The following is a 56,299-nucleotide window of genomic DNA, read 5'->3' as shown; positions in this document are numbered from 1 at the left end:
TGTCGGCGAAGCGTACCACGTCCATGGTCAGTTTGTAAACTACACCGTCCACAAGCCGGTCGGCGTGGCGGGGCTCATCACGCCGTGGAATACGCCGTTTATGCTCGAGACATGGAAAGTCGCTCCAGCGCTGGCGACTGGCAACACGGTCGTCTTGAAGCCGGCCGAATGGTCGCCATTGACGGCGAATCAACTAGCAGAAATCATCGATGAAGCCGGGCTGCCGCGCGGGGTGTTCAACGTCGTGCACGGGTTTGGCGAAACGGCGGGCGCCGCGTTGGTCGCCCATCCGGACGTGCGCCTCATCTCGTTTACCGGCGAGACGACGACCGGCATGGACATCATCCGCAACAGCGCCGCGACGTTGAAAAAAACATCGATGGAGCTTGGCGGCAAGTCGCCGCTCATCGTGTTCGCCGATGCGGATCTCGAACGGGCGCTTGATGCGGCCGTTTGGGGTGTATTTTCGCTCAATGGCGAGCGGTGCACGGCCAACTCGCGGCTTTTGCTCGAGCAGTCGATTTACGACGAATTTGTCGCCCGGCTGAAAGAGCGTGTCGACCGCATCGTCATCGGCGACCCGATGAACCCAGCGACCGAACTGGGGCCGCTGATTCACCGCGATCATTGGGAGCGGGTGAACCGCTATATAGACATCGCCAAGCAAGAAGGGGCGGACGTCTATGCCCCCAGTGTTCCGAACGGGTTGGAAAACGGCAATTTTGTGCCGCCGACGCTGCTGCTGAACTGCCATAACGGCATGAAGGTGGCGCAGGAAGAGATTTTCGGACCGGTGATGGCGGTCATGTCCTTTGCGGATGAAGAAGAGGCGATCCGGCTGGCGAACGATGTGAAATACGGATTGGCGGCATACGTCTGGACGAACGATCTAAAGCGCGGCCACCGCGTCGCCCAAGCGATCGAAAGCGGGATGGCATGGGTCAACTCGCCGAACGTCCGCGATTTGCGCATCCCGTTTGGCGGGACGAAATACAGCGGCATTGGCCGCGAAGGCGGGCATTACAGCTTTGATTTCTATACGGAAGTGCAGGTCGTCCACGTCGCGGTCGGCGACCCGCCGATCCCCGCGTTCGGCAAGGGGGAGAAACGGACCGCCTTGTCTGCCGAACAGGCATGACGACTAGTCAACCTATATGATCTAGTCTATGATAGACGTATGGGAACGAAGGCGAAAAACAAAACACAGTTGGCGTATGAGTATATGTTGTCCCGCATTGAAAGCGGTGTCTATGGTCCGGGATACCGCATCGTCATCGACCAAATCGCCCGCGAGCTCGGGTTAAGCAGCATTCCGGTGCGCGAGGCGATCCGCCAGCTCGAGGCGGAAGGGCTTGTCGAGTTCAAGCCGTATGCCGGTGCTGTGGTCAGCACCATTAACGAAAACGAATATGTGGAGACGTTGTCCGTGCTGGCGGTCTTGGAAGGCTATGCGACCGCGCTTGGCTCCGCCAATTTGACGAAGGAGGCGATCAACGAGCTTGAGCGGTTGAACGAACGGATGGAGCGGGCGCTTGAAGAGCTGGAGCTGGAACGGTTCAGCGAACTGAACTACGAATTTCATTCTTTGATTTACGCCCATTGCGGCAACGCCTACCTTGAAGAGCAAATCAAGCAAATTTGGCAGAGGATGAAACGCATCCGCTTGTACGGATTCACATTTGTTCCGCAGCGGGCGAAAGCATCGATCGAAGAGCATCGAGAGATCATCCGCCTGCTACGGGAACAGGCGCCGGCGCATGACATCGAACAATACGTCCGCCAGCATAAACTAAACACCGCCGAGGCGTTCAAGCGGCGGCGCTGACCACGATTCTGACCTAATGGATGGTTTTCGGCAGGCGCTCGATACAAGGTGATGCTGTTCTCCGATAGGGAGGTAAAGAAGGTGTCCCCATTCTTTTGGGGCACCTTCCAGAAGGGTTTTGAAAGCGTTATCAATAAGAAAGGGGGAAATCAACATGAAAAGGAGAATGTCTCTTTTCATGACAGCCTTGTTGTTCCTGTTCCTTGTCGCTTGCGGGAAGACAACGACATCTGAAAATGGAGGGGACGAAATCAAAATCGGCGCCATTTTCTCGGCCTCAGGTGGAGCGGCGCCGCTCGGCAAGCCGGAGATGGAGACGGTCAAAATGCTTGTTAAGCAATGGAACGAGCAAGGCGGCATCAATGGAAAGAAAATCAAGCTGATCGCCTATGATGACAAATCCGACCAAAACGAGGCCGTATTATCCGCGAAAAAACTCATCGAGCAAGACAACGTGACAGCCATCATCGGCGGCACGACCAGCGGAAACTCCTTAGCCATGATCCCACAAATCGAAAAGGCAGGCATTCCGTACATTTCCCTCGCCGCAAGCAAACAAATCGTCAATCCAAGCGATGGATCCTCGCGCCATTGGACATTTAAAACAGCCCAAGGAGACGATATTGTCATTAACAAGCTGCTTGGCTTTTTGAAAGAAAAGGGATGGACGAGTGTTGCTTGGCTAAATGTTGCCAATGCTTATGGAACAAGTGGCCATAGCGAGTTTATACACTATGCCCCGGAATACGGAGTCAAAGCCGTGATTGAAGAGGAATTTGAGGCAACGGTCGATGATGCGAAAGCAATGTTGACAAGAGTAAAAAAAGCAAATCCACAGGCGATCATCGTCTGGGGGACAGCGCAAGAATCAGCAATCGTGACGAAAAATATTCGCGAGTTGGGCATCGACGTACCGATTATTGAAAGCCACGGTGTTGGCACAAAAAGCTTTATCGATTTGGCAGGAGAAGCGGCCAATGGCGTCATTCTTCCTGCAGGGCGCATTTTAGTGGCTGATCAGCTCCCAGATAGTGACCCGCAAAAAAAGATACTATTAACATACAAAGAACAGTTTGAGAAAACGTACAACTACGAACCGACGACGTTTGGCGGGCACGCTTGGGATGCGTTCCATCTATTGATGAATGCCATTAAAGAAGGGGGGACTGACAAAGAAAAAATACGGGCGGTGCTGGAAAAGACAACGGATTTTGTTGGTATCTCAGGCGTGTTCCATATGTCCAAAGATAACCATACCGGTCTGGATGCCAATAGTTTGGTGATGGTGCAAATTCAAGACGGAAAATTTGTACTTGCCGAGAACTAGGAAAGGGAATTAGACTGCTAATTCCCTTTTGCTTCATCTAGCCAATGGGGGAGGACAAGGTTGATGGAGGCTTGGAGCCAGTTGATGCAGTTACTGTTTTCCGGACTGACGCTTGGGAGCATTTATGCATTAGTGGCACTCGGGTTTGTTATTACGTACAGTGTGACAGGTATTTTGAACTTGGCCCAAGGTGATTTCGCGATGCTAGGGGCGCTTGTTTGTATTGCATTGGTCAAGAGCGGCGTGCCTTTCGTTCTCGCTATCGGGCTGAGCATGCTCGCTGTGATGATCATCGGGGGGCTGTTTGAACGGCTGGCGATTCAGCCGGCACGCCATTCATCTGTCGCAGTGCTCATTATTATTACGATCGGCGCATCGTTCGTCTTTCGCGGGATTGCTTTGCTTGTGTGGGGGACGGATCCGTATGCCTTGCGTCCGTTTGCCCGGTGGGAATCACTTTCGATGTTTGGAGCGGTGATCCAATGGCAAAGTATTTGGGCGATCCTCATTTCGATTACTAGTTTCATTGGGTTGAACTTGTTTTTTCAACGGACGTATTTTGGCAAAGCAGTGATGGCTTGCGTCATCAATCCGTTTGCCGCCCGTTTGATGGGCATTGATATTCGCAAAATGTCGATTGGAGCTGTCGCGGTTAGTGCCGGTCTTGGTGCATTGGCAGGAATTGTAATCGCTCCGATCTCCGGCGCCTCGTATGATATGGGGATCATGATCGGATTAAAAGCGTTTATTGCGGCAGTTGTCGGCGGATTGACGAATGCTCCGGCCGCGATCGCGGGCGCGTTTCTTATTGGTTTGCTCGAATCGTTTGCCGAAGGATATTTGTCTTCTGGATACAAAGACGCGATCAGCTTTGGGTTGCTATTGCTTGTGCTCTTCTTTATGCCGAATGGATTGTTTGCGAAAATGACAGGGAAACGGGTATAAGGAGGGATGGCGCGGTGGAGCGGGATGAACGGATCAAAGGTGGGCGAAGGCGGCTAGCGCTATTCGTTTTGTTGGCCGCTTGGCTTGGTCTCCCTTTCCTTGTTTACGGAAATAATTACCTGTTGAGCATGTTGATTATCATTGGTCTTTATACCCTAGTCAGTACAGGGATGACGCTACTGATGGGGTACGCTGGACAAATTTCGCTCGGGCAGGCCGCTTTTTATGGCATTGGAGCCTATTCGTCCGCTTATTTGACTGCCTATGTAGGATGGTCGCCTTGGCTGGCGATGGCAGTTGGTGCGCTATTGGCCGCCTTGGTGGCATTTGTTGTTGGCATCCCGGTATTTCGACTGCGTGAACATTATTTAGCTTTGGCGACGCTAGGATTTGGCGTTATTATGTTTACGCTGTTTAAGGAGTGGAAAGCAATCACCGGAGGGTTAAACGGCTTTTTTGGTATTCCACCGATCAGCGCACTGGGACTTTCCTTACAGACGGATATTCAGTTTTATTACCTTGTTTGGCTGTTTGTATTTATCGGTTTATGGTTTGCCCACAATATCGTCCGCTCCCGGGTCGGACGGGCGCTGCGAGCCATTCACGAAAGCGAAGTGGCGGCCAGCTCTCTTGGGGTAAACATCACCAAATACAAGTTACAAATCTTTATGATTAGCGCTATTTACGCTTCGGTTGCCGGAAGCTTGTATGCGCATTATGTTACGTTCATCAACCCAGACTTATTTAGCATTGTTCCCTCTATTTATTTTCTGATTATGGTTGTCATCGGTGGAACGGCTGGGGTATGGGGGGGACTTGTTGGTGCCGCTGTTTATGTTTGCTTAGGTGAATGGCTAAAAGCGGTTGTGCCGTTATTGCTGCCGGATGCCGGCGGAGAGTTTGAAATTGTCTTTTTTGGTTTACTGCTAATTCTCATGCTTATTTACATGCCTAATGGATTGACAGGCGCCATGCAAAAGGGAATGAGACGGTTTTCGGCAATAGCCGGAAGTCGGAAAGGAAAAACAGCAACGACCGACCGTCATGAGGCGCGTTCGATAGGAGGTGGGCATGGATGAACGCGATGTTGTTGGAAGTCGAGCAATTGTCTAAGTCGTTTGGTGGGGTTCAGGCGGTGCAGCGTGTGTCATTTGGGGTGAAAAAAGGGGAGATCGTCGCTGTGATCGGGCCAAATGGAGCGGGAAAAACAACATTGTTCAATGTCATTAGCGGTATTGTGCCACCGACAGATGGTTTCGTCCGTTTTCGCGGGATGACAGTCAATGGAAAACGGCCTGATGAGCTGGCGATGCTTGGGATGACAAGAACATTTCAAAACTTGCAGCTGTTTGCAGACATGACCGTATTGGAAAACGTGATGGTCGGTTTCCATCCACGCTTGAAAAGCGGGATCATAAGCGCTGGTTTTCGCCTGCCCTATATGGTCAAAGAGGAGAAACGGGCACGGGAAGAGGCATTCGTCTGCCTCGAACAAGTCGGTTTGGCTGATTTGGCGATGGAGCAGGCGGGAACGCTTCCGTATGGGATACAGAGGCTCGTGGAAATTGCCAGGGCCGCTGTCTCCCGCCCTTCGCTCATTTTGCTTGATGAACCGATGGCCGGGCTCAATCCGCAAGAATCAAAACAGCTCGTTGATGTATGGTTGGCGATGAGAGAACGAGGGATGACCTTTTTGTTCGTGGAACATGATATGGAAACCGTTATGTCGGTTGCCGACCGAATTGTCGTCCTCGATTACGGTCAAAAAATTGCTGAAGGAACGCCGGAAGAGATTATCCGGCATCCCGATGTCATTAAGGCATATTTAGGCGAACAGGAGGAGCGCCATGTTGACGATTCGCAATGTTCATGTTCACCATGACCATTTGCATGTGTTAAAAGAGATTGATCTGCAAGTGAGAGAAGGAGAAATCGTCGCGGTCATCGGTGCCAACGGAGCAGGCAAAAGCACACTTCTTGGTACGATTGCGGGTCTTTATGTCCCGTCAAAAGGTGAAATTCTCTTTGAAGGTGAGCCTCTCCCGTACGGAAAAGTAGAACGTATCGTCGAAAAAGGTGTTTGCCTTGTTCCGGAGAGGAGGCAAATTTTTGATGGTTTATCGGTCAAGGATAATTTGCTCCTTGGGGCATACCGCCGCTACCGTCATGATAGGCGCGAAGTGAAGTATGATTATGAGCAAGTGCTTGAGTTGTTTCCAAAGTTGAAAACGATGCTTGACCGCCCAGGAGGATTGTTAAGCGGTGGTGAGCAGCAAATGCTGGCAATTGCTCGGGGGTTAATGGCAAAGCCAAAACTGTTGATGCTTGATGAGCCATCGTTGGGGTTGGCACCACTCATCGTCAAAGAAGTGATGGAGCAACTGAAACAGTTGCGCGATCAGCTTCATACCGCTATTGTACTCGTTGAACAAAATGTACGCGCTGCGCTGCAAACGGCAGATCAAGCGTATGTGTTGGATCGCGGTCGGATCGTAGTGCGCGGGAAAGCAACCGATCTACTTGCTGATGAGCGGGTGGCTGAAGCGTATCTTGGAGTGGCAAGCCGCTAATCATAGTTGTTATATCATCGCTGTTTCCTTCTTGATTACCTGCACAATTGTTATATTTTTCTAATATAGCATTGAAAAATGGGGCAGTCACTACCGTTGGTCTTTAACGCTTTCGAAGAAAATAAACTAGTTGCACAAACACAATCGATGAAAAAGGAAGGGATGGGAGAACGCATGGATGATCGCACATTTCGCAACGCGATGGGGAAATTCGCAACCGGCGTGACGATCGTGACGACCGCGTTTCAAGGGGAAGTAAAAGGGATGACGGCGAACGCGTTTATGTCCGTTTCGCTTGATCCGAAGCTTGTCGTTGTCTCGATTGGTCATAAAGCACGGATGCATGACATCGTTAAGCAAACTGGGAAGTTTGCCGTCAACATGTTGACGCGCGCTCAGGAGGATTTGTCGCGGTTGTTTGCTGGCCAGCTGAAGGAAGAACGGGATGTGGCGTTTGAATGGGTCGATGGCCACCCGATTTTGCCGGATGCGATGGCGAATATTTTATGCAACGTGCATAGCTCGTACGTCGCCGGCGACCATACGCTCTATTTTGGCGAAGTGACCGATATTTTGATGAAAGACGAACCAAGTGACCCACTTTTATTTTTTGAAGGAAAGTATAGGAGTATTGCTCATGCGTGATGAGACAGTCGTGATGGCCGGCGGACAGCCGGCCAAGTATCTACTGTAGGTCAATCGGAAACACAGAACTAAGGAAATGATATGACGGTTGTGAAAATATGTTTGGTGCAATATAATCATAAAGGGAAACTGAAAATAGCAAAGGAGATGATGACGATGAAGAAGCGAAAGTGGGTTACGCGCGCTATGGCTGTTCTTTCTCTGTCGCTGTTGCTTGGCGCTTGTGGAAACGGTAACGGCAATGGAGGGACAGAGCAAGAAGGAGCCAATGGGAAGCAAGGCGGCGACGTGAAATTCCTCAGCATTGCCACCGGCGGGACGGGCGGAACGTATTATCCGCTTGGTGGGGCGTTTGCCGATATTATTAAAGATGAAACGGGTATCGACGCTAATGCCATCACTTCGGGGGCATCGGCGGAAAACATGGCGATTTTGGATGCGGGCGATGCGGAAATTGCGTTTGCTCAAACTGACATCGCGACATATGCCACAGAAGGAAAGTTAATGTTTAAAGAGAAAATTGAAAGCGTGAAAGGGATTGCGACCCTTTACCCGGAAACGATTCAAATTGTCACAACGAAAAAATCGGGCATTCAGTCCGTTGAGGATTTAAAAGGAAAAGTCGTTTCTGTCGGGGAAGCGGGCTCGGGAACGCGAGCAAATGCGGAACAAATTTTGGAAGTTCACGGCATGACGTTTGATGATATTAAAGCGCGCAATTTGTCGTTTGATGATTCCGTCTCCGGCATCCAAGATGGCACGATTGATGCTGCTTTTATTACAGCAGGAACGCCGACGGGAGCAGTGGAAGGTTTGTCAGCGACGGAAGACGTTGTGATTGTGCCGATCGCTGAAGACAAAATCAATGCGCTCATTGAGAAATACCCGTACTATGCGAAAGACGAAGTGCCTCAAGGGACGTATAAGCTAGCGGAAGCGGTTCCGACGGTCGCCGTGCGCGCGATGCTTGTCGCTCGGGCGGATCTGCCGGAAGACACGGTCTACAACGTTACGAAAGCGATTTTTGAAAACTTGGATAAGGTTAAACATGCCAAAGCCCAGCAAATCAAGCTGGAACATGCGCTCGATGGCATGTCGATCGAGCTTCACCCAGGAGCGAAGAAATACTTTGATGAAAAAGGGGTTAAAGCGGAATAACGGTGTGGCAGGAAGGACTGGCCGGGGTCATGGCGCCAGCCCTTCCTTATTTCCGCGGCCGCGAAGGAGGGCGGCTGATGCGAAAATGGGTCATAGCGGTCAGTGTACTTCTGGCGGCGGCTGCTGTCTTCTTTCTTCCTTTCCGTCAGGTGGTCGCGTTTGAAAAGGACGGTCGGGTCGCTGCGTATATCCCGATTTCTCAGGGGGATACGTTCGCGATTCGCTATACGCATTCGATCCATCGTTCAGATGTCGAGGAAACGTATAAGGTGTTGGCTGACGGGACGATTGAACAAATCGCTCTCACTTATGAGGATACGGCGGTCGGGATGCCGGCGAATGCGGCGTCAGGGGAAACATTTACGTTTCGGAATGGAAAATACTATATTACCGGCATGGAGCGCAAATTTCCATCCATTTGGTTGAGCATTGGACGAGTGGTCGCTAATCATCGCGTCATTTATGAAGGGAAGACGGTGACATTAAACACAGTCATCCCTCCCGGCTCCATTGTCCGCATCAAGGTGACACAACTATCATTAGTTCAATGCTGGAAGGGAGTGAACTTGTTTGACTGAGAAGTTTGAACAGCTATCCGCTGAGGAGCAGCAACAATTGCTAGAAAAATACGATCCGGAAGCAGCGACGCGCAAATTGAAAGGGCCGCTTGGCTGGATTGCCTTTTTCGGGCTGCTTTCCTTTTCACTTTTTCAGTTATACGCTTCGATTTTTCAAACGCTTCCAAAACAAATTTTATTGTCGATCCATTTAGGGTTTGCCTTGTCGCTTATCTTTTTATTGTTTCCGGCGCGGAAAAAGCATCTTCACCGTTCCAACGTCGGGATTGTGAATATCATTTTGTCGTTATTGTCGATCGGGGTGGGCGCATATTTGCCGCTGATGCTCGATGATATCGTCCAACGCATCGGCATTATGACGCCGCTTGATTTTACGGTCGGTTTGGTCGCCGTGCTGCTTGTGCTTGAGGCGACGAGACGGGCGGTCGGGCTGCCGATTACGATCATCGCCTCGCTATTTTTGCTGTATGCGTATTTCGGGCCGTATATGCCGGGATTTTTGGCCCATCGGGGCGTTGATTTGGAAGGGCTCGTCAAAACGATGTTTTTTACGACGGAAGGCATTTTCGGTACGCCGCTGTACGTATCGGCGACATACATTTTCGTCTTCTTGTTGTTTGGCGCATTTTTAGTGAAAACGGATGTCGGCGAGTATTTTAATGACTTGGCGCTCGTTGTCGCCGGGAAGCGAATCGGCGGTCCGGCGAAGGTGGCCGTGTTCTCCAGCGCGCTCCAAGGAACGATCAGCGGCAGCTCAGTGGCGAACGTCGTCACTTCTGGCGCGTTTACGATTCCGATGATGAAACGGCTCGGATATGGAAAAGAGTTTGCCGGCGCTGTGGAGGCGACATCGTCCACCGGCGGCCAGCTCATGCCTCCGGTCATGGGAGCGGCAGCGTTTTTGATGGTCGAGTTTATCGGCGGCATTTCGTATTGGGAGATCGCCAAAGCAGCAGCGATCCCAGCGATTCTATATTTTGCCGGCATTTGGATGATGACGCACTTTGAAGCGAAGCGAATCGGGCTGCGCGGGTTGACAGAGGAAGAAATGCCGAACCGGAAAGAAGTGCTCGGAAAAATCTACTTGCTCATTCCGATCCTTATCGTTATTTTGCTGCTGATGAGCGGAATGAGCGTGATGCGGGCCGCGCTTTGGTCGATCGTTGCGATCATTGCGGTCAGCGCGTTGAAAAAGGAAACGCGGTTAGGATGGCGTGACATTATCGACGCTTTAGTTGACGGAGCAAGAAGCGCGCTGTCTGTGGCGGCGGCGACAGCGGCCGCCGGGATTATCGTCGGGGTCGTGACGAAAACCGGCCTTGGCTTAAAAATGGCAAACGGGCTAGTGGACTTATCGAACGGGATTTTGATTTTAACGCTCTTTTTCACGATGTTGACATCGCTCATTCTCGGTATGGGGTCACCGACGACCGCGAACTATGTCATTACGTCAACGATCGCTGCACCGGCGATCATCGCTTCCGGTGTGCCGGAACTGGCGGCTCATTTGTTCGTCTTTTACTTTGGCATTATTGCCGACATTACGCCGCCGGTGGCGCTTGCGGCGTTTGCGGCCGCCGGCATTTCCGGAGGGAAGCCGCTGCGGACCGGGGTGATTGCGTCGAAGCTGGCGATTTCCGCGTTTATCATCCCGTACATGTTTGTCTTTTCACCGGCGCTGTTAATGATTGATACGACGCTTCCATATTTGATATGGGTCGTCTTTTCCGCGTTTATCGGCATGTTGGCCATTAGTGCGGGGATGATCGGCTTTTGGTACCGGAAGCTCAACATTGTTGAACGCATCATTGCGGTTGCGACAGGGTTGCTGCTGATTTATCCGGAAACAATCAGCGATATCGTCGGATTGGTCTTATTTGCTGCCATGTTTGCCATTCAATATGCAGCCGGAAGACGGGAACGGACGCAGAAAACAGCGTCATAAAAGTCCGGTTTGAACAAACCGAAAGGCAGGCGCTCATCTAGACGAGGCCTGCCTTTTGCTTGCGGTTGCGACGGGGCGGTGACATCATCTAGATGGCTGGTGAAAAACGATTGTTTCTCTTGAGCAAAGGGGGAACGTTTGAAAGGCGATCCTGATGCGACAGGGCTTTTCTATTTGAGAAACGGGCTTGATAAACGGCTTGTCCCTTAAATCACCAGCCCCTTAGGTGATCAAAAGGAACCGGTCGGCTTTGAGCAAGGACATCTCCGACGCGGCAATGGCTGATGGCGCGTCGTCGTTGTTTCCTTGTTTTGTTTTTGCTATGATGGGAATAGATTTGGTTGGCTTTCACTATAGAAAACCGGGCAGCCTGCCTGAAACAGGCGCCTAAGCGGCTGAGAACTGCCCGCCTAGTGGGCCGGTGATTGAAAAAGGCAAATGTAAAACGTATTTCTTTCATTGAGAACGTCTGTTTTCCGTGAAAATGCCGAACTGACGCGGATTTTCATCCCTGGGTGGAGGACAAAATGTTGCTCATGGAACTTTCCGTGAAAATTCGCCACCCTAATCCGTCATTTTCATGCCAGGGTGGGGAGCAACGCTTGCTCATGAATGTTTTTTGAGCGATAAAAAATCATTGCTGGAAGGACATCGCAGTTTTTCACCGGCCTTCTGGGGGCAGCAAACAACAGCTAGATGATGAAAAGGGAAGGATGGGAGAACGCATGGATGATCGCACATTTCGCAACGCGATGGGGAAATTCGCAACTGGCGTGACGGTCGTGACGACCGCGTTTCAAGGGGAAGTAAAAGGGATGACGGCGAACGCGTTTATGTCCGTTTCGCTTGATCCGAAGCTTGTCGTTGTCTCGATTGGTCATAAAGCACGGATGCATGACATCGTCAAGCAAACTGGGAAGTTTGCCGTCAACATGTTGACGCGCGCTCAGGAGGATTTGTCGCGGCTGTTTGCTGGCCAGCTGAAGGAAGAACGGGATGTGGCGTTTGAATGGGTCGATGGTCACCCGGTTTTGCCGGATGCGATGGCGAATATTTTATGCAACGTGCACAGCTCGTACGTCGCCGGCGACCATACGCTCTATTTTGGCGAAGTGACCGATATTTTGATGAAAGACGAACCGGGTGACCCGCTCTTATTTTTCGAGGGGAAATACCGAAGCATTGGTCAATAAGGATGGAGAAGGCATACGGCAGCCCGCCGAGACATCGGTCGTTCGGTTCACATGAAAGCAAAGGGTGTCCCAAAAACAACGGGACACCCTTTTTCATCGCTGTCTATATGGACAGAACGCTCCCATAAGTCCATATTTTTCTTCTCTTAAGGAAAGGCGGCCTTTTCGGCTGACCCTTTGTCATTTTTTCAACACATCGTGGTCGACGTACCGTTCGCCGTTCAGTTCGCTAATGACGTTAATGGCGACTTTCGCTCCATCGCCGGCAGTGATGATCGTATGAACGCTGACGCCTGCCACGGTGCCGGCCGCCCAAATGCCGTCAATGTTCGTTTTGCCGTTGGCGTCGACTTCAATCACCGTTTTGATGCGCGGCTCCGTGCCTGGTTTTGTGCGCAATCCGATTTTTTCTGCGAGGTCGGTGGCAACGCCGGTAGCGAAAATGACGTGTTTCGCCTCATACGAACCGTTGTCGGTGTCAAGTCGGAATCCGCCGTCCGTTTTTTGAATGTCCGTCACTTGTGCGGTCACCAGTTCAGCCCCAAACTTGGCTGCTTGTTTTTTGCCTGTTTCGATTAAATCCGGACCGCTGATTTCCGGGACGCCGTAATGATTTTCCACCCAAGCGCGTTTGGTCATGCTTTTGTCGTTGTCCAATACGACTGTTTTTTTCCCTGCCTTGGCGGCGAAAATCGCAGCGCTCGCCCCTGCCGGCCCAGCGCCGATAATGGCAATGTCGTACATCATGACAGCCTCCCTTTGTTTGAATATTGGCACTATGAATAGTGTAGCATAGGTGGAAACAACGTCCAAACGATTTGTTTTATAAAATGATATTTATTATCAAATTATATTTACTTTAAATAAAGGTGCGTGTATAATGGAAAGCAGAGGGGATCACAAAGGAGAGACGAACCAATGAGCAAGACCATTATTTGTGAACAATGCCAACATCCGGTACGGCGCCTGAAACATTCATTACTTTGCCGATGTGGAATGAAATTGGTCGTTCAAAAATAAGATGGTGAACAAACATACAGTTAGGTTCAAGTGGGAAACCGGCGAATGGCGCCGGTTTTTTTCTGTCCTTATTTTTGTCGGCGGCGAATATATAGAAATAAAACCGCATTTTTGATGAGGGTTGGTGCCGCTGATGCACGACAAACGAGATTTAGGGGCCCGATTGGCCGCTTTTTACCGCGAGATGGCGGAATGGGTCGGGCAAAAACGGAAACATTTTCCGCTTCCATTTCATGAAGAGAGCCGGGATCAGTTACTCGCTTATTTATATATGAAAGAGCATATGCCTCCTGATTTAATGGAAGCGCTGGAAGAAGAGGGATTGCTGCTTGGCGAGCAAGAGCCTCATCTCCTCGCGACAGTGGAACAGTTTTTGACTTATTTGCGCACGCCGTTTGATCGTGGGGAGGAGATCCGAGCGGTGACAAGAAACGAAGCGAAACGGCTGCTTGACGAACGAACGGAAGCGATGTTTGGCCCATCTGGTCGTTCCCAGCGGACGCGCATCATGGTGACGATGGACGAAGCGTGGGCCGATGAGCCGGACATCATAGAGCGGCTTCTTTTGTACGGCATGGACATTGCCCGCATTAATTGCGCCTACGGTTCACCGGAAACGTGGGAGACGCTGGCGGCTGTCATCCGCCGGGCGGAAGAGCGGTTGCAACAACAGCTGTTAGGGAAGCGATGCCGCATCTATATGGATTTGCCGGGACCGAAAATTCGGGTCGACCGGCTTGCCGTTCATACAGAGCCGGTGAAGCTGACCGTGCCGAAAAATGAATATGGGGAACCGATTCAACCGTTGACCGGGATCATTTCTCTCGGCTCTGGATCTTCGCAACTGCCTTCTCCGCTTCCTCATGATGTTTCGTTCATACTGCAGTTGACGGCCGAGGAGGAGGCGGTCGCGGAGCAAGGAGACGACCTGTTTTTTGCCGATGTGCGCGGGAGAAAACGAAAATTGAAGGTGATCGAACAAATGGGGCCGTCTTGCTTTAAAGTTCTCCTGTCACGGACGGCCTATGTGCAAAAAGGAATGAAATTGTGGCGTGGGTCGGTGCTGTTTACCCTTTCTTCCGCCTTGTTTATCCCGATGAAAGCGTTTGTCCAAACCGGGACACCGCTCTATATTTATTTCGATGACGCCCAGTTTGTAGCTGCAAAGGACGAACGCGGCGTAAAAATGACGACTACATTGGCGAAGGCTTGGCGCAACGTACGGGCGGGGGATCGGCTGTATTTGAACGATGGCCAAATTTTGGCCAGGATCGTTAAAGTGCATGAACGGTGCGTGGAGGCGAAAGTCATCGCTGATGGAGGAAAGCGGAAAACGATCAAGCAAGGGACGGGCATCCATCTTCCCGATTCGTTCATCCATTTGACCGTTCCGCCGCTCACCGACCGTGATCTCGAAGTGATTCCGTTCATCGCGGAGCATGCGGATATGGTCGGATTGTCGTTTGTCCATACGCCGTATGACTTGCGAAAGCTTTATCGTTTGCTTTCAGAGCAAGGGGCTTGTTCCCTTTCGGTGGTTGCGAAAATCGAAACGAGGGAGGCGCTCCACAACTTAGCCCGCATTGTGCTTGAGGGGTTAAAGTTCCCGACGTTCGCGGTGATGATTGCTCGCGGCGATTTAGCACTTGAAGTCGGATTTGAACATATGGCTGCCGCCCAGCGCGAGATTTTAATGCTATGCCGGGCGGCCCACATCCCCGTCATTTGGGCGACACAAGTGCTGGAACAAATGGCGAAAAAAGGGGTTCCGTCGCGCCCGGAACTTTCGGATGTGTTTCTCGGCAAGCAGGCGCAATGCATCATGCTAAACAAAGGAGCGCATATCGCTGAGGCGGTCCGCTTGTTGGCGTTTTTGCTTGCAAGCGAAGACAGCCACGTTGGGCAGTGGACGGATCGGCTCTCGTCTTTGGAGTAAGCCGCCTCCGGTGTTCGAACGGCCTAGGAGGCTGGTGATTTCGTGTAAAATGCTACTGATCCCACCTATTTCTTAATTAGAGAAACCTTGCCAAATCAGCTTTCTTTTCTGAATGAAAATGCCGCCGATTGGTGTGTGACAGCGGTTTTTCACCGGTCTTCTAGAAGGCTGGTGAAAAACCGCTGATTCCCTTCAACAATGGGGGAACGCATGAAAATCGGGACCAATGCAACAAGGTTTTTCTAGTTAAGAAATGGGATGGCAAAGCCGTATCCACAAGTAAATCACCAGTCTCCTAGAAGGATGCTGAAAAACCGTTGTTTGCCTTGATCGATGATGGAGCGCGTGAACATAGAAGCTGATGCAACTAGTTTTTCTATTTGAGAAACGATTCTGAGAAGCGGTTGCGTGAGTCAATCACCGGCTCCCTAGAAGGTTGGTGAAAAACTGCTGTTTGCTTTGATCGGCGATGGAATATGTGAACATAGGAGGCTGATGTAACAGTTTTTTCAACTTGGGAAGCGGTTCCGAGAAGCGGTTGCGCGAGTCAATCACCAGCCTGCTAGGCATGGGTGTGAAACGGTATCCGTTGGGGGTGATGGCACGACTTGGAAATGGTAGCTTCGCGAGATTTGCCGTTGATCGGCGGGGAGGGAAGTTCCCTGCTTTTTTTGCGCCTTATATGTAAACCTAATTATAAATATGGTTTACAAAATAGAAGCCGTTTCGATAAAATAGAAGCAATAATGGGAGAGGAGGGGAAAGATGCACATTCGTTCCTGGATTTGGGCGGCGCTGTTTGCGGCGTTGACGGCCGTGGGCGGAATGATCAAAATTCCGGTGCCGTATGTGCCGTTTACGTTGCAAATCGCTGCGGTGTACTTGGCCGCGTGCTTGCTTGGGCCGAAAATCGGTGCGCTCAGCCAGCTGTTGTACGTGTTGGTCGGATTGGCGGGGGCGCCGGTGTTTGCTGAAGGGGGAGGGCTCGGTTACATCTGGAAGCCCACTTTCGGCTATTTGCTTGGATTTATCGCTGGGGCGTACACAAGCGGATGGCTGATCGAACGTTTTCGTTGGACGAAAGGGGGGCAATTGTTTGCCGCCAATCTTGCTGCCTTGGTCGTCGTGTATTTATGCGGGTGCCTTTGGTTGTACGGCGCGATGAAATGGATCGTGGAAAAACCGTTGACCATCGGGCAGACGATTTGGTTTGGCGTGTTGCTTCCGATTCCTGGGGATCTCATTCTTTGTGCGGCCTGTTCGCTTGTCGCTGCGCGTGTTTGGCCTCGCGTTCGGCCGGTTATGACAACAGAGCGGTTAGGGGGATGATCGACGATGGGAACGGCGTTGTTCATAACGGGAACAGGGACTGAAATCGGCAAGTCGGTCGTGACATCATTGATCGCGTTGGCGTTAGAGCGTCTTGGTTGTTCAACTTGCGTGTTCAAGCCGGTCCAAACCGGGATGGCTGACGATGGAATTTCGTTTGCCGAGCAGCATTGGTATCAACAAGTGGTTCAGTTTTCGCATTTTGAAGGAATGTACCGCATGGAGCCGGCGATGTCCCCGCATTTGGCAGCGGCGCTGACCGGCACTTCTATCGAGCCTGAGCGGATAGCTGAACGGTTGGCAGCGCTGCGGCAACGCTATGATGTCGTGCTTGTTGAAGGAGCGGGGGGACTGGCCGTTCCGTGGTGCGAGCGCGGCGGACGATGGTACATGACGAGCGATTTTGTTCGCGACTATGAGCTGCCGGCGATTCTCGTGTCGCTCTCAAGTCTCGGTGCGATTCACCACGCGGTGACGACGGCGGCGTATGCGGACGTACAAAACATTCGTTTGCTCGGTCTTGTGTTCAATCAGTTTCAGGAGCGAGAGATCATCCATCAAAACAATGTCGAAACGATCGCCGCTTTGCTGCGGCTGCCGGTGCTGGCGATGGTGCCGCGCCTGCCGACGGTATCTAGATCAGAGCTGGAATCTTTAGCGGTCCAATGGATCGAACAAGGAAAGGCGAAACAACTGCTGGAGGTGCTGGGCGTTGGTGTATAGTTATGCGCAATTGGAACAATGGGACAAACAGTATGTTTGGCACCCGTTCACGCAAATGAAGCAGTACGTCAACGAGCGGCCGCTCATCATTGAGCGTGGAAAAGGCAGCTATTTATATGATGTGAACGGTCGCCGCTATCTGGACGGGTATGCATCGCTTTGGGTCAATGTCCACGGCCATAACGATCCGGAGCTGAATGCGGCGCTTTATGAGCAATTGGAGAAGATCGCCCATTCGACATTGCTTGGTTCGGCGAATGTGCCGTCGATTTTGTTGGCCAAACGGCTGCTTGAATATTGGCCGCACATGTCAAAAGTGTTTTATTCCGATACCGGGGCGGCCGCGGTGGAAATTGCCCTCAAAATCGCTTATCAATATTGGAAAAACCTCGATCCGGTTCGGTATGCAACGAAAAACAAGTTTGTCTCATTGAAAGAAGCGTACCATGGCGATACGGTCGGAGCGGTGAGTGTTGGCGGCATGGAGACGTTCCACCGCATTTTCGCACCGCTCCTGTTTGAGCGAATCGAAGTGCCGGCGCCGTATGTGTATCGCATGGAGGAGTACGGAAGGGAACAGGACGTTGTCCGCCATTGTTTGAATGAGTTGGAACGCGTGCTCGCCAGCCAGCACGAACACATTGCCGCCGTTATTGTCGAACCGCTCGTTCAAGGGGCGGCGGGAATCATTGTTCATCCGCGCGGGTTTTTGAAAGGAGTGGAGGCGCTTTGCCGCCAATACGGGACGCTCCTTATTTGCGACGAGGTCGCCGTTGGTTTTGGCCGCACCGGAACGATGTTCGCTTGCGAACAAGAAGAGGTCGCTCCCGATCTTGTCTGTCTCGGCAAAGGGATTACCGGGGGGTATTTGCCGCTCGCGGCAACGCTCGTCACTGAAGAGGTGTATGCGGCGTTTCTCGGCGATGCGGAGGAAGACAAAACGTTTTACCACGGCCATACATACACCGGAAATCAACTGAGTTGTTCCGTGGCGCTAAAAAATATCGAGCTCATTGAAGCGCGCGGCTTGCTTGACGATGTGCAGCGAAAAGCGCGCCGCCTAGCTGGTTGGCTTGAGCGGTTGTACGACATCCCGATCGTTGGCGATATCCGGCAAAAAGGGTTGATGTGCGGTATTGAAATCGTGAAAAACCGACGAACGAAAGAAGTGTTTCCGCGCGCCGCCATGTTGGAACATCGGATCATCCTTGAGGCGCGCCGAAGAGGGCTTGTCATTCGCCCGCTCGGCCCGGTGTTGACATTCATTCCGGTTCTGGCGATGAGCGAAGCGGAAATGGAGGAGGCGGTGCGCATTTTGTACGATTCGATCGTCTGTTTGTACGAGCAAGCGCGGGCGGAGCTTGGCTGAGCGGGCGTCGGGTGGGATCCGGACGGCCTGGCATGGCACCGCTAGGCTGAACGACTTTTCCCTTCGCTGACTCATTTCGCTTATTTGGTTTCCCTCCGTTTGCGCTCGTTTTCCAATGCATGAGGATGTCCGAAAAAGGCTAGGACATCCCTTTCGGTTGCTATATATACGTGCTGACTGCTTCGGCCGCACGATATGTGGTGCCTATCTCAAAGGCGGACAACCTTTTGGGGCAGCCCGATGGAAGGGGGCATGACGCTTCCTAGCACTGTTTCGCCAACCGCCCCGGCAGTGTCGCTCCTGCGTTTCCTCTGTTCACTCAGCGAACGGGGGAAACGGCGGTTTTTCACCTGCCCCCTAGCAGGTTGGTGAAAACCTCTGTTTGCCTTGATCGGCGATGGAACACGTGAACATAGAGGCTGATGCAACAAGGTTTTTCGAATGGAGAAATGACATTGTAAAGCCATAAACAAGATGAAATCGCCTGCCCCCTAGGTACTAGCCTAGGCAGCGGGCGTTTTTCCTGCATACAGTGGGACTAAAGCGAGCGAAGGGAGGAAGGCGAATGAGTCATTTTCAAGTGGCCGATGAGCGCATTTGGCGTCCGTGGTGGTTTTGGCGGCCGTACGGGTTCCCGTTTTTTGGCGCTCCATTTTTCGGCGGGTTTTTAGGGGGCCTGCTCGGCAGCGCGTTGTTCCCGCCGTTTTTCTATCCGTATTGGTATGGCCCGATTTGGTGGTAAGAAAATGAAAAGGGGTGGGCGGACGGCCCACCCGCTTTTTTGTTTGGCACATATGAATAAAGTAAAGCCTTCCATTCCGTAATGAAAGGAGAGGAACACGATGCCGTTTCCAGGCTTGCTGTTTGGCGCCCCGTTTGTCGGCGGATTTTTGGGCGGTCTGCTCGGCGGCGCCTTGGCTCCGCGCCCGTTTTACCCGTACCCGCCTTATCCTCCGTATCCCGGCTGGTGGTATTAAGCAAACGATGCCAGAGGGGGTGTCCCAAAACGATCGGGACACCCTCTCTCATCGTCAGATAAGTAGCCGCTTCTCTGTCACGCTTTGTGTCTTTCTTGAGGGGGAGATCGCCGTTGGCGCCCCTGGTTGTCGCTAGTTATCGCCGCTGAAAGTCACATGGCGTTGGCGAGGCGTGGGGATGTCCCGGCTTTGCTTGGACATCCCCCGTTTCGGTCACTATTGCATTGGCTGGGAGGAATGCGGCAGCTGGCTCCGATATCCTTGAAACTGCTGGTACGTTTGCTGAAGCTTTTGGGCATCGGCCGCTTCGAGCTTGTACCACCCTTTTTTAAACATGAGTTCGTACAGCTCGCGTTGACAGTTTTGCGTTTCCGTAAAAATATTCATCATATCCTGATATAATGCTTGATGGCTTGCTTCATGCAAAAAGACGCTGTACGACAAGGTCATGTATTTTTCCGTCGCGAGCATATCGTTTAAAAAATCCCGCTCGTTCATTTGCGGCGTTTTCGGAACGGGCGTTTCCGCATTTTGCACTTGTTTCGTGTTCATTCGTTCTGCCTCCTTTCACATCACCGGCGGCTGCGGCGGATTTTGCAAGTGGCGCAAAATCATGTCATAATGGCGCTCGTGCATTTGCCCGGCGCGCTCGATCGCCTGCGCCACTTCAGGATCGCGACATTGCGCAGCGAAAAAGTGTGCTTTTTTCGCCGCCAGTAAGTTCCATGACATCATGTCGGCAAAATACATCGCGTCTTTCGTTGACACCATCTGCGGCGGTGCGGGCATCGCCGCCTGTGGATTCATTTGCGGCTGTTGCTGCATCTTCGTTTCGCTCCTTTCTTCTTCATTCGCTTTTTAGCGTGTCCGGTGTGTGGAAAATTATGCACATATAAAACATGAATGGTGAAGAAAAAACATATTCAATTGGTCGAAAACGTGGTACAATAATCATGGTGAATGCGTTTCCATACAAGGGGGCTTGCAATGGTGGAGCAGCTGATGCGAGATATGTTCTTGTTTCTGTCCAAAAATAAAACGTTGACGAAGCTGGCGAAGCGATACGGCCTCCGCTTCGGCGCTTCCAGATTTGTCGCCGGCGAGACGATCGACGAAGCGGTGCGCGTCATCCGCCAGTTGAACGAAAAAGGCTTGGCGGTGACGGTCGATTATTTAGGCGAGTTTGTCGACAATGAGCGGGAAGCGAATGAGATGGCGCGCCATTGCCTGGAAGCGATCGAGGCGATCAGCCGGGAGAAGCTGAATTCGCAGCTGTCGTTGAAAATGACCTCGATGGGGCTCGATATTTCCGATGAGCTCGTGATGCGCAACATGCGCCGCATTTTGGACGCGGCGAAAGAGCGCGGCGTGTTTGTGACGATTGACATGGAAGATTATTCGCGCTGCCAGAAGACGCTCGACATTTTTAAAACGTTGAAAAAAGAATACGACAACGTCGGCACGGTGCTGCAGGCGTATTTGTATCGGACGGAACAAGACATTGAAGATTTAAAGCCGTACCGCCCGAACTTGCGGCTTGTCAAAGGGGCGTACAAAGAACCGCCCGAGGTGGCGTTTCCAGACAAAAAGGATGTGGATGAGAATTTTAAAAAGATCATCAAGCAACATTTGCTTAACGGTAACTATACGGCGGTGGCGACGCATGACGATGCCATCATCGAATATACGAAACAGCTCGTCAAGGAATACAACATTCCAAACAGCCAATTTGAGTTTCAAATGTTGTATGGCATCCGCCCCGAGCGACAAATCGAGCTGGCGCGCGAAGGATATACGATGCGCGTCTACGTTCCGTACGGCACGGACTGGTACGGCTACTTTATGCGCCGGCTGGCTGAGCGGCCGGCCAACGTGGCGTTTGTCATCAAAGGAATCATCCGCAAATAAGAGAGGCTGGCGCATCGGCGTCAGCCTTCTTGCATGTTGTGCTTTTTGTACTGCTGGTTTTGGCTTGTCCGTTTGCCCCCGCCATCCGCTTCTACGGTCGGACCGGCGTTGCCTTTGACGCTCGCGGCGCTGACCCCGCGTTCGGACGGATTCTTTTTCAAGCGGGCCATCGCGGTTCACCTCCTCGTTCTTAGTATGAGCCAGCTGTTTGCGGACGATGTGAGAAAAATGTGCGGCAAATATGTTGCGAAAATTACTAACATACTATATATTTAGTTATAGATAGCGGTTTCAACGATATTTTTTTTCACAAAAAATGAATGACGATTCATTCAATGGTGTAAGGGGGAACCGAAATGGCAAAACGCATTCGGCGCGCCGCGGTGCTAGGGTCCGGCGTCATGGGGGCGGGCATTGCCGCCCATTTGGCGAACGTCGGCATTCCGACGTTGCTGCTGGACATCGTGCCGCGCGAGTTGACGAAAGAGGAAGAGGCAAAAGGTTGGACGCTCGAGCATAAACAAGTGCGCAACCGCCTCGTTAATCAGGCGCTCGAGCGGCTGCTCAAGCAAAAACCGGCGCCGCTCATGTCCAAAGACAACATCGCTTTAATTGAAACGGGCAACTTCGAGGATGACTTCCACCGGCTCGCGGAAGTCGATTGGATCATTGAAGCGGTCGTGGAAAAGCTGGAAGTGAAAAAAGAAGTCTTCGCCCGTGTGGACGAGGTGCGGACGCCGGGGACGATCGTCAGCTCGAACACTTCCGGCATCTCGATCGCCGCGATGGCCGAGGGGCGGTCGGAAGACTTCCGGAAACACTTTTTAGGCACGCATTTCTTCAACCCGCCGCGCTATTTGAAGCTGCTGGAGATCATCCCGACGGAGCATACCGATCCGGCTGTGGTCGCCTATATGAAATCGTTCGGCGAAGACGTGCTCGGCAAAGGCGTCGTGCTGGCGAAAGATACGCCGAACTTCATCGCCAACCGGATCGGCACGTACGGACTGCTTGTCACCGTCCGCCAGATGATGGAAGGCGGCTATAGCGTCGGTGAAGTCGATTCGGTGACCGGGCCGCTCATCGGCCGGCCGAAAAGCGCGACGTTCCGCACGCTTGACGTCGTCGGGCTCGATACGTTTGTCCATGTCGCCAACAACGTATATGAAAACGTCGAAGGGGAAGAAAAAGAGGCGTTCCGCGTGCCGGAGTTTATGAAAACGATGCTTGACAACGGCTGGCTCGGCAGCAAATCCGGACAAGGCTTTTTCCTCAAGCAAGGAAAAGACATTCTCGAGCTGAACTACGTCACGATGCAGTACGAGCCGGGCAAAAAGCTGGTCACCCCGGCGGTGGAGATGGCGAAGCAGGCGAAAGGAACGGCCGCCAAGCTGCAAGCGCTCGTCTATGCCGACGGCGACCGCGCCGGCACGCTCCTTTGGAACATCATGGCGCCAACATTGCTATATGCCGCCCGCCTTGTCGGGGAGATCGCCGACGACATCGTCGCGATCGACCGGGCGATGAAGTGGGGGTTCGGCTGGGAGCAAGGTCCGTTTGAACTGTGGGATGCGATCGGCCTCGAAAAATCGGTGCGCAAAATGCAGGCGGAAGGGCGCGACATCCCGGCGTGGATTACGGACATGCTCGCCGACGGAGCGACCTCGTTCTATCAAACGAAAAACGGCCAGCTGTTCTATTATGCGACCGGCGGATATAAAACAGTAGAAGAGAGCGAAAAAGTCATCCACATCCGCCGGCTGAAAGAAACGCGCGGGGTTATCAAGAAAAACGCCGGCGCAAGCCTCATCGACCTCGGCGATGACGTGGCGCTTTTGGAGTTCCATTCGCCGAACAACGCGATCGGCGCGGACATCGTTTTCATGATCAACGAGGCGCTTGAGGAAGTGAACCGCAATTACAAAGGGTTGGTCATCGGCAACCAAGGGAAAAACTTCTGCGTTGGCGCGAACTTGGCGATGATGCTCATGGAAGCGCAAGACGAAAACTTTTTTGAATTGGAACTTGCCGTTCGCCAGTTCCAGCAAGCGCTTCTTCGCATGAAATACAATTCGAAACCGGTCGTCGTCGCGCCGTTTGCCATGACGCTCGGCGGCGGGGCGGAAGTGAGCTTGGCGGCTTCGCGCATCCAAGCGGCGGCGGAAACATACATCGGGCTCGTCGAAGTCGGCGTCGGCTTGATTCCGGGCGGCGGCGGCAATAAGGAGCTGTACATCAAACGGTTGAACAGCCTGCCGCGCGGCGTGGACGTCGACTACGTCAAAATCGCGGCCGGCGTATTTGAAACGATCGCCATGGCGAAAGTGTCGACATCGGCGGCCGAAGCGCGCGAGCTCGGCTTCTTGAATCACCGAGACGGCATTACGATGAACGGCGACCATCTTTTGCATGAAGCGAAACAGGCTGTGCTCTCGCTGTATGAGGAAGGATACCGGCCGCCTGTAAGGAAGAAAGTGCCGGTGGCCGGCGAAAGCGGCTATGCGGCCATGCTGTTGGGCGCGCAGTCGATGTTCCATTCCGGCTACATCAGCGAGCACGATTTGAAAATCGCGAAAAAGTTGGCGTACGTCCTAGCGGGCGGCAACGTGCCGTACGGAACGGAAGTCGATGAGCAATATTTGCTCGATTTGGAGCGCGAGGCGTTTTTGAGCCTCATCGGCGAACCGAAGACGCAAGCGCGCATGCAGCATATGCTTGTGAAAGGAAAACCGCTCCGCAACTAACGCGGGGACGATCAAGGGGGGATCGGCGTGAGAGAAGCGGTCATTGTCGCAGGAGCGCGGACACCGGTCGGCAAAGCGAAAAAAGGAACGCTCGCCCATGTGCGGCCGGACGATTTAGGGGCGCTCGTCGTCAAAGAGACGTTGAAACGGGCAGGAAATTATGAAGGAAACATCGATGATCTCATTATCGGCTGCGCCATGCCGGAGGCGGAGCAAGGCTTGAACATCGCCCGCAACATCGGCGCGCTCGCCGGGCTGCCGTATACGGTGCCGGCGATCACGATCAACCGGTATTGCTCGTCCGGCTTGCAGGCGATCGCCTATGCGGCGGAACGGGTCATGCTCGGCCATTCCGACACGGTCATCGCCGGCGGGGTCGAATCGATGAGCATGGTGCCGATGATGGGCCATGTCGTCCGCCCCAACGCCCGCTTGGCGGAAGAAGCGCCGGAATATTACATGTCAATGGGGCACACGGCTGAGCAAGTGGCGAAAAAATACGGTGTGAGCCGCGAAGATCAAGACGCGTTCGCGGTGCGCAGCCATCAGCGCGCCGCCAAGGCGATTGCGGAAGGCAAGTTCAACGAGGAAATCGTGCCGGTGGAAGTGGCGGTGCGCAAAATCGAAAACAACAAACTCGTCGAAGAAACCGTCGTCTTTGCGCAAGATGAGGGCGTGCGTCCGGACACGAACATGGAGACGCTCGCGAAACTGCGCCCGGCGTTTGCGGTCAACGGCACGGTCACGGCCGGCAACGCGTCGCAAATGAGCGACGGGGCGGCGGCGGTCATGGTGATGGACCGTGAAAAAGCGGAGTCGCTCGGCTTGAAGCCACTCGGCAAGTTCCGGTCCTTTGCGGTCGCCGGCGTGCCGCCGGAAGTGATGGGCATCGGCCCGATCGCCGCGGTGCCGAAAGCGTTGAAGCTCGCCGGCTTGGAACTGTCAGACATCGGTTTGATCGAGCTGAACGAAGCGTTCGCCTCGCAATCGATCCAAGTCATCCGCGAACTTGGGTTGGATGAGGACATCGTCAACGTCAACGGCGGGGCGATTGCGCTCGGCCACCCGCTCGGCTGCACGGGCGCGAAGCTGACGTTGTCTTTGCTTTACGAAATGCGGCGCCGCAACGTGCAGTTCGGTATCGTCACGATGTGCATCGGCGGCGGCATGGGCGCAGCCGGCGTGTTTGAACTGCTGTAGCGGATGGGTGGCCGTGGCCCGAATGAGCGGTCCGGCTGCAGGGAACGCCTATTTCCCGGGCGGCGTTGCCGCCCGGATCATCAATCATCTTTTGGGGAGGAAATGAACGATGGCCAAAACAATCGAAGAAGCGATCAAAGGCGGCAGCTTTCTAATCGAAGACATTCCGGCGGAGCGCGTGTTTACGCCCGAAGATTTCACCGACGAACATCACATGATCGCCAAAACGACGGAAGAGTATGTCAACAACGAGGTGCTTCCGCAGCTTGAACATCTGGAAAATCACGAGTTTGACCGCTCGGTGAAGCTGCTCCGCAAAGCGGGCGAGCTCGGCCTGTTGAGCGCGGACATTCCGGAAGAGTACGGTGGCTTGGGCTTAGATAAGGTCAGCTCGGCCATCATTGCCGAAAAAATGGCGCCGGCCGGTGGCTTTGCGATTTCGCACGGGGCGCACGTCGGGATCGGTTCGCTGCCGATCGTGTTGTTTGGCACGGAAGAACAAAAACAAAAATACTTGCCGTATTTGGCGACCGGCGAAAAAATCGCCGCTTATGCCTTGACGGAGCCGGGCTCGGGTTCGGACGCCCTCGGCGCGAAAACGACAGCGAAGCTCAATGCGGAAGGCACACATTACATTTTAAACGGCGAAAAACAATGGATCACGAACTCCGGATTCGCCGATGTGTTTGTCGTCTATGCGAAAGTCGACGGCCAGCATTTTACCGCCTTCATCGTTGAGCGCGATTTCCCGGGCGTTTCAACCGGTCCGGAAGAGAAGAAAATGGGGATCAAAAGCTCATCGACGCGGACGCTCATTTTGCAAGACGTGCCGGTGCCGAAAGAAAACGTGCTCGGCGAAATCGGCAAAGGCCACGTCATCGCCTTTAACATTTTGAACATCGGCCGCTACAAGCTCGGGTTGGGGGCGGTCGGCGGCGCGAAGCGGGCGTTTGAGATCACGGTCAAATACGCCAATCAGCGCCAACAATTCAAACGCCCGATTTCGCAGTTTACGCTGACGCAGGAAAAATTGGCGACGATGGCGTCGCGTCTGTATGCCGCCGAAAGCTCGGTCTACCGCACGGTCGGCTTGTTCGATGAACGGATGGGCTTGCTTGATGCCGAAAAAGCGAAAGATGGCAAAGAAGTGGCCAAATCGATCGCCGAATACGCGATCGAATGCTCACTGAACAAGTTTTTTGCGACGGAAGTGCTCGATTACATCGTCGATGAAGGCGTGCAAATCCATGGCGGCTACGGCTTTATGCAAGAATACGAAATCGAGCGCGCCTACCGCGATTCGCGCATCAACCGCATTTTTGAAGGAACGAACGAAATCAACCGCCTGCTCGTGCCGGGCATGTACTTGAAAAAAGCGGTAAAAGGCGAGCTGCCGCTGTTCCAAAAAGCGCAGCAGCTGCAGGAAGAGCTCATGATGATGGCCGCCGAAGAGCCGGGTTCGGGCGCGCTGGAACAAGAGAAATACTTGGTGCGCCAAGCGAAAAAAGTTGCCTTGATGGTCGCCGGATTGGCGGCGCAAAAATACGGCCAGCGCATTGAAGAAGAGCAAGAAGTGCTCGTCAATATCGCCGACATTGTTTCGAACGTTTACGCGATGGAATCGGCGCTCTTGCGCACGGAAAAAGCGATTCAAGCGAGCGGTGAGGAGAAAAACAAACAAAAAGTGCTGTACACGCAAATTTTCTGCCAAGAGGCGTTCAATGAAATTGAAGCCCATGCGAAAGAGACGCTTGTCGCTGTGGAGCAAGGTGACACGCTGCGGATGATGCTCGCCGCGCTCCGCCGGCTGACGCGCCATACGCCGATCAACGTGATCGCGAAAAAACGTGAAGCGGCCGCTGCGCTCATTGAAGCGGAACGATATGTTGTGTGAGCGTTGAAGCGGCGCGGCAAGTTGTGTGATAATGAGAAGTACCAGGTCCGACCTGGTACTTCTTGTCGTTTCGAGGAAACTGCAGGCAGAAGCGGACGGTTCGATGCCTTTGGCCGCTTGTTCTCGCTGTTGGGAACGGGCGCCGCCAACATCGGATCATCCGAGCGAATTCAGCGGAAAGGGGGAGGACGATGGCGCTCACGCTCTATTGGTATCCAAAGTGCGGAACGTGCCGGAAGGCGAAAAAATGGTTGGATGACCACGGCATTGAGGTGCAAACGGTGCATTTGGTCGACGAGCCGCTGACGAAAGAGCAGCTCGCCGACCTGCATCGGAAAAGCGGGCTGCCGCTGAAAACATTTTTTAATACAAGCGGGCTGAAATACCGCGAGCTCGGATTAAAGGACAAGCTTGACGGCGCATCGGAAGACGAGATGCTCGATTGGCTCGCTTCGGACGGAATGCTGGTGAAGCGGCCGATTTTGACGGATGGCGAGCGGGTGATCGTCGGGTTTCGCGAATCGGCGTATGAATCGTTTTTTGGACAGGCGCCGGCCGTGAATCGGTAACCAGTTTGCCATCCGGGCACGGCGGAACGGCAACAGCGAAAGGGGCAAACGGGGGTGTTCCGCCGGTTCGGGCGGCCGGCGTAGACAACGGTTTTCGACAGGGCGGGTGCGAAGCCCAAAAATTTTTCGCCGGCCGAACAGACAGACGGTGAGTTTTCGCGGAAAATCGGTTATGATGAAGAGGAGCACACTTTTTTGTCGCAATGGAGGGATTCGATGAACACGCCAAAGGAACTTCGCTATACGAAAGAGCATGAGTGGGTGCGCGTCGAAGGAGAACACGTGCGCATCGGCATTACGGATTACGCGCAATCCGAGTTGGGGGATATCGTCTTTGTCGAACTCCCGGAAGTGGGCGCGCAGCTGAAAGCGAACGAGCCGTTCGGCAGTGTTGAGTCGGTGAAAACCGTCTCGGAGCTGTACGCGCCAGTCAGCGGAACGGTTGTCGAAGTAAACGAGGCGCTCAACGATCATCCGGAGTATGTCAACGAATCGCCGTACGAGAAAGCGTGGATGATCGTCGTGAAACCGAGCGACACCCGTGAGATCTACCAATTATTGACAGCGGAACAATACGAAGCGATGGTGACGGAAGGATAAACATGGCCGTCATTTTCGGCTCAATTCGGGCACCCTATACATATGAAAGAAATGAAACAAGGGGGTGCGAGAGATGGCGCTGCAATCGGCGCGCATCGATGTGACCGATCGGGTGATCGGCAAATGGAACGGCCGCTCGCTTGATTTGTATGCGGAAGGGGAGCTGATCGGCCATGTTCCGCTTCCGGAGACTGTTCCGTTAAAAAGCGGCTATACAGTGCAAAATGGAAAAGTTTACAAAGACGTGACCGCTACCGTTGAGCCGGGGCAAAAATATGTCGACTGCGACGGGGAAGCGGGCTGGTGTTGAAAGGCAACGGTGGATGGCCGTTGCTTTTTTTCAACCTTTGGCTCGCATCGATCATACAATAGAGCAACATTGGTGGAGTTAGGTGGGGCGGATATGCGACAAGTGGAAAAGGTGATCATCGTCGAGGGGAGATCGGATAAACAAAAGGTGGCGGCGGTGTTGAATGAACCGGTGGTGATCGTGTGTACGAACGGGACGATCAGCGATGCCCGCCTGGAAGAGTTGGCCGACGAGTTCGAAGGCCAAGATGTATACGTGCTTGCCGACGCCGATGAGGCGGGGGAGAAGCTGCGCCGCCAGTTTCGCCGCATGTTTCCCGAAGCCGAACATATTTATATTGACCGGGCGTACCGGGAAGTGGCGGCCGCTCCGCTTTGGCATTTGGCGCAAGTGTTGCTGCGCGCCGATTTTGAGGTGCGCATGGAATGGTTGATGAAGGGGGGAAGCGGGTGAACGCGATCCATCGCAATGAGCTCAGAAAAACGATTGAGAACGAGCCGCTTTTGGCGCTGTATTTGTATACCCCGCTGTGCGGCACATGTCAATTGGCGCGACGGTTGCTCGTGATTATCGAGCAGCTATTCCCGACGTTGCCGTTTTACGAAACGGATATCAACTATATTCCCAAGCAGGCAGTGGAGTGGCAAATTTCCAGCGTTCCATGCTTGCTTCTTTTTGTTGACGGAGCGATGGCGGGCAAATGGTATGCGTTCCCTTCCGTCACCGATTTGTATGAGCAACTGCAAGCCCGGCTGCCTCGTTGACTGTGCCCTTTTTTGACTCCGTTTGACACATTTCTTGGGAAATGACAAAAACGGCGTCCGTTCGTCAACAGGCTGTCGAGATTTTTGTAAAGGATTCTTGCCCCCACATATGGAAATAGAGAACAAAGGACATGGGGGTGATGGTCAATGGAAGTGCGTGAATTTGTGGAACGGTTCATCGAGCGGATGCAAATGTTGCGTCATTTGTTGCCGATTTTGCCGGACGAGCAGTTATGCGTTCGGTTTGAAAGCGACGGGGAGGCCGCTTCCGTCTTGCTTGGCAAAGAGCCGGCCATCGTTGAGTGCGAGAACGATGAACGAAACACGTTGACGGTGCGCGGTTCGAAGGAAGCGCTCGCCTCCTTGCTGAGCGGTGAGCTGAAGCTGCAGCAGCTCGTCCGACTGCAAGAAGTGCACGTATCGGGAAGCTTCCGCCATTTATTGCTGCTGGAGTCGCTCCTCCATTTGGCCAAGCCGTATCGGCATGTCGGATAAAAAATGGGTTGACACGATTCGACATCCAGTGATACAATCACATTCGTAACCAAATTGAATACATTCGCGTTGCGCTCTTATCAAGAGAGGTGGAGGGATGTGCCCAATGAAGCCCGGCAACCGTCAGCGCTTGTGCTGAAATGGTGCCAATTCACACAAAGCAGCCTGCTTTGAGAGATAAGAGACGGAATGGTAGACAATACCTTTCTGTTCTCCGCGGGCAGAAAGGTTTTCTTTTTGCGCTTGCTTGGACGCTGGGCGTGAACAGCCCGCTTCGGCCGCTTGCGCAGGCGCGCTCGGCGGCGGGGCTTGCGCCTGCTGGCGAACGGGAAGCGAACGGCAAGAAAGGAAGGTGAAACGATGATCACCCTTGAACAGGTGACGAAAGTATACCAAGCGGCCAACGGTGCGGTGACAGCCGTTGACAACGTGTCGCTTGAGATTCGCGAAGGGGAAATTTTTGGAATTATCGGCTACAGCGGGGCCGGAAAAAGTTCGCTCATTCGGCTGTTAAACGGATTGGAAAAACCGACGAGCGGTCGGGTGATCGTCGCCGGCCGCGACATGGCGCGCGTGAAAGGTCGGGAGCTTCGAAACGCCCGTCAGGAAATCGGCATGATTTTCCAGCATTTCAACTTGCTTTGGTCGCGCACCGTCAGGGAAAATATCGCCTTTCCGCTCGAGATCGCCGGTGTTCCGAGAGAGGCGCGGCAAAAGCGCGTCGATGAGCTCATCCAGCTTGTCGGGCTCACCGGGCGGGAAGAGGCGTATCCGTCCCAGCTGAGCGGCGGGCAAAAGCAGCGGGTCGGCATCGCGCGGGCGCTCGCCAACAATCCGAAAGTCCTGCTTTGCGATGAGGCAACGTCCGCCCTCGATCCGCAGACGACGGACGCGATTTTGGATTTGCTCGTTGACATCAACAAGCGGCTCGGGCTGACGATCGTGCTCATCACCCATGAAATGCACGTCATTCGCAAAATTTGCGACCGCGTCGCGGTGATGGAAAGCGGCAAAATCGTTGAACAAGGCGACGTGCTGCACGTGTTCCGGAACCCGCAGCAACCGATTACGAAACGGTTCGTCAAGCAGCTGGTCGAGCCGGAGGAAACCGAAGAAGCTGTCTCGCATCTGTTCGGCCAATACCCGAACGGGGTGATCGCGCAGTTGACGTTTGTCGGCGCCGCCGCTGGACAGCCGCTCATTACGCAAGTTGTCCGCCAATTTGCCGTTGATGTCAACATTTTGCAAGGAAAAATCTCGCACACCCATCAAGGCGCCTACGGCGTGCTGTTTGTGCACATCGACGGGGCGGCGGATGAAATCGGTCGGGCGCTCGACTATATTCAAGACCAACAAGTGGCGGTGGAGGTGATTCACGATGCTCGCTAACCTCCTGCCGAACGTGCAATGGGAAACGATGTGGGCGGCAACGGTCGAGACGCTGTACATGACCGGCATGGCGGTCGCCGCCACGTTCGTCCTCGGGATCGTTCTTGGCTTGCTGTTATTTTTAACGGCAAAGGGAAACCTATGGGAGAACCGGCTGGCCAATACGGTCATCGCGGCGTTCGTCAACATTTTCCGCTCCATTCCGTTCATTATTTTGATCATTTTGCTTATTCCGTTTACGAAATGGCTCATCGGGACGATGCTCGGCGCCAACGCGGCGCTGCCGGCGCTCATCATCGGCGCGGCGCCGTTTTACGCCCGCATGGTTGAGATCGCCCTCCGCGAAATTGACAAAGGGGTCATTGAAGCGGCGCAGGCGATGGGCGCCTCGACGTGGACGATCATTTGGAAGGTGCTTTTGCCGGAATCGCTGCCAGCCCTTGTTTCGGGGATTACCGTCACCGCGGTGTCGCTTGTCGGCTACACGGCGATGGCTGGCGTTGTCGGCGCCGGTGGACTTGGGAATTTGGCATATTTGGAAGGATTTCAGCGCAGCCATAACGATGTGACGTTTGTCGCGACCGTGTTGGTGCTTGTGATTGTCTTTGTCATTCAGTGGATCGGTGACGTTGTCACTTCCAAAATAGATAAACGATAAAAGGAGGAAAAAACCGATGAAAAAATGGCTTGGCGTGCTGTTCGCTTCCGTCTTGGTGTTCGCCTTGGCGGCTTGCGGCGGCAACAACAACGCCGCAGATGAGGGCGGCAACGGCAAATTGGTAAAACTGAAAGTCGGCGCCTCGAACGTGCCGCATGCGGAAATTTTGGAAAAAGCGAAACCGATTTTGAAGGAAAAAGGCATTGACTTGGAGATCATTACGTTCCAAGACTATATTTTGCCGAACAAAGCGTTGGCTGACAAAGAAATTGATGCCAACTACTTCCAACACATTCCTTATTTAGAGTCGCAAATGAAAGAGCATGGCTACCAATTCGTTAACGCCGGTGGCATTCATATTGAGCCGATCGGCTTGTACTCGAAAAAATACAAAAGCATCGAAGAGCTGCCGGATGGCGCAACGATCATCATGAGCAACTCGGTCGCCGACCACGGCCGCATTTTGTCGATGCTGCAAGAAAAAGGGCTCATTAAGCTGAAAGAGGGCGTCGATAAAACGAAAGCGACGGTGAATGACATCGTTGAAAATCCGAAGCATTTGAAGTTTAAGGCCGATGTCGACGCTGGGCTGCTGCCGCAAATTTACAAAAACGGCGAAGGCGATGCGGTGCTGATCAATGCCAACTATGCGCTGGACGCGGGCTTGGATCCGGCGAAAGATCCGATCGCCGTCGAATCGCCGAAAGACAACCCGTATGTCAACATTGTGGCGGTGCGCAAAGGTGATGAAAACCGGAAAGAAATCAAAACGTTGGTGGAAGTGCTGCAGTCGAAAGAAATTCAAGACTTCATTAAGGAAAAATATAAAGGCGCCGTCATTCCAGCGGCGGAAAACAATCAATAACGGGAGCGGTTCGCTCCCGTTATTTTTCGTCAGCGGCTCTAACAAGGCAACGAGCGGCGAAATGATGAGGCCGTGCAGCGCGCGACAACGGCGGGTCAGCGGCTTGAGCCCTCCCGCTTGCGCCAAGGGCAGCGCTCATCACCTAGAAGGCCGGTGAAAAACCGCTGACACACCAATTGGAGGCATATTTTCATTCAGAAAAGAAAGCTGATTCTGTGAGGTTTCTCTCATTGAGAAATGGATGGAACTCAGCAGTATTTTTGCACGAAATCACCAGCCTCTTAGATGGCGATGATTGAACTGGCTGCGGCCGGCACAAAAAACACCGGCCAACGCCGTGGCGGTCTCCTCCTTTTTCCGATATGATTTGCCGTTTAATTTGCCGTTCCTGCATGCATACTAACAGCAGAAACGGACAAAGGAGGAAAACGAAAATGAACCACGTCACACCGTCATCGGTCGAATCGGCGCTTCGCCACTACAAAGAAGGGCTTGGGGCGTTCACCCAAAAACTCCCGAACGTAGCGGAGCGATTTAACGCCTTTACGGAAGCGTGCTTTGCCGAGGGGGCGCTGTCGAAAAAGGAAAAGCAGCTGATCGCGCTTGGCATCAGCTTGGCGACCCAAGATGAGTATTGCACGATTTACCACACGAAAGGATGCCTTGATGAAGGGGCGTCGGAACAAGAAGTTTTGGAAGCGTGCGCGGTGGCGGCGGCGTTTGGCGGCGGGGCGGCGATGAGCCAAGCGGTGACGCTCGTCCAAGAATGCCTCCGCGAGTTGCGCACCGCCCATTAAGACTCCGGTGACGGGGTCTTTTTTTAGTGAGAAGATCAGTTGGTATCTCCTGTAAACCGAGAAAATCGGCAATTTGAACGGGTCTTTTTTAGTGAGAAGGTCGGTTGGTGAACGAAGCGGGGGCCTCGCCGATTGGGTTCGCGCTTAGAAGGCTGGTGCAAAAACGCTGTTTCCGTTGCGCGAGGGAGAACGAATGAAAGCAAGATGGATGGGCAGTCGGCCAACGGAAAAGAGGGCGGACGTTGAACCGCTCCGGGGCTAGCGGCGGGGAAATTTTGCCCGTTCTTTATGGCAAATGCTCGTACAAACGGGCATTTTCGTGTAAAATATAAAAAGTGGCACCGATGTTTCGCCGGAGGAATCGCGCGCCGGAGAGGCGGAACAGTTGCGAATACTTTTCATTTGTTATAAGATTGTAATGAGAATAAATTGAGAATGAACGGCCGCTAGATGATCAAAACGGGCGGCGCTGACTTTCAAGCAGAAATTGGAGGTATGCTGCATGGCAGTGTTGACGATTCGCAATCTTCACGTGTCAGTGGAAGGAAAAGAGATTTTAAAAGGGGTAGATTTGGAAGTCAAAGGCGGGGAGATCCATGCGATCATGGGGCCGAACGGAACGGGGAAATCGACGTTAGCTTCCGCGATTATGGGTCATCCGAAATATGAGGTGACGGAGGGCACGGTGACGCTGGACGGCCAAGATGTTCTCGAGATGGAAGTCGACGAGCGGGCGCGCGCTGGTTTGTTTTTGGCGATGCAATACCCGAGTGAAATCAGCGGGGTGACGAACGCCGACTTTTTGCGGGCGGCGATCAATGCCCGTCTTGGCGAAGGCAATGAAATTTCGCTCATGAAATTCATCCGCAAGCTTGATGAAAAAATGGCCTTTCTCGACATGAATTCGGATATGGCGCACCGGTATTTGAACGAAGGGTTTTCCGGCGGGGAGAAAAAGCGGAATGAAATTTTGCAATTGATGATGCTCGAGCCGAAAATCGCGATTTTGGACGAGATTGACTCCGGGCTGGATATTGACGCGCTGAAAATTGTCGCCAAAGGCGTCAACGAGATGCGCAGCAGCGAGTTCGGCTGTTTGATCATCACCCACTATCAGCGGCTGCTGAACTATATCACTCCGGATTATGTGCACGTCATGATGCAAGGGCGCATTGTCAAATCCGGCGGTCCGGAACTGGCGCAGCGGCTGGAGGCGGAAGGATACGACTGGATCAAAAAAGAACTTGGCATCGAAGACGAAACGGTCGGGCAAGAAGCGTAAGCGTTAGGAGGAGGACTATGGCGACAGAAACGAAAATTCCATTCGATGAAACCTACATCCGCACGTTCTCAAGCGGGCGCGGCGAGCCGGAATGGCTGACGGCGCGGCGTCTCGAGGCGCTGGAACGCGCGGAGCGGCTGCCGCTGCCGAAACCGGACAAAACGAAGATCGAGAAATGGAACTTTCACGGCTTCGCCCGCCACACGGTGGAGAGCGCGGCGTACGCCAGCCTCGATGATTTGCCGGACGCCGTAAAGGCGCTCATCGAAGCAGGGGAAGAAACGAAAAACTTGTACGTGCAGCGCAACCATACGCCGGCGTATGTGTCGCTTTCTGAAGAGCTGAAAGAAAAGGGCGTCATTTTCACCGACATTTTGACGGCGGCGCGCGAGCACGGCGATTTGCTTGAGCGCTATTGGATGACCGCGGTCAAGCCGGATGAGCACCGCCTCGCCGCGCTTCATGCCGCGCTCATGAACGGCGGCGTATTCGTGTACGTTCCGAAAAACGTTGAAATTGAAACGCCGCTTCAGGCTGTTTACATTCAAGATGAAGACGACATCGCCTTGTTTAACCATGTCATCGTCGTGGCGGAAGACAACAGCCGCGTGGTGTTCGTGGAAAACTATTTGTCAGCGGACCGCAACGGTCAAGCGTCCGCCAATATTGTGGCCGAAGTGTTCGCCAACGCGAACGCCCGCGTCTTTTTCGCCGCCGTTGACCATTTGGCGAGCGGCGTGACGACGTACGTGAACCGGCGCGGCATCGCCGGGCGCGACGGGCGGATCGAATGGGCGCTCGGGCTGATGAATGACGGCAACACGGTGTCGGAAAACATCACGCGCCTCGTCGGTGACGGCTCGTTCGGCGATACGAAAACCGTTGTCGTCAGCCGCGGCGAGCAAGTACAAAACTTTACGACCAGCGTCGTTCACTACGGAAAGCATACGGAAGGGTACATTTTGAAACACGGCGTCGTCCGCGACAGCGCGACTTCAATTTTCAACGGCATCGGCAAAATCGAGCACGGCGCATCAAAATCAAGCGCCGAGCAAGAATCGCGCGTGCTCATGTTAAGCGACAAAGCGCGCGGCGATGCGAACCCGATTTTGTTGATCGATGAAGACGACGTCATGGCCGGCCACGCGGCGTCGGTCGGTCGCGTCGACCCGATTCAGTTGTATTACTTAATGAGCCGCGGCATTCCAAGACGGGAAGCGGAACGGCTGATCATCCACGGCTTTTTGGCGCCGGTCGTCGAAGCGATTCCGATTGACGGCGTGAAAAATCAATTAATTGAAGTGATTGAAAGGAAAGTTCAATCATGAACGTGAACGAAATCCGCGCGTTGTTTCCGATTTTGCATCAGAATGTCAACGGCCACCCGCTCGTCTATTTTGACAGCGCCGCGACATCGCAAAAGCCGCTGCCGGTGATTGAGGCTCTTGACCGCTACTACCGTGAGTACAACTCGAACGTTCACCGCGGCGTCCATACGCTCGGAACGAAGGCGACCGACGCGTACGAAGGGGCGCGCGAAAAAGTACGGCGTTTTCTTAACGCCCGCTCGATGCAAGAAATCATTTTCACGCGCGGGACGACATCAGCGCTCAACTTGGTCGCCTCAAGCTACGGGCGCGCCCATGTCAACGAAGGCGATGAAATCGTCATCACGTACATGGAACATCACAGCAACTTGATCCCATGGCAGCAGCTGGCGAAGCAAACGGGCGCGACGCTGAAATACATTCCGCTGCAGGAAGACGGCACGATCGATCTCAACGATGTCGAGGCCACGGTGACACCCGCTGTGAAAATCGTCGCCATCGCCCATGTGTCGAACGTGCTTGGCACGATCAATCCGATTCGCGAGATCGCCCGCATCGCCCATGAGCGCGGGGCGATCATCGTCGTCGACGCGGCGCAAAGCGCTCCGCATATGAAGATCGACGTTCAAGAACTCGATTGCGACTTTTTGGCGTTTTCCGGCCATAAAATGTGCGGACCGACCGGGATTGGCGTATTATATGGAAAAAGAGAATTATTGGAGCAAATGGAGCCGATCGAGTTTGGCGGTGAAATGATCGATTTTGTCGAACTGTACGACTCGACGTGGAAAGAGCTGCCGTGGAAGTTTGAAGGTGGGACGCCGATTATCGCCGGCGCCATCGGCCTCGGCGCGGCGATCGATTTCCTCGAGCAAGTCGGCTTGGACGCCGTCGCCGCCCATGAGCATGAACTGGCGCAATACGCGCTTGAACGAATGGCAGATCTCGAAGGCGTCACCGTCTATGGACCGAAGGAGCGGGCGGGGCTGGTGACGTTTAACATCGACGGCGTGCATCCGCACGATGTGGCGACCGTCTTGGACGCCGAAGGCATCGCCATTCGCGCCGGCCACCATTGCGCCCAGCCGCTCATGAAGTGGCTTGACGTGACGGCGACCGCCCGGGCGAGCTTCTATCTGTACAACACGAAAGAGGAAATCGACCGGTTTATCGCCGCATTACAGAAAGCGAAGGAGTACTTCAGCCATGTCTTCTAACCATCCGTTGGATCAGCTTTACCGCCAAGTCATTATGGATCATTATAAAAACCCGCGCAACCGCGGGGTGCTTGAGGGCACGAACGTCGATGTCAACATGAACAATCCGACGTGCGGCGACCGCATCCACTTGACAATGAAAGTGGAAGACGGCAAAGTCGCCGACGTCAAGTTTGAAGGGGAAGGCTGTTCGATTTCGATGTCGTCGGCGTCGATGATGACGCAAGCGATCAAAGGAAAAACGGTGGAGGAGGCGCTTCGGCTCGCCCACATTTTCTCCGACATGATCCAAGGCAAAGCGTACGACGATTCCGTTGACCTTGGCGACATCGAGGCGCTCCAAGGCGTTTCCAAATTTCCCGCCCGCATCAAATGCGCGACGTTGGCGTGGAAAGCGCTCGAAAAAGGGCTACATGGCCACGAACATGAAGGAAGGTGAACCACGATGGCGAAAAAAGCACCGGAAATCGGGGAATACAAGTACGGTTTCGTTGACAAGGACGTCTCCGTCTTCCGCGCCCAGCGCGGCCTGACGCGCGAAGTCGTCGAAGAAATTTCGCGGATGAAAAACGAGCCGCAATGGATGCTCGAATTCCGCTTAAAAGCGCTCGACATCTTCTACAGCAAGCCGATGCCGCAATGGGGCGGCGACCTGTCGAGCTTGGATTTTGACGAAATCACCTACTACGTCAAGCCGACGGAAAAATCGGGCCGTTCATGGGATGAAGTGCCGGCGGAGATCAAAGCGACGTTCGATAAGCTCGGTATTCCAGAGGCGGAACAAAAATATTTGGCCGGCGTTTCCGCCCAATACGAATCAGAAGTCGTCTACCATAACATGAAAGAGGATTTGGAAAAACTGGGCGTCATCTTTAAAGACACCGACTCGGCGCTGAAAGAAAACGAAGACTTGTTCCGTGAGTATTTCGCCAAAGTCGTGCCGCCGACCGATAACAAATTTGCCGCTTTGAACTCGGCGGTTTGGTCGGGCGGTTCGTTCATTTACGTTCCAAAAGGTGTCAAAGTCGAAACGCCGCTGCAAGCGTACTTCCGGATCAATTCGGAAAACATGGGGCAGTTTGAGCGGACGCTCATCATCGTCGATGAAGGGGCGCACGTGCATTATGTCGAAGGCTGCACCGCGCCGATTTACACGACGAATTCGCTCCATAGCGCGGTTGTGGAAATCATCGTCAAAAAAGGAGCGTACTGCCGCTACACGACGATCCAAAACTGGGCGAACAACGTCTTCAACTTGGTGACGAAGCGCGCCGTCTGCGAAGAAAACGCGACGATGGAATGGATCGACGGCAACATCGGCTCGAAGCTGACGATGAAATACCCGGCTGTCATTTTAAAAGGCGAAGGGGCGCGCGGCTTGACGCTGTCGATCGCCATCGCCGGCAAAGGGCAGCACCAAGACGCCGGGGCGAAAATGATCCACTTGGCGCCGAATACGTCATCAACGATCGTCTCGAAGTCGATCTCGAAACAAGGTGGAAAAGTCACGTACCGCGGCATCGTCCATTTCGGCCGCAAAGCGTCCGGTTCGCGCTCGAACATCGAATGCGACACGCTCATTCTTGACAACCAGTCGACATCGGATACGATTCCGTACAACGAAATTTTAAACGACAACATTTCGCTTGAGCACGAAGCGAAAGTGTCGAAAGTGTCGGAAGAGCAGCTGTTCTACTTGATGAGTCGCGGCATTTCCGAGCAGGAAGCGACAGAAATGATCGTCATGGGCTTCATCGAGCCGTTCACTCGCGAGCTGCCGATGGAATACGCCGTCGAGATGAACCGCTTGATCAAGTTTGAAATGGAAGGAAGTATCGGATAAGCTGGATAAATCAAGGGGTTGGCGCGCCGTTGCGAGCCTCGCACCCACAATGATTGACACAAACCGGAGCGGCTGGTTTCTTGCTCTTTCCGCTTATCTTCGGGGGCGCTAAGGGCGCCCCCGAATACGTTGTTTGCTGCGTTGCAGGGCACTTTCTAGAAGGTGGGTGATTTAGGGCAAAATACTGCTGATTCCATTATTTCCCTAATTGGAGAAACTTTGTAGAATCAGCTTTCTTTTCTGAATGAAAACGCCGCTGATTCATGTGTGACAGCGGTTTTTCACCGGGCTTCTAGGAGGGATTCGTGTTTTTCGTGTTGCCGTTTTGACAGGTAAAAATGGTGCCGCATCTGATTTGCCGCGAATGGATACGATAAGGGTGGGATATCGGTGAAACGGATCCTCCGTTATGTTTTGTTGTGTACCATGCTAGCTGGCTGTGATCATCAGGAGATGAGTTTACAGGCTCATCATTGGGAGGCAAAAAGGCAAGGATTTGATCAAGAAGAGATCGAGAGTCTCATCAGAGAGCCGGAAAGCCTCAATAAAGTCAACCGACAGCTCAAAAATAAGGAGGTTGCGTCTTTCTTTTGGCTGGGGATGACGAAAGAAGAGATTCGCCACATAGATGGACAGGAGATGGATTTTTTTCGTGCGAGACGCGCGGCGAATCAATGGAATGAGCCCGATGAACAAACGGTGAAGGAGATTTTTAAGAAACAGGCGGATCATCAAATGATCCAATGCCATATCGAGAAACAGAAGTTATGCACCACATCAACGATTTACACCGATCATCAAAAGAACATCATAAAATTGACCCTCTCTGTTTCCTCACTCAATCGAGAAGAGCATCGATACGCCGTCGTCTTGTCGTATGAATGGCTTATCGATCCGAAAGAAAAGGAGACGGATTTTTACGGGATTTTGACGACGGAAAATGCGGTTGTCGATTATCACCACGTTTACAGCTCCTACAAAACATATCAGGATCGCTCTCACGTCAGCATACAACATAGTAGGAAGCCGTACCAATCTTCTGTTGTAGGGTATATGATGAAAAATTCCTTGCGCAAGGAAAGCAGCCGCCACTTTGGATATGTGTATTCGGAAATCGTGCCTTCCGATCGCGCGCAAACGTATATTGATGTGGAGGGATTTTATGTCCATGCTCATCGGGCGTGGAGCGACAGCGACTTGTTTTCCTTCCAAGATGTTTATAACTGGAATGGGAAGGCTGATGCGGTGATGTTCAAGTCGCCGGTGATCCGCATCTTCATCCAACCGTGATGAAGCGGGATCGAACGGGGGAGCGTTCGCTTTTGGGCGCTCCCCTGTCTTCTGTCATGCCAGGTCGCTTTTGTTCCGCCGCGCTCCGTCTTCCTTGTTAGCGCTTTGAAATCGAACAGATTGGTGATGAACATGGTTTGCATCTGACTTCTGCTGCTTCACGAAGACGCCTTGTCGCCGCCAACGATTGGTGATGAACATGATTTACATCTGACTGATTGAAGCGATCGTGACAGCCCGGTCATTGTTTGTGGTGGGAGCGGAGCGCTTCTTTTCATTCCGCCTGAACAAAAGTAGTTCGACAATCGCTCCCGTATTTCATCCAAGAGCGGAACGTTTCTTTTCATTCGGCCTGAACTGATTGGAAATCGACCGTGCGAAACCGCGTTCCGACCGCTTCCGTTTCCCGACCGATCAAATCGGCTCGGAGGCGAGAGGGAGGAGCAGGATGAAGGTCGTCCCTTGCCCTAACTCGCTTTGGACATAGATGTCCCCGCCGTGCTCTTCGATAATTTTTTTGCAGACGGACAGCCCTAAGCCTGTCCCTTTTTGCTTTGTGGTAAAAAAAGGCTGAAACAGGCGCTCCAAGCGGTCGGGAGGGATGCCGGTGCCATTGTCGCGAATCGTGATTTGGGCGTACCGCTCGGTTGCCTGCAAGGAAAGGCGGATATGGCCGTCCGTCCGCCCGGCTTCAGCAATCGCCTCCATGCTGTTTCGGATCATGTTGAGCAACACTTGTTTGAGCTGTTTGGCGTTGGCGACGACAACGATTGGCTCATCTGGAGTGTCGCAGGTGATGGCGCAACGGTGAATCAACAAATCGCTTTGGCAAAACAGTACCACTTCTTCCATCAATGGCGCCAATGCGACCGCTTGCCGTTCCCCTTGGGTCGGTTTCGAGAGATGGAGCAAATCGTAAATGATTTGATTGGCGCGGTCAATTTCGGAAAGAACTACGTCGACGTAGCTTCCTTTGCCGATCTGGTCCAAATAAGGGCGCATTAATTGCACAAAGCCGCGGACGCTTGTCAGCGGATTGCGAATTTCATGGGCGATGCTGGCGGCAATTTTGGCCACCGTGTTGAGCTGGTCGTGGCGAAGCGACTGTTCTTGCAGATGGTGCAGCGATTTTTGCAGCTCCGATTTTTCGTGCATCAATGTATAGTTCATATGGAGCAATTCTTTTTCCACTTTTTCGATCAGCAGGCCAACGCGATGGAGGTCTTGATCTTTGTCAATGCAAAACAGATGGATGGCTTCCGGCGCGGCCGGCACGAGATAGACATCATACAAATGAATCGAGCCGTCGCCGTGCACCAAATTCAGTTCCAACGCCCGCCCCTTTCGTTCCTTTGTCCACCGCTGCAGCTTGGGGCGGCTGTGGATGTCGATCAAGTCAAAAAAGCTTTTCGTGGAAGGAAATCGCGTTTTGGCGCTGATCGACCGGTCCGTGATGAAAAAGGCGCGATCAGTCTGAAAATACGGAAATGGGAGCGCGTCAATCAGGATGTGACGGTCGTCAGAAATTTGTTGCAACATCGGTTTTTCGACTCCTCCATTCGGCCGTGATGGCCAACAAGATGCGCGGTATGTCCGACCGGCAGCTTGATGGCATGAAGGTCAGGGATGGCAACATAAAATTATAGCATAACCAAAAGACAAATTGTAGAAAAAATGGGGAATCGAACGACTTTTCGCAACAAAAAAACAGCGCCCAAGCCAAAAGGGCACCGCCGACGTTCAGCCGAAAGAAGATCGGTCGGAATGAAGCTGCTGCAACAATTGTTGGGCTTCCTGCAAGTAAAACAAGAACGCCGCTTCTTTTTCGGGAGGGGAAATGCGGCCGCGAATCGCCTGTTCAATGCGGCGGAAATTGTCCAATAAATGGTCGGTTTTCATGCCATGGTTCACTAAAATGTTGTTGAGCCAAAGGGCGTAATCGGTGAACACTTTGGCGTTTCTTAACAAATACGCCGTTTCTAAGTGCGCGAAATGGTGCTGATTGTCTTCAAAACATTTTTGTTTCCCGCGCTCCCCGTACTTTTCTAAAAGCTCGGGGTAAGCGGCATAAATCCCTTTGACAACCTCCTCGATGATCGGATAGTATTGCATGACAGAAATCATGTGGCGACCACCTTGTAGCGGGTGATCGTTGGAACGATGGAGGCGAGCTCTTGGTCAGGATAGTTTTTCTCCAATTCATGAATGCGCTTGAACTCGTCGCTCGTCACCCAGGCCAAAAACGCTTCCTTGGATTCCCATTCGATGTGCACCGTCAGTTCGCCGGGTCGCTTTTCATTTTGCAGCAGGCGAAAGGCGCGAAACCCGTCCGCCTTGTCGACGAGACGAGAACGGTTTTGATAAATGGCAATCACTTCATCAACCTTTTCGACAGGAACGGAAAAGGTGGAATGAACAATGTACATAGTTCGTGCACCTCGCTTGAAATGATCGCAGCTGGATGATCACGCTCATCCGGCAGAAAGGAATTACAGGCCGTTGGTTGCACACAGTCCCCCGTCTCCCCACTCAGCCAACAGCTGTTGCAGTGCGTCGACGTCTTTGATGATCAGAGTAGACGGAGAGCAGAGCGACGAAATGTCATACAACTGAACTGCGCGGCCTCCGACAAGGATGATGGGCCGGTGCGGCAGCTGCTCGAGCGCGTGTGTGTATGCCGGCACCCGGCTTAAATGGTAGGGCAAAGTGACGGAAAGGCCAACGACCTTCGGCTTCCACTTTTTGGCGTGCATCACCGCGTATTCGAGCGGCAAGTTGGCCCCTAATAACCGGGTGTCCCAGCCTTTTTCTTTGAAGAGCTGGGCGACGATGGTGATGCCGATGTCGTGCTGTTCGTTTTCGACGCAAAAAAACATCGCCCGTTGCACCGCGGGAAGAGGAGGAAGCCGATGCTGCTGTTCCTGCTCTAAAAAGAGCGCGTGCAATAAATATTTGCAAGTCATGGAGGCGATATGCTCGTCCGCAACGGTGATCAAGTTGTTTTCCCACATGGTGCCGATATAGCGCATCGCTTGCGTAATCAGCTCATAGGCTCGCCGCCAATGCTGTCCGCTCCCGCCCGCTATATACAGGTCAACGATTTCTTTTGCTTTGGAAAAATCGCCGTTGAGCAAAGCCATGGTCAATCGGTCCAAGGTTGTATAAGACATGGCCATCACCTAATCAAGAAAAATTGAACGCTCTCGCGCCTTCGCGGCCGCAGGGAGGCGGGGGGTTCCCGATGATCGAACCAATAGGCCGATGGACTGCCAACACCGACAGGGTGAGACCGATGCGCCAGTGACTGCCCCATCCGCTTGCGTTTTTGGCTCGTTGAACCATGGACAACCAACAAGGATCCCCTCCTTAAATAGCTGGTATATGAGTGGTTGGATGGTTTTTGCCTATTTTTCTATTATACTATAAAATGTCGAAACCCATCAAAGCACGCGTTTGCAGCGAATGGACGTTGGGTTTTTACGGCTTTCTGCCAACGGGCAGACGTTTTCATTTCAAGGCGTCCCCCTCTTATGCTATAGTTAAAATAGCTGGAAATTGAACAAACTGGTGATCAAAATGATTTACATCGGACTGACCGGCTGGGGCGATCATGACAGCCTTTATCCGCCCGGTTTGGCGGCGAAAGATAAATTGTCGGAATATGCGGCCCATTTCCCGACGGTCGAGGTCGACTCGTATTTTTACGCCATTCAGCCGCGGGCGAACGTGGAAAAATGGATTCGCGAGACGCCGCCGTCGTTTCAGTTTATCGTGAAGGCTTATCAAGGGATGACCGGACATGAGCGCGGCCCGATTCCATATGAAAGCAAGGAAGAGATGGTTGCCGCGTTTTTGGAATCGATCGCGCCGTTTCAAGAAGCGGGAAAATTGGCGATGGTGCTGTTTCAGTTTCCGCCGTGGTTTGACTGCCGGCGCGAGCATGTCGCGTACTTGCGCTCGGTGAAGGCGCGGATGGGGGAAGTGCCGGCGGCGCTTGAATTTCGCCATCAATCTTGGTTTTCGCCGCGCTTTCGCACCAAAACGCTTCGCTTTATGGAAGAGGAAGGCTGGATTCACGCGATTTGCGATGAGCCGCAGGCAGGGGAAGGGTCGGTGCCGACCGTGTTGCATCCGACTCATCGCGAAAAGACGCTGATCCGCCTGCACGGCCGCAACGTGCACGGCTGGAACAAGGCGACGGCCGGCGAGAACTGGCGAGCCGTCCGTTATTTATACCGCTACAATGAGCGCGAGCTGCGCGAATGGGCAGATCGCATTCGGGCGCTCGAGGCGAAAACGGACCACATTTATGTGCTGTTTAACAACAACTCCGGCGGCGATGCCGCCGATAATGCGAAACAGCTGATCGACCTGCTCGGTATTGAATATGCAGGCCTTGCGCCGCGGCAGCTCGATTTATTTTGAAGCGATGAGATGGGGGAGACGGGGAGATGTCTTATGCGTTGCTTGCATTGATTGGCTTTATGGCCGGAACGGTCGGCAGTTTGGCCGGCCTTGGCGGCGGGGTGATCATCGTGCCGGCGCTGTTGTTTTTCGGCGCGCTCGGCTGGCTGTCGGCGGTGACGCCGCAAGTCGCGGTCGGCACATCGCTAGTCGTCATTATTTTCAACGGGCTGTCGTCCACGTTGTCGTACATGAAAGACAAAATGGTCGATTATCGAAGCGGGCTGCTGTTTAGTCTCGGCAGCGTCCCGGGAGCGGTCGTCGGCGCTTGGGTGAACAATACGCTGAGCGTAGCGCATTTTTCGCTGTATTTTGGTCTGTTTTTGATTGCCATGTCGCTTTTTTTGGCGCTCAGCCAAAAGAAAACGAAACGCTCGGCGGCAGAAACGGCGGCGGCGAAAGAAAACGAAGGCGAACAAACGGCGGTGGAACAGGCGCAGCCGGGGCCATGGTGGCGGCGGAAAGTCGTCTGCGCGTACACCGACCGAAACGGGGAGGTTTCCGTTTATGACTACCAGCCGTTGGCGGCGATTGCCATCGCCTTTGTCGTTGGCTTTTTCGGCGGGCTGTTTGGCATTGGCGGCGGTTCGTTGATGGTGCCGGCGATGATCGTGCTGTTTCGCTTTCCGCCCCATGTGGCGGTCGCTACATCGATGTTGATGATTTTTTTGTCCTCACTCGTCGGTTCGCTGACGCATGTGACGATGGGCAATGTGCAATGGACGTTTGCCCTCGCCCTCATCCCCGGCGTATGGATCGGCGCGAAAACGGGGGCATGGATCAACAAGCGGATGCCGAGCCGAACGTTGGTGGTCGTGCTGCGCCTCGTGCTGATTGTCCTAGGGATTCGACTTGTCTGGGAAAGCCTAGCGTAGTGGAGGAGGGGGCGTTTTGAAGCAAATCGTCTATCTTTACCATACCAATGACGTGCACAGCCATTTTGAACATTGGCCGCAAATCGCCCGCTTTTTGTCAGAGCGCAGAAAGGAGCATCGCGAGCGCAACGAGGCGATGCTTTTGTTTGATGTCGGCGATTTTGTCGACCGCGTTCATCCGATCACCGAGGCGACGCGGGGCAAAGCGAACGTTGAGCTGCTCAACGAGCTTGGCTATGACGCGGTGACGATCGGCAACAATGAAGGGATCACGCTCGATTACCGCGATCTCGATACGTTGTATGAGCGGGCGCGATTTCCGGTGGTGGTGGCCAACTTGTTCCGCCGTGACGGCACGCGGCCGCCGTGGGCGCTGCCGTATGCCGTCATTTCGGCGACAGAGACGTTTCGCATCGGGGTTGTTGGCGCGACCGCTCCGTTTCGTCATTTTTACGAATCGCTCGGCTGGGCCGTTGCATCGCCGTTTGAGACGCTAAGGGCGGCGGTGGCGGAAGTGAAGCAGCGAGCGGACTGCGTCGTTGTCCTATCCCATCTCGGCGTGCACGACGATGAACAAATGGCCGCTGAGATTCCGGGCATCGATGTTGTTTTAGGCGCTCACACCCATCATCTGTTCCCGGAAGGAAAGCGAGTCAACGGCGCGCTTCTGTGCGCGGCTGGAAAATACGGACAATACGTCGGCGTCGTTAAGCTCGAGGTGGAAGACGGGCGCTTAGCGCGGACGTCGGCCGCCCTCGTCGATGTCGCGACCTTGCCGCGCTCCGAAGAGATGGAGCGCCGCCTTCGCCGCCTTGAGCGAGAAAGCTTGGCGCAGCTTGAAGCGGAACGGGTCGCCGAGCTGGAGGAAGATTTGCCGATCAACTGGTTCGCTCCGTCGCCGCTCGCCCATGTGCTGGCTTCCGCCTTGCGGGAATGGTGCCAAGCGGACATCGGCATGGTCAATTCCGGCGTGCTGCTTGAGCCGCTGTCGAAAGGGCCGGTGACAAAAAAAGATTTGCACCGCATTTGCCCCCATCCGCTCAATCCGTGCAAAGTGAAGCTGCGCGGGGCGGAGCTCAAAGAAATTATGCTGGAAGCCCATACGGAACGGATGAAGCATTTGCGGTTTAAGGGGTTTGGTTTCCGCGGTGAAGTGATGGGGGAAATGGTGTATGACGGCGTCGATCTCGAGACGGAATGGGAAGAGGATGGGGTTTGGCATATCCGCCGCGTTGCGGTTCACGGCGAACCGCTCGATCCGGAGCGGACGTACGAGGTGGCGACGACCGATATGTTTGCCATCGGCCATTTTTACCCGCAAATTCAGCGGGCGGCGGAGAAAACGTATTACATGCCTGAGTTTTTGCGCGACGTTCTCGCGTGGAAACTGGCTCAGTAGTCAGGCACTTCTCGTTCCGTCCTTCATACATTGAAGGATGGAAAGGAGAGTGACTGCGGCGATGGTGGAAGTCAAGCCGATCATTATTGACGGGCATCCGTTTATTGCGGTGTCCGTGCAGCTGCCGAAAACGAATTTGTTGGCGGTGGCGAGCGACAAAGGATATATTATGTGCGGCGCGCTAGATGTCGCGTTGTTGAACGAAAAATTGCGCGACCGCGGCATTATCGCCGGACGGGCGGTCGGGGTGCGCACGATCGAGCAGCTGCTCGCGGCGCCGCTTGAGTCGGTGACGATCGCCGCCCGCGAGCTCGGCATCGAACCGGGAATGAAAGGAAAAGACGCGCTGTTGAAAATGCGGTGAAAGAATCCCTCCTTACAAGCATACATATAGCTTGTAAAGGAGGGATTTGATGTTGTTGCGCCCCCGGTTTGGGCGGAGGGGCCCGCTCCCGTTCCGCTATGTGCTGCTATTGACCTTCGTTTTTTTTATGTTTTCGATGGCAGCCAGCCTTTGGATTGTGAATCGAAGCATCAAGCCAGTGCTGATGGAAATCGCGGAAACCGAAACGAAACGAATTGCCAATTTGGTGATTAACAATGCGATTGAACAACAGTTTCAAAAGGACAATCCCGAGTTTCAGCGGCTTGTTACGGTTCGGCAGGACGAAAGCGGCAAGATTGTGTCCGTCGACTTTGATACGGCGGTGATGAACCGCATTTTATCCGAAACGGACGATCATGTCATGGCAAGCTTGAAAGCGGCGACCGAAGGACGGATTGAGCGCCTCGTTCTTCCCGAAGTGGAGTCGGGGGCCGGCGACAGCCGCGGTATCATTTATTCGATTCCGCTTGGACAAGTGACCAACAATGCGCTGCTCGCGAATTTGGGTCCGCGCATCCCCGTGCAGTTTCAAATCGTCGGCAATGTCGATTCAGAAGTGACAAAACAAATCCACGCCTATGACATTAACAGTTTTTTTATTGAAATTGATATCCATATTGCGGTCGATATTCAAGTCATTATTCCGTTTGCGTCGAAAATCTCCACCGTCACGACCGATATGCCGATCGTCATGCGCTTTATCCCCGGAGAAGTGCCGCAGTTTTACAACAAAGGCGGGGGTCCCGTCGGCCCTTCTTTTGAACTGCCGCCGCGGTAGCCGTTCCCTGTTTGCTGGCGGCGGATGAGCGCCTAGGAGGCTGGTGAAAAATAACAAATTCGCTCGATTGGGGAGAAGTCACAAGGAATGGAATGATGACGTTGCAACGTTTTTTGGTTTGGGAAACATTGTCGGAGAGCAGTGTTTCTCCTTCAATCACCGCCCTCCTAGAAACATCGGCCAGAAACGAGAATGTTTTTGATGGAAACATGGAAATATTATACAAGTAAAATGTTGCGGCGAGCGGTGGCTGCAGCGGTTTTCCAACTTGGCCTAGAGGAAACCGCTTTTTTTCTTTTTTCGACAGAAAAGAACTAGACGAGTGGCTATAAATTTTGTAATATTATATTAAATTGAAAATAGTTTTATTATTTACATAAGGTTGCGAAAGGGGGGAGGGAGTAGAAGGAGAGATGGCTGATGTCAAGCATCCGTTGGAGGGCGCGGCAAAGGAAAGCGAGGGCGCTCTCATGACCGAACATTTTGAACAATGGGGGGAATGAAAGTGAAGAAAAAAAGAACAGCAGGGATTGTAGCTTCCTTGATGCTGACGGCGGGTCTTATGGCTGGCTGCGGCAACAACCAACAAAGCGGCGGGTCGGCCGGCGGTGGAGGCGGCGATGTCATTAAAGTCGGCGCCAACCTTGAGCTGTCCGGCGGCGTCGCTTCGTACGGCCAGTCGATCGCCGAAGGGCTGGAACTGGCATTTGATGAAATCAATAAAAAAGGAATTGACGGCAAAAAGTTAGAGCTCGTCAAAGTCGACAACAAATCGGAAGCGGCCGAAGCGACAAACGGCGCCATCAAGCTGATCAGCCAAGACAAAGTCGTGGCGATCATCGGTTCAGCGACGAGCACGAACACGCTCGCCCAAGTGCAGATCGCCAATGACAACAAAGTGCCGCTCATTACGCCGACGGGCACGAATCCGACGATCACGAACAAAGACGGCAAAGTGAACGAGTTCGTCTTCCGGACGTGCTTCATCGACCCGTTCCAAGGAACGGTGGCGGCGAAATTCGCCTTGGATGAGCTGAAAGTGAAAAACGCGGCCGTGCTGATCGACAGCTCGAGCGACTATTCAAAAGGGCTGGCCGCTTCGTTTAAAGACGCGTTCACCCAAGGCGGCGGCAAAATCGTTGCGGAAGAAGCGTATGTCGCGAAAGACACTGACTTCCGCGCGACGTTGACGCGCATTAAATCAGCGAATCCGGAATTCATTTTCCTGCCGGGCTATTATGAAGAAGTCGGCCTCATCGTCAAGCAGGCGCGCGAACTCGGCTTGAACGTACCGATCATGGGCGGCGACGGCTGGGATTCGCCGAAGCTGGTGGAGATTGCCGGCAAAGACGCGCTCAACAATACGTACATCACGAACCATTATTCGTCTGGCGACCCGGATCCGAAAATTCAAGAATTTGTAAAAGCATTCCAAGCGAAATACAACAAAGCGCCGGATGCGTTCAATGCGCTCGGCTATGACACGGCTTACTTCTTGGCCGATGCGATCAAACGGGCCGGCAGCGCCGATCCGGTGAAAATCAAAGACGCGCTGGCGAAAACGAAAGATTTGCAGCTCGTCTCCGGCACGCTGACGCTCGATGAAAACCATGATCCGGTGAAATCGGCGGCCATTTTGGAATACAAAGACGGGCAGCAGCAGTTCAAAACGAAGGTCAATCCGTAAGGAGAGGCGGCATGGACGGGGGAGGAACAGCTCCCCTGTCCGGCGCTTCTTTTGATGAATGACGAGTTTTCGTTAAGGAGCGTGCAGACATGGAACTCATTCAACAGCTCGTGAACGGCATTTCGCTCGGCAGCATTTATGCGCTCATCGCCCTCGGCTATACGATGGTGTACGGCATCGTCCGGCTCATTAATTTCGCCCATGGCGACGTCTTTATGGTTGGTTCATTCGTCGGTTTTTATGCGGTGACGATGCTTGGTGTCGGCTTCTTTCCAGCGCTGCTATTGGCGATGGCAGCCTGCGCGGTGCTTGGGATGGTGATTGAGCGGATCGCTTACAAGCCGCTGCGGAATGCGACGCGCATTGCCGTCTTGATTACGGCGATCGGCGTTTCGCTTTTCATTGAGTACGTGACGATTTATTTGCGCGGGGCGCAGCCGGAAGCGTATCCGAGCACGCTGCTCCCGGACCGGAATTTGGAGTTGTTTGGGGTTGTCATCAGCAGCCAGTCGCTGTTCATCCTCGGCACGTCCCTCGTTTTGATGATCCTTCTTCAATTTATCGTCCACCGGACAAAAATCGGGAAAGCGATGCGCGCTGTGTCCCATGATGCGGAAGCGGCTCGGTTGATGGGAATCAACGTTGACAACACGATTTCGGCCACGTTCGCCATCGGCTCGGCGCTCGCGGGGGCGGCCGGCGTCATTTTTGGCATTTATTATACAAAAATCGAGCCGTTGATGGGCATTCTTCCTGGTTTGAAAGCGTTTGTCGCCGCTGTGTTGGGCGGAATCGGCATCATTCCGGGGGCGATGGTCGGCGGGCTGTTGCTTGGCGTCATTGAATCGCTCGTGAGCGGGCTTGGCTATTCGCTCTGGCGCGACGGGGTGGCGTTTGTCATTTTGATTCTCATCCTGATTTTCCGGCCGGCCGGATTGTTTGGCAAGAACGTACGAGAAAAAGTGTAAAGGATGGTAGGGACAATGGCAACTTGGAAGCGGACGCGTGGATTTTGGGGTTCCGTCATACTGGCCTTCGCCTTTTTCGCGGTTGTTGAGTGGCTGATTGCCAGCGGAATGTTAAATATCTTTTATGTCAATACCCTCTTTTTCATGGCGATCAATGTCATGTTGGCCGCGAGCCTTCACTTGATCATCGGCATCACCGGGCAGTTTTCGATCGGACATGCCGGCTTTTTCGCCGTCGGCGCCTATGCCTCCGCGATTATGACGATGAAGCTGCAGCTGCCGTTTGCGGTCGGCGTTTTGACCGCCGGGGTGGCGGCGATGCTTGCTGGCCTGATCATCGGCGTGCCGAGCTTGCGCTTAAAAGGGGACTACTTGGCGATCGCCACGCTCGGGTTTGGCGAAATTGTCCGCATTGCTTTGCTTAACATCGATTACGTTGGCGGGGCGAGCGGCATGACGGTGACGCACATGACGACATGGCCGTGGGTGTTTGCCTGCCTGTTGGTGACGCTTTTGGTGATTGCCAACTTCACAAACTCGACGCACGGACGGGCGTGCATTTCGATTCGCGAGGATGAAATCGCCGCCGATGCCATGGGGATCAACACGACGTATTACAAAGTGGCAGCGTTTGTGATCGGCGCGTTTTTCGCCGGCATCGCCGGAGCGTTGTATGCGCACCATTTTTACATCATCCAGCCGTCGAACTTCGGTTTTTTAAAGTCGTTTGACATTTTGATTTTCGTCGTTTTAGGCGGCCTCGGCAGTTTGTCCGGCTCGGTCATCGCCGCCGTGTTGCTGACGATCGTTTCGACGTTCTTGCAAAACTATCCGGAAACGCGGATGATCATTTACAGCCTCGTGCTGATTTTCGTCATGCTGTACCGCCCAACCGGGCTGATGGGGACGAAAGAGCTGTCTTCGCTTTGGAAATGGCGGAAGACGGAAGGGGGAGTGAACCATGGCGGCAAAAACACCGTTGCTTAAAGCGGAAAACGTCGGCATCCAGTTTGGCGGGCTGAAGGCGCTCTCCGGCGTGACGATGGAGCTGCATCAAGGGGAGCTCATCGGGCTCATCGGCCCGAACGGCGCGGGAAAAACGACGCTGTTTAACTTGCTGACGGGCGTGTATGTGCCGACGGAAGGGCGGATTGTGCTGGACGGCGAGACGTTGAACGGCTTGCCGCCGTACAAAATTACGCGCAAAGGGATCAGCCGCACGTTTCAAAACATTCGCCTATTTGGCGAGCTGTCGGTTTTGGACAACGTGAAAGTCGCTTACCATGCGCACGCCCGCCATTCGATGCTGAGCTCCATTTTCCGTCTCCCCTCCCATTTTCGCGGCGAACAGGAAATGGAAGAGAAGGCGATCGAGTTCTTGAACATTTTCCAGCTTGATGGCGTCAAGCATGAGAAGGCAAAAAACTTGCCGTACGGGCAGCAGCGGCGGCTTGAGATCGCCCGGGCGCTGGCGGCGCAGCCGAAGGTGCTTTTGCTTGACGAGCCGGCCGCCGGCATGAACCCGCAAGAGACGAAAGAATTGATGAAGCTGATCGCGTTCATTCGCGAACGGTTTGCGTTGACGATTTTGTTGATTGAGCATGACATGTCGCTTGTGATGGGCATATGCGAGCGCATTTACGTGTTGGATCACGGCCAGCTGATCGCCGAAGGCACGCCGGAACAAGTGCGCAGCAACCCGAAAGTGATCGAGGCTTACCTTGGCGAGGAGGTGTCGTGACATGCTGAACGTGAATGGCATCGATGTGTTTTACGGCAATATTCATGCCTTAAAAGGCGTGTCGCTTGAGGTGAACAAAGGCGAAATTGTCACGCTGATCGGCGCAAACGGCGCGGGAAAAACGACGCTGCTGAAAACCATCTCCGGGCTGTTGAAGCCGAAAAACGGCGACATCGTCTACGAAGGGGCCTCGATCGCCGGCAAGGCGGCGCAGACGATCGTGAAGCAAGGCATTTCCCACGTGCCGGAAGGGCGACGCGTGTTTGCCAACATGACGGTCGAGGAAAATTTGGAGCTCGGTGCGTTTTTGCGCAAAGACAAAGCCGGCATTCAACAAGATTTTGCCAACGTTTTTCAGCTGTTTCCGCGCCTTGAGGAGCGGCGCAAGCAATTGGCTGGCACGCTCTCGGGCGGCGAGCAGCAAATGCTTGCCATCGGCCGCGCGCTCATGGCTCGTCCGAAGCTGCTTTTGCTTGACGAACCGTCGATGGGGCTCGCGCCGCTGCTTGTCAAGACGATTTTTCGCATCATCCAGGAAATCAATGCGTCGGGAACGACGATTTTGCTTGTCGAGCAAAACGCCCATATGGCGCTCTCGATCGCCGATCGCGCCTATGTCCTCGAATCGGGCCGCGTCGTGTTGTCGGGAACGGCGGCCGAGCTGCAGGCGAGCGAGCAAGTGAAGCAGGCGTATTTGGGCGGGCATTGACGCCATGGGGGAGGCGGTGAAACGAAAGAGCCATTGCATGGCGGCGAAGTGAAAAAGCAACACGCTTACGGAACGAAGTGAACGGCGCTGCGCCACGGTTCGGCCCATCGGCCGAACGGGCGATCAGCGCCGTTTTTGTTGCTGCCGCTCGGCCCGCTCCCACGCTTTCAAATGTGGATAGGGGTCGAACGCCCACTCGGTGTAGCCGTTGTCTTTGTACATCCCGTAATGAAGATGGGGCGGGAATTTTCCGGCCGTGCCGGGCGGGCCGTAGCCGGAACTGCCGACCGAGCCGATGATCGTTCCCGGTTCGACGATTTGTCCCTCGCGAAGATCGGCGGCGAAGCCGTTCAAATGGGCGAAGTAATGGTACGTGTTGTTGATGTCGCGGATGCCGACGCGCCAGCCCCCGTATTTGTTCCAGCCTTTCAATTCGACGATGCCATAGCACGTCGAGCGCACCGGAACCCCGTAGCCAGCGAAAATGTCCGTTCCCTCATGGATGCGGCGCCCACCCCAGCCGCGCGCGTCACCCCATGTGTCGCGGTAGCTGTAATTCGCCCGCAGCGGAAGAGGAAACACATGGTTGTCCAATTTTAATGTTTGATACTTTTTATAAATTTTTACTTTTCCTAAAATCAGGTCGACCGTCTTGGCGCGCTGGTAATAGTTCCAAAGCGCGATTTTGATATGGCGGTGATCAATGCCGTACGTCTGCAGATAACGGGCCATCGCCATGATGACATCTTCATCGTCGTCAGCGCGCGCGTTCCCATCCCCGTTCCCATCTATCCCGAGGCCGCCAAACTGGGAGATCGTCAACGGGTTCGTATCGTGCGGGTTTGGATTGAGCGGTCCCGCCCAGACAGCCGGCTTCATGTAAATACCAAGGACGCCGGTTGGTTTGGGCAAATCGCGGCGCACTTGGCGGACGTTTCGCTCGTATTGGTCAATGGCCGCAAAGTAATACCATGGAATGAGTGAAACGGCTTCCGCTTTTTTATACAGCTCCATGCGTCGTTCATAAACGTCTTCTTCATTATTTTCAGCTGCGGCCGCTGCGCCGGCGGCGATGAACAATATCGCCACCACCCATAGGGCCAGTAGCCATCGGTGCACGTGGATCCCCCCTTTCCGCCCGTTTCCTATCCTTTAGTTTGGGGAGAAACAAGGAATTCATCAATGCCAAAATTTGTAGGACTAAGCGCACTCGTCCTTTGGCGCCAAGAAGCAAGAAGTGTAAAAAGGAGGAAGGCAGTCGGACGGCGATTTTTTTGTCTTTTCGCGAGCTTTTCATTATAATGAGAAATGAATAACGATCTAACTGGAGTGAGAACGATGGCGACGAAAGAAGAACACGTCCGCAAGCCGGATTGGTTGAAAATCAAATTAAATACGAACGAGAACTACGTCGGATTGAAGAAGTTGATGCGGGAACACCGTTTACATACTGTCTGCGAGGAAGCGAAGTGCCCGAACATTCACGAATGCTGGGCTGTGCGGCGGACGGCCACGTTTATGATTTTAGGCAGCGTCTGCACGCGCGCCTGCCGCTTTTGCGCCGTCAAAACCGGCTTACCGACCGAACTCGACTGGCAGGAACCGGAACGCGTCGCCGAATCGGTGCGCATCATGAACTTAAAACACGTCGTCGTCACCGCGGTGGCGCGCGATGATTTGAAAGACGGAGGTGCGGCCGTGTTTGCCGAAACGGTGCGCGCCATCCGGCGAAAAAACCCGTTTACGACGATTGAAGTGCTGCCGTCCGACATGGGCGGGGTGTACGAAAACTTGAAGACGCTGATGGATGCCCGACCGGACATTTTGAACCATAACATTGAAACGGTGCGCCGCTTGACGCCAAGAGTGCGCGCGCGGGCGACGTACGAACGGTCGCTTGAGTTTTTGCGGCGGGCGAAAGAGCTGCAGCCCGACATCCCGACGAAATCGAGCATCATGGTCGGCCTTGGGGAAACGAAAGAGGAGATCATCGAGGCCATGGACGATCTGCGTGCCAACCATGTCGACATTTTGACGATCGGTCAGTATTTGCAGCCGACGAAAAAACATTTGAAAGTGGTGAAGTACTACCATCCCGATGAGTTTCGGGAGCTGAAAGAGATCGCATTAAGCAAAGGGTTCAGCCATTGCGAGGCGGGTCCGCTCGTCCGCTCCTCGTATCATGCCGATGAACAGGTGAACGAAGCGGCGAAAGCGCGGCAGCTGAAGGCGTAGGTTCAAGCGGCTGGCGCCCGCGGGCGGCGAATAGGCGAAAAGAAACGGTCGTGCCTCTTTTGGAAAAAGGCAGACCGTTTTCTTTCCTCGGCAAGCGGTTAGGCGATCGAAAAGCGTGAGCGTTATTGCCCCATTTTTGTCGTCCGCGGCGTTCTGTCCCGGAAATCGCGATCGAGTTGGTCGTTCATTTCGTTGATCATTTCGCCGTTTTCGTTTTCGCCGTCGCTTAGCTTCGCTCCTTGCGGATATTTCAACATCCGCTGGATGGTGGCGTCAAGAATTTGATCGATGTTGCGCGTGTTTGAGTCCAAGCGCCCGAAGCGTTCAATGTCTTTCATCAGCTGCGGATTGTCGGCGATGTAGAC

General features: G+C 53.6%; 59 protein-coding genes and 1 riboswitch (2 of these 60 cut by a window edge). Of the genes, 49 read left to right on the top strand and 10 right to left on the bottom strand.

The features are described 5' to 3' along the window. The 12 genes from hpaE to GC56T2_RS14840 all read left to right on the top strand — a co-directional run. A protein-coding gene (hpaE, locus tag GC56T2_RS14895; RefSeq protein WP_144976260.1) for a 5-carboxymethyl-2-hydroxymuconate semialdehyde dehydrogenase crosses the window boundary here: on the top strand, nucleotides 1-1,138 show its 3' portion. It extends 374 nt beyond the left edge of the window; the window shows 1,138 of its 1,512 coding nt (coding positions 375-1,512); the start codon falls outside the window, past its left edge; its stop codon occupies nucleotides 1,136-1,138. A gap of 39 nt (nucleotides 1,139-1,177) precedes the next feature. Further along, a complete protein-coding gene (locus GC56T2_RS14890; protein ID WP_144976258.1) occupies nucleotides 1,178-1,825 on the top strand; it encodes a GntR family transcriptional regulator in 648 nt (215 codons plus the stop codon). Between the two features lie 154 nt (nucleotides 1,826-1,979). Further along, a complete protein-coding gene (locus GC56T2_RS14885; protein WP_144976256.1) occupies nucleotides 1,980-3,152 on the top strand; it encodes an ABC transporter substrate-binding protein in 1,173 nt (390 codons plus the stop codon). A gap of 63 nt (nucleotides 3,153-3,215) precedes the next feature. Next, nucleotides 3,216-4,097 (top strand): branched-chain amino acid ABC transporter permease, encoded by an 882-nt coding sequence (locus GC56T2_RS14880; RefSeq protein WP_144976254.1) that lies wholly within the window; start codon nucleotides 3,216-3,218, stop codon nucleotides 4,095-4,097. 14 nt (nucleotides 4,098-4,111) lie between these two features. Continuing rightward, complete coding sequence (locus GC56T2_RS14875; RefSeq protein ID WP_144976252.1) at nucleotides 4,112-5,176, top strand: branched-chain amino acid ABC transporter permease; 1,065 nt, start codon at nucleotides 4,112-4,114, stop codon at nucleotides 5,174-5,176. Further along, nucleotides 5,173-5,979, top strand: a complete 807-nt coding sequence (locus GC56T2_RS14870; protein WP_144976250.1) for an ABC transporter ATP-binding protein — start codon at nucleotides 5,173-5,175, stop codon at nucleotides 5,977-5,979. The genes GC56T2_RS14875 and GC56T2_RS14870 overlap by 4 nt, the downstream gene beginning before the upstream one ends. Next, a complete protein-coding gene (locus tag GC56T2_RS14865; protein ID WP_144976248.1) occupies nucleotides 5,945-6,667 on the top strand; it encodes an ABC transporter ATP-binding protein in 723 nt (240 codons plus the stop codon). Before GC56T2_RS14870 ends, GC56T2_RS14865 begins: the two co-directional genes overlap by 35 nt. A 174-nt stretch (nucleotides 6,668-6,841) precedes the next feature. After that, nucleotides 6,842-7,312 carry a flavin reductase family protein gene (locus GC56T2_RS14860; protein WP_144976246.1) on the top strand — a complete coding sequence of 157 codons (471 nt, stop codon included), beginning with the start codon at nucleotides 6,842-6,844 and terminating at the stop codon, nucleotides 7,310-7,312. 156 nt (nucleotides 7,313-7,468) lie between these two features. Further along, entirely contained in the window at nucleotides 7,469-8,470 is a 1,002-nt protein-coding gene (locus tag GC56T2_RS14855; protein WP_144976243.1) for a TAXI family TRAP transporter solute-binding subunit, read from the top strand. 77 nt (nucleotides 8,471-8,547) lie between these two features. Next, nucleotides 8,548-9,048, top strand: coding sequence for a DUF1850 domain-containing protein (locus GC56T2_RS14850; RefSeq protein ID WP_144976241.1), 501 nt, complete (start codon nucleotides 8,548-8,550; stop codon nucleotides 9,046-9,048). Beyond that, nucleotides 9,041-10,993: a TRAP transporter permease gene (locus GC56T2_RS14845; protein WP_144976238.1), complete on the top strand. Its 1,953-nt coding sequence runs from the start codon at nucleotides 9,041-9,043 to the stop codon at nucleotides 10,991-10,993. The genes GC56T2_RS14850 and GC56T2_RS14845 overlap by 8 nt, the downstream gene beginning before the upstream one ends. 725 nt (nucleotides 10,994-11,718) lie before the next feature. After that, nucleotides 11,719-12,186: a flavin reductase family protein gene (locus tag GC56T2_RS14840; protein ID WP_144976236.1), complete on the top strand. Its 468-nt coding sequence runs from the start codon at nucleotides 11,719-11,721 to the stop codon at nucleotides 12,184-12,186. A 180-nt stretch (nucleotides 12,187-12,366) separates the two neighbouring features. Here the strand turns inward: GC56T2_RS14840 and GC56T2_RS14835 are convergent, their stop codons facing one another. After that, entirely contained in the window at nucleotides 12,367-12,930 is a 564-nt protein-coding gene (locus tag GC56T2_RS14835; protein ID WP_144976233.1) for an FAD-dependent oxidoreductase, read from the bottom strand. A gap of 409 nt (nucleotides 12,931-13,339) precedes the next feature. On the opposite strand from GC56T2_RS14835, the gene GC56T2_RS14830 reads away from it, so the two are divergent. The 6 genes from GC56T2_RS14830 to GC56T2_RS18210 all read left to right on the top strand — a co-directional run bounded on the left by GC56T2_RS14830 (nucleotide 13,340) and on the right by GC56T2_RS18210 (nucleotide 19,540). Beyond that, on the top strand, nucleotides 13,340-15,142 hold the full coding sequence (locus GC56T2_RS14830; protein WP_144976231.1) for a pyruvate kinase: 1,803 nt from the start codon (nucleotides 13,340-13,342) through the stop codon (nucleotides 15,140-15,142). 765 nt (nucleotides 15,143-15,907) lie between these two features. Next, complete coding sequence (locus tag GC56T2_RS14825; RefSeq protein ID WP_144976229.1) at nucleotides 15,908-16,471, top strand: biotin transporter BioY; 564 nt, start codon at nucleotides 15,908-15,910, stop codon at nucleotides 16,469-16,471. Nucleotides 16,472-16,477: 6 nt separating this feature from the next. Then, nucleotides 16,478-17,194, top strand: a complete 717-nt coding sequence (gene bioD, locus GC56T2_RS14820; RefSeq protein ID WP_144976227.1) for a dethiobiotin synthase — start codon at nucleotides 16,478-16,480, stop codon at nucleotides 17,192-17,194. Further along, the gene (bioA, locus tag GC56T2_RS14815) at nucleotides 17,184-18,563 is read left to right on the top strand and encodes an adenosylmethionine--8-amino-7-oxononanoate transaminase (protein ID WP_144976224.1); all 1,380 of its coding nucleotides are present in this window, start codon (nucleotides 17,184-17,186) and stop codon (nucleotides 18,561-18,563) included. The genes bioD and bioA overlap by 11 nt, the downstream gene beginning before the upstream one ends. Nucleotides 18,564-19,128: 565 nt before the next feature. Beyond that, entirely contained in the window at nucleotides 19,129-19,305 is a 177-nt protein-coding gene (locus GC56T2_RS17890) for a hypothetical protein (RefSeq protein ID WP_172706426.1), read from the top strand. Nucleotides 19,306-19,405: 100 nt separating this feature from the next. Then, on the top strand, nucleotides 19,406-19,540 hold the full coding sequence (locus GC56T2_RS18210; protein WP_255358742.1) for a hypothetical protein: 135 nt from the start codon (nucleotides 19,406-19,408) through the stop codon (nucleotides 19,538-19,540). Nucleotides 19,541-19,756: 216 nt separating this feature from the next. Here the strand turns inward: GC56T2_RS18210 and GC56T2_RS14810 are convergent, their stop codons facing one another. Further along, the gene (locus GC56T2_RS14810) at nucleotides 19,757-20,092 is read right to left on the bottom strand and encodes a spore coat protein (RefSeq protein ID WP_144976222.1); all 336 of its coding nucleotides are present in this window, start codon (nucleotides 20,090-20,092) and stop codon (nucleotides 19,757-19,759) included. 15 nt (nucleotides 20,093-20,107) lie between these two features. Next, entirely contained in the window at nucleotides 20,108-20,365 is a 258-nt protein-coding gene (locus tag GC56T2_RS14805; RefSeq protein WP_033018548.1) for a hypothetical protein, read from the bottom strand. A 165-nt stretch (nucleotides 20,366-20,530) separates the two neighbouring features. Here GC56T2_RS14805 and GC56T2_RS14800 point away from each other — a divergent pair, with 165 nt between their 5' ends. Then, nucleotides 20,531-21,448: a proline dehydrogenase family protein gene (locus GC56T2_RS14800; protein ID WP_033018587.1), complete on the top strand. Its 918-nt coding sequence runs from the start codon at nucleotides 20,531-20,533 to the stop codon at nucleotides 21,446-21,448. 20 nt (nucleotides 21,449-21,468) lie between these two features. Here the strand turns inward: GC56T2_RS14800 and GC56T2_RS14795 are convergent, their stop codons facing one another. Continuing rightward, the gene (locus GC56T2_RS14795; RefSeq protein WP_081897172.1) at nucleotides 21,469-21,618 is read right to left on the bottom strand and encodes a YuzL family protein; all 150 of its coding nucleotides are present in this window, start codon (nucleotides 21,616-21,618) and stop codon (nucleotides 21,469-21,471) included. Nucleotides 21,619-21,804: 186 nt separating this feature from the next. Between GC56T2_RS14795 and GC56T2_RS14790 the strand changes: the two genes are divergently transcribed. From GC56T2_RS14790 to GC56T2_RS14700, 19 genes are all read left to right on the top strand, one after another. Next, nucleotides 21,805-24,192: a 3-hydroxyacyl-CoA dehydrogenase/enoyl-CoA hydratase family protein gene (locus GC56T2_RS14790; protein ID WP_144976220.1), complete on the top strand. Its 2,388-nt coding sequence runs from the start codon at nucleotides 21,805-21,807 to the stop codon at nucleotides 24,190-24,192. Nucleotides 24,193-24,219: 27 nt separating this feature from the next. Continuing rightward, nucleotides 24,220-25,392 (top strand): acetyl-CoA C-acetyltransferase, encoded by a 1,173-nt coding sequence (locus GC56T2_RS14785; protein WP_144976218.1) that lies wholly within the window; start codon nucleotides 24,220-24,222, stop codon nucleotides 25,390-25,392. A 109-nt stretch (nucleotides 25,393-25,501) separates the two neighbouring features. Then, a complete protein-coding gene (locus GC56T2_RS14780; protein WP_033843129.1) occupies nucleotides 25,502-27,286 on the top strand; it encodes an acyl-CoA dehydrogenase family protein in 1,785 nt (594 codons plus the stop codon). Nucleotides 27,287-27,477: 191 nt separating this feature from the next. Beyond that, nucleotides 27,478-27,855, top strand: a complete 378-nt coding sequence (locus tag GC56T2_RS14775) for an arsenate reductase family protein (protein WP_033843130.1) — start codon at nucleotides 27,478-27,480, stop codon at nucleotides 27,853-27,855. Nucleotides 27,856-28,071: 216 nt separating this feature from the next. Further along, nucleotides 28,072-28,455: a glycine cleavage system protein GcvH gene (gene gcvH / locus GC56T2_RS14770; protein ID WP_144976216.1), complete on the top strand. Its 384-nt coding sequence runs from the start codon at nucleotides 28,072-28,074 to the stop codon at nucleotides 28,453-28,455. A gap of 73 nt (nucleotides 28,456-28,528) precedes the next feature. Further along, nucleotides 28,529-28,765 (top strand): YusG family protein, encoded by a 237-nt coding sequence (locus tag GC56T2_RS14765; protein ID WP_144976214.1) that lies wholly within the window; start codon nucleotides 28,529-28,531, stop codon nucleotides 28,763-28,765. 93 nt (nucleotides 28,766-28,858) lie between these two features. Next, nucleotides 28,859-29,218, top strand: coding sequence for a toprim domain-containing protein (locus GC56T2_RS14760; protein ID WP_033018557.1), 360 nt, complete (start codon nucleotides 28,859-28,861; stop codon nucleotides 29,216-29,218). After that, nucleotides 29,215-29,529, top strand: coding sequence for a thioredoxin family protein (locus tag GC56T2_RS14755; protein ID WP_172706233.1), 315 nt, complete (start codon nucleotides 29,215-29,217; stop codon nucleotides 29,527-29,529). Before GC56T2_RS14760 ends, GC56T2_RS14755 begins: the two co-directional genes overlap by 4 nt. 147 nt (nucleotides 29,530-29,676) lie before the next feature. Next, on the top strand, nucleotides 29,677-30,024 hold the full coding sequence (locus tag GC56T2_RS14750; RefSeq protein ID WP_033018560.1) for a hypothetical protein: 348 nt from the start codon (nucleotides 29,677-29,679) through the stop codon (nucleotides 30,022-30,024). A gap of 74 nt (nucleotides 30,025-30,098) precedes the next feature. Then, a riboswitch (SAM riboswitch) is annotated at nucleotides 30,099-30,208 on the top strand. A gap of 176 nt (nucleotides 30,209-30,384) precedes the next feature. Next, on the top strand, nucleotides 30,385-31,413 hold the full coding sequence (locus GC56T2_RS14745; RefSeq protein ID WP_144976210.1) for a methionine ABC transporter ATP-binding protein: 1,029 nt from the start codon (nucleotides 30,385-30,387) through the stop codon (nucleotides 31,411-31,413). Continuing rightward, nucleotides 31,403-32,071 carry a methionine ABC transporter permease gene (locus tag GC56T2_RS14740; RefSeq protein ID WP_144976208.1) on the top strand — a complete coding sequence of 223 codons (669 nt, stop codon included), beginning with the start codon at nucleotides 31,403-31,405 and terminating at the stop codon, nucleotides 32,069-32,071. Before GC56T2_RS14745 ends, GC56T2_RS14740 begins: the two co-directional genes overlap by 11 nt. A gap of 16 nt (nucleotides 32,072-32,087) precedes the next feature. Next, entirely contained in the window at nucleotides 32,088-32,936 is an 849-nt protein-coding gene (locus GC56T2_RS14735; protein WP_144976206.1) for a MetQ/NlpA family ABC transporter substrate-binding protein, read from the top strand. 434 nt (nucleotides 32,937-33,370) lie between these two features. After that, a complete protein-coding gene (locus tag GC56T2_RS14730) occupies nucleotides 33,371-33,733 on the top strand; it encodes a carboxymuconolactone decarboxylase family protein (protein ID WP_033018570.1) in 363 nt (120 codons plus the stop codon). Between the two features lie 502 nt (nucleotides 33,734-34,235). Next, complete coding sequence (gene sufC, locus GC56T2_RS14725) at nucleotides 34,236-35,015, top strand: Fe-S cluster assembly ATPase SufC (RefSeq protein ID WP_144976204.1); 780 nt, start codon at nucleotides 34,236-34,238, stop codon at nucleotides 35,013-35,015. Between the two features lie 17 nt (nucleotides 35,016-35,032). Further along, complete coding sequence (sufD, locus tag GC56T2_RS14720; RefSeq protein ID WP_144976202.1) at nucleotides 35,033-36,343, top strand: Fe-S cluster assembly protein SufD; 1,311 nt, start codon at nucleotides 35,033-35,035, stop codon at nucleotides 36,341-36,343. Continuing rightward, nucleotides 36,340-37,560, top strand: coding sequence for a cysteine desulfurase (locus GC56T2_RS14715; RefSeq protein WP_144976200.1), 1,221 nt, complete (start codon nucleotides 36,340-36,342; stop codon nucleotides 37,558-37,560). Before sufD ends, GC56T2_RS14715 begins: the two co-directional genes overlap by 4 nt. Further along, on the top strand, nucleotides 37,550-37,999 hold the full coding sequence (gene sufU, locus GC56T2_RS14710) for a Fe-S cluster assembly sulfur transfer protein SufU (protein ID WP_144976197.1): 450 nt from the start codon (nucleotides 37,550-37,552) through the stop codon (nucleotides 37,997-37,999). The genes GC56T2_RS14715 and sufU overlap by 11 nt, the downstream gene beginning before the upstream one ends. Before the next feature lie 6 nt (nucleotides 38,000-38,005). Next, nucleotides 38,006-39,403: a Fe-S cluster assembly protein SufB gene (gene sufB / locus GC56T2_RS14705; RefSeq protein ID WP_144976195.1), complete on the top strand. Its 1,398-nt coding sequence runs from the start codon at nucleotides 38,006-38,008 to the stop codon at nucleotides 39,401-39,403. A gap of 639 nt (nucleotides 39,404-40,042) precedes the next feature. Then, nucleotides 40,043-40,693 carry a hypothetical protein gene (locus GC56T2_RS14700; RefSeq protein WP_255516103.1) on the top strand — a complete coding sequence of 217 codons (651 nt, stop codon included), beginning with the start codon at nucleotides 40,043-40,045 and terminating at the stop codon, nucleotides 40,691-40,693. A 414-nt stretch (nucleotides 40,694-41,107) separates the two neighbouring features. Here GC56T2_RS14700 and GC56T2_RS14695 read toward each other — a convergent pair whose 3' ends face one another. The 4 genes from GC56T2_RS14695 to GC56T2_RS14680 form a co-directional block, all read right to left on the bottom strand. After that, on the bottom strand, nucleotides 41,108-42,232 hold the full coding sequence (locus tag GC56T2_RS14695; RefSeq protein WP_144976191.1) for a two-component system sensor histidine kinase NtrB: 1,125 nt from the start codon (nucleotides 42,230-42,232) through the stop codon (nucleotides 41,108-41,110). 201 nt (nucleotides 42,233-42,433) lie between these two features. After that, entirely contained in the window at nucleotides 42,434-42,817 is a 384-nt protein-coding gene (locus tag GC56T2_RS14690) for a hypothetical protein (RefSeq protein ID WP_144976189.1), read from the bottom strand. After that, on the bottom strand, nucleotides 42,814-43,119 hold the full coding sequence (locus GC56T2_RS14685; protein ID WP_144976186.1) for an antibiotic biosynthesis monooxygenase family protein: 306 nt from the start codon (nucleotides 43,117-43,119) through the stop codon (nucleotides 42,814-42,816). The genes GC56T2_RS14690 and GC56T2_RS14685 overlap by 4 nt, the downstream gene beginning before the upstream one ends. Nucleotides 43,120-43,182: 63 nt before the next feature. After that, the gene (locus GC56T2_RS14680; RefSeq protein WP_172706234.1) at nucleotides 43,183-43,863 is read right to left on the bottom strand and encodes a cobalamin B12-binding domain-containing protein; all 681 of its coding nucleotides are present in this window, start codon (nucleotides 43,861-43,863) and stop codon (nucleotides 43,183-43,185) included. Nucleotides 43,864-44,269: 406 nt separating this feature from the next. Here GC56T2_RS14680 and GC56T2_RS14675 point away from each other — a divergent pair, with 406 nt between their 5' ends. The 10 genes from GC56T2_RS14675 to GC56T2_RS14630 all read left to right on the top strand — a co-directional run bounded on the left by GC56T2_RS14675 (nucleotide 44,270) and on the right by GC56T2_RS14630 (nucleotide 53,699). Beyond that, the gene (locus GC56T2_RS14675) at nucleotides 44,270-45,118 is read left to right on the top strand and encodes a DUF72 domain-containing protein (RefSeq protein ID WP_144976182.1); all 849 of its coding nucleotides are present in this window, start codon (nucleotides 44,270-44,272) and stop codon (nucleotides 45,116-45,118) included. Nucleotides 45,119-45,144: 26 nt separating this feature from the next. Continuing rightward, nucleotides 45,145-46,032, top strand: a complete 888-nt coding sequence (locus GC56T2_RS14670; RefSeq protein WP_144976179.1) for a sulfite exporter TauE/SafE family protein — start codon at nucleotides 45,145-45,147, stop codon at nucleotides 46,030-46,032. A 16-nt stretch (nucleotides 46,033-46,048) separates the two neighbouring features. Further along, nucleotides 46,049-47,431: a bifunctional metallophosphatase/5'-nucleotidase gene (locus tag GC56T2_RS14665; protein WP_144976177.1), complete on the top strand. Its 1,383-nt coding sequence runs from the start codon at nucleotides 46,049-46,051 to the stop codon at nucleotides 47,429-47,431. A 61-nt stretch (nucleotides 47,432-47,492) separates the two neighbouring features. Beyond that, on the top strand, nucleotides 47,493-47,795 hold the full coding sequence (locus tag GC56T2_RS14660; protein ID WP_144977400.1) for a YunC family protein: 303 nt from the start codon (nucleotides 47,493-47,495) through the stop codon (nucleotides 47,793-47,795). 52 nt (nucleotides 47,796-47,847) lie between these two features. Then, on the top strand, nucleotides 47,848-48,594 hold the full coding sequence (yunB, locus tag GC56T2_RS14655) for a sporulation protein YunB (protein WP_144977397.1): 747 nt from the start codon (nucleotides 47,848-47,850) through the stop codon (nucleotides 48,592-48,594). Nucleotides 48,595-49,099: 505 nt separating this feature from the next. Then, a complete protein-coding gene (locus GC56T2_RS14650; protein WP_144976175.1) occupies nucleotides 49,100-50,281 on the top strand; it encodes an ABC transporter substrate-binding protein in 1,182 nt (393 codons plus the stop codon). An 89-nt stretch (nucleotides 50,282-50,370) separates the two neighbouring features. After that, nucleotides 50,371-51,249 carry a branched-chain amino acid ABC transporter permease gene (locus tag GC56T2_RS14645; protein ID WP_144976173.1) on the top strand — a complete coding sequence of 293 codons (879 nt, stop codon included), beginning with the start codon at nucleotides 50,371-50,373 and terminating at the stop codon, nucleotides 51,247-51,249. 15 nt (nucleotides 51,250-51,264) lie between these two features. Continuing rightward, nucleotides 51,265-52,236, top strand: coding sequence for a branched-chain amino acid ABC transporter permease (locus tag GC56T2_RS14640; RefSeq protein WP_033018761.1), 972 nt, complete (start codon nucleotides 51,265-51,267; stop codon nucleotides 52,234-52,236). Further along, nucleotides 52,211-52,990: an ABC transporter ATP-binding protein gene (locus tag GC56T2_RS14635; protein WP_144976171.1), complete on the top strand. Its 780-nt coding sequence runs from the start codon at nucleotides 52,211-52,213 to the stop codon at nucleotides 52,988-52,990. The genes GC56T2_RS14640 and GC56T2_RS14635 overlap by 26 nt, the downstream gene beginning before the upstream one ends. Before the next feature lies 1 nt (nucleotide 52,991). Beyond that, nucleotides 52,992-53,699 (top strand): ABC transporter ATP-binding protein, encoded by a 708-nt coding sequence (locus tag GC56T2_RS14630; protein WP_144976169.1) that lies wholly within the window; start codon nucleotides 52,992-52,994, stop codon nucleotides 53,697-53,699. A 123-nt stretch (nucleotides 53,700-53,822) separates the two neighbouring features. Here the strand turns inward: GC56T2_RS14630 and GC56T2_RS14625 are convergent, their stop codons facing one another. Then, nucleotides 53,823-54,818 (bottom strand): M23 family metallopeptidase, encoded by a 996-nt coding sequence (locus GC56T2_RS14625; protein WP_144976167.1) that lies wholly within the window; start codon nucleotides 54,816-54,818, stop codon nucleotides 53,823-53,825. 219 nt (nucleotides 54,819-55,037) lie between these two features. On the opposite strand from GC56T2_RS14625, the gene lipA reads away from it, so the two are divergent. Beyond that, complete coding sequence (lipA, locus tag GC56T2_RS14620) at nucleotides 55,038-55,934, top strand: lipoyl synthase (protein ID WP_144976165.1); 897 nt, start codon at nucleotides 55,038-55,040, stop codon at nucleotides 55,932-55,934. A 122-nt stretch (nucleotides 55,935-56,056) separates the two neighbouring features. Here lipA and GC56T2_RS14615 read toward each other — a convergent pair whose 3' ends face one another. Beyond that, a protein-coding gene (locus GC56T2_RS14615; RefSeq protein WP_144976163.1) for a YhcN/YlaJ family sporulation lipoprotein crosses the window boundary here: on the bottom strand, nucleotides 56,057-56,299 show its final stretch. Its footprint extends 444 nt past the window's final position; only the last 243 of its 687 coding nucleotides appear in the window; its start codon lies beyond the right edge, outside the window — the gene reads right to left on this strand; it ends in the stop codon at nucleotides 56,057-56,059.

The organism is Geobacillus sp. C56-T2 (assembly GCF_007829715.1).
In the GTDB taxonomy this organism is placed as follows: domain Bacteria; phylum Bacillota; class Bacilli; order Bacillales; family Anoxybacillaceae; genus Geobacillus; species Geobacillus icigianus.
This window is presented reverse-complemented; position numbering and strand designations above follow the sequence as displayed.

Excerpts from the sequence above, each read along its gene's own strand:
- GC56T2_RS14860 (WP_144976246.1), top strand. The coding sequence starts at position 6,842 with ATGGATGATCGCACATTTCGCAACGCGATGGGGAAATTCGCAACCGGC.
- GC56T2_RS14745 (WP_144976210.1), top strand. The coding sequence starts at position 30,385 with ATGATCACCCTTGAACAGGTGACGAAAGTATACCAAGCGGCCAACGGT.
- GC56T2_RS17890 (WP_172706426.1), top strand. The coding sequence starts at position 19,129 with ATGAGTCATTTTCAAGTGGCCGATGAGCGCATTTGGCGTCCGTGGTGG.
- gcvH (WP_144976216.1), top strand. The coding sequence starts at position 28,072 with ATGAACACGCCAAAGGAACTTCGCTATACGAAAGAGCATGAGTGGGTG.
- sufD (WP_144976202.1), top strand. The coding sequence starts at position 35,033 with ATGGCGACAGAAACGAAAATTCCATTCGATGAAACCTACATCCGCACG.
- GC56T2_RS14740 (WP_144976208.1), top strand. The coding sequence starts at position 31,403 with ATGCTCGCTAACCTCCTGCCGAACGTGCAATGGGAAACGATGTGGGCG.
- GC56T2_RS14780 (WP_033843129.1), top strand. The coding sequence starts at position 25,502 with ATGGCCAAAACAATCGAAGAAGCGATCAAAGGCGGCAGCTTTCTAATC.
- GC56T2_RS14695 (WP_144976191.1), bottom strand. The coding sequence starts at position 42,232 with ATGTTGCAACAAATTTCTGACGACCGTCACATCCTGATTGACGCGCTC.
- GC56T2_RS14835 (WP_144976233.1), bottom strand. The coding sequence starts at position 12,930 with ATGTACGACATTGCCATTATCGGCGCTGGGCCGGCAGGGGCGAGCGCT.
- GC56T2_RS14715 (WP_144976200.1), top strand. The coding sequence starts at position 36,340 with ATGAACGTGAACGAAATCCGCGCGTTGTTTCCGATTTTGCATCAGAAT.
- sufB (WP_144976195.1), top strand. The coding sequence starts at position 38,006 with ATGGCGAAAAAAGCACCGGAAATCGGGGAATACAAGTACGGTTTCGTT.
- GC56T2_RS14810 (WP_144976222.1), bottom strand. The coding sequence starts at position 20,092 with ATGAACACGAAACAAGTGCAAAATGCGGAAACGCCCGTTCCGAAAACG.
- GC56T2_RS14660 (WP_144977400.1), top strand. The coding sequence starts at position 47,493 with ATGGTGGAAGTCAAGCCGATCATTATTGACGGGCATCCGTTTATTGCG.
- GC56T2_RS14640 (WP_033018761.1), top strand. The coding sequence starts at position 51,265 with ATGGCAACTTGGAAGCGGACGCGTGGATTTTGGGGTTCCGTCATACTG.
- GC56T2_RS14870 (WP_144976250.1), top strand. The coding sequence starts at position 5,173 with ATGAACGCGATGTTGTTGGAAGTCGAGCAATTGTCTAAGTCGTTTGGT.
- GC56T2_RS14680 (WP_172706234.1), bottom strand. The coding sequence starts at position 43,863 with ATGTCTTATACAACCTTGGACCGATTGACCATGGCTTTGCTCAACGGC.
- sufC (WP_144976204.1), top strand. The coding sequence starts at position 34,236 with ATGGCAGTGTTGACGATTCGCAATCTTCACGTGTCAGTGGAAGGAAAA.
- GC56T2_RS18210 (WP_255358742.1), top strand. The coding sequence starts at position 19,406 with ATGCCGTTTCCAGGCTTGCTGTTTGGCGCCCCGTTTGTCGGCGGATTT.
- GC56T2_RS14675 (WP_144976182.1), top strand. The coding sequence starts at position 44,270 with ATGATTTACATCGGACTGACCGGCTGGGGCGATCATGACAGCCTTTAT.
- GC56T2_RS14830 (WP_144976231.1), top strand. The coding sequence starts at position 13,340 with ATGCACGACAAACGAGATTTAGGGGCCCGATTGGCCGCTTTTTACCGC.
- GC56T2_RS14855 (WP_144976243.1), top strand. The coding sequence starts at position 7,469 with ATGAAGAAGCGAAAGTGGGTTACGCGCGCTATGGCTGTTCTTTCTCTG.
- GC56T2_RS14685 (WP_144976186.1), bottom strand. The coding sequence starts at position 43,119 with ATGTACATTGTTCATTCCACCTTTTCCGTTCCTGTCGAAAAGGTTGAT.
- GC56T2_RS14885 (WP_144976256.1), top strand. The coding sequence starts at position 1,980 with ATGAAAAGGAGAATGTCTCTTTTCATGACAGCCTTGTTGTTCCTGTTC.
- GC56T2_RS14750 (WP_033018560.1), top strand. The coding sequence starts at position 29,677 with ATGGAAGTGCGTGAATTTGTGGAACGGTTCATCGAGCGGATGCAAATG.
- GC56T2_RS14765 (WP_144976214.1), top strand. The coding sequence starts at position 28,529 with ATGGCGCTGCAATCGGCGCGCATCGATGTGACCGATCGGGTGATCGGC.
- GC56T2_RS14700 (WP_255516103.1), top strand. The coding sequence starts at position 40,043 with ATGGATTTTTTTCGTGCGAGACGCGCGGCGAATCAATGGAATGAGCCC.
- lipA (WP_144976165.1), top strand. The coding sequence starts at position 55,038 with ATGGCGACGAAAGAAGAACACGTCCGCAAGCCGGATTGGTTGAAAATC.
- GC56T2_RS14880 (WP_144976254.1), top strand. The coding sequence starts at position 3,216 with ATGGAGGCTTGGAGCCAGTTGATGCAGTTACTGTTTTCCGGACTGACG.
- GC56T2_RS14790 (WP_144976220.1), top strand. The coding sequence starts at position 21,805 with ATGGCAAAACGCATTCGGCGCGCCGCGGTGCTAGGGTCCGGCGTCATG.
- bioD (WP_144976227.1), top strand. The coding sequence starts at position 16,478 with ATGGGAACGGCGTTGTTCATAACGGGAACAGGGACTGAAATCGGCAAG.
- GC56T2_RS14645 (WP_144976173.1), top strand. The coding sequence starts at position 50,371 with ATGGAACTCATTCAACAGCTCGTGAACGGCATTTCGCTCGGCAGCATT.
- GC56T2_RS14635 (WP_144976171.1), top strand. The coding sequence starts at position 52,211 with ATGGCGGCAAAAACACCGTTGCTTAAAGCGGAAAACGTCGGCATCCAG.
- GC56T2_RS14850 (WP_144976241.1), top strand. The coding sequence starts at position 8,548 with ATGCGAAAATGGGTCATAGCGGTCAGTGTACTTCTGGCGGCGGCTGCT.
- sufU (WP_144976197.1), top strand. The coding sequence starts at position 37,550 with ATGTCTTCTAACCATCCGTTGGATCAGCTTTACCGCCAAGTCATTATG.
- GC56T2_RS14760 (WP_033018557.1), top strand. The coding sequence starts at position 28,859 with ATGCGACAAGTGGAAAAGGTGATCATCGTCGAGGGGAGATCGGATAAA.
- GC56T2_RS14690 (WP_144976189.1), bottom strand. The coding sequence starts at position 42,817 with ATGATTTCTGTCATGCAATACTATCCGATCATCGAGGAGGTTGTCAAA.
- GC56T2_RS14730 (WP_033018570.1), top strand. The coding sequence starts at position 33,371 with ATGAACCACGTCACACCGTCATCGGTCGAATCGGCGCTTCGCCACTAC.
- GC56T2_RS14630 (WP_144976169.1), top strand. The coding sequence starts at position 52,992 with ATGCTGAACGTGAATGGCATCGATGTGTTTTACGGCAATATTCATGCC.
- GC56T2_RS14735 (WP_144976206.1), top strand. The coding sequence starts at position 32,088 with ATGAAAAAATGGCTTGGCGTGCTGTTCGCTTCCGTCTTGGTGTTCGCC.
- GC56T2_RS14670 (WP_144976179.1), top strand. The coding sequence starts at position 45,145 with ATGTCTTATGCGTTGCTTGCATTGATTGGCTTTATGGCCGGAACGGTC.
- GC56T2_RS14865 (WP_144976248.1), top strand. The coding sequence starts at position 5,945 with ATGTTGACGATTCGCAATGTTCATGTTCACCATGACCATTTGCATGTG.
- GC56T2_RS14795 (WP_081897172.1), bottom strand. The coding sequence starts at position 21,618 with ATGGCCCGCTTGAAAAAGAATCCGTCCGAACGCGGGGTCAGCGCCGCG.
- GC56T2_RS14840 (WP_144976236.1), top strand. The coding sequence starts at position 11,719 with ATGGATGATCGCACATTTCGCAACGCGATGGGGAAATTCGCAACTGGC.
- GC56T2_RS14775 (WP_033843130.1), top strand. The coding sequence starts at position 27,478 with ATGGCGCTCACGCTCTATTGGTATCCAAAGTGCGGAACGTGCCGGAAG.
- GC56T2_RS14825 (WP_144976229.1), top strand. The coding sequence starts at position 15,908 with ATGCACATTCGTTCCTGGATTTGGGCGGCGCTGTTTGCGGCGTTGACG.
- GC56T2_RS14890 (WP_144976258.1), top strand. The coding sequence starts at position 1,178 with ATGGGAACGAAGGCGAAAAACAAAACACAGTTGGCGTATGAGTATATG.
- GC56T2_RS14805 (WP_033018548.1), bottom strand. The coding sequence starts at position 20,365 with ATGCAGCAACAGCCGCAAATGAATCCACAGGCGGCGATGCCCGCACCG.